Origin of the sequence: Nocardia tenerifensis NBRC 101015 (assembly GCF_000308715.1) — a bacterium.
GTDB lineage: Bacteria > Actinomycetota > Actinomycetes > Mycobacteriales > Mycobacteriaceae > Nocardia > Nocardia tenerifensis.
Window position 1 is genome coordinate 1 of the sequence record NZ_BAGH01000602.1, and the last position, 45,028, is coordinate 45,028.

46 protein-coding genes are annotated in these 45,028 nt (G+C 68.0%); 17 read left to right on the forward strand and 29 right to left on the reverse strand.

The features are described from left to right. From ON39_RS41545 to ON39_RS41630, 18 genes are all read right to left on the reverse strand, one after another. The coding region (locus tag ON39_RS41545; protein WP_040742490.1) for a 1-deoxy-D-xylulose-5-phosphate synthase N-terminal domain-containing protein at positions 1-1,076 on the reverse strand (1,076 nt) is incomplete at its 3' end. Between the two features lie 3 nt (positions 1,077-1,079). Continuing rightward, the gene (locus ON39_RS41550) at positions 1,080-2,087 is read right to left on the reverse strand and encodes a UbiA family prenyltransferase (RefSeq protein WP_040742491.1); all 1,008 of its coding nucleotides are present in this window, start codon (positions 2,085-2,087) and stop codon (positions 1,080-1,082) included. 93 nt (positions 2,088-2,180) lie between these two features. Next, positions 2,181-3,332, reverse strand: a complete 1,152-nt coding sequence (locus ON39_RS41555) for an FAD-dependent monooxygenase (protein ID WP_051187781.1) — start codon at positions 3,330-3,332, stop codon at positions 2,181-2,183. A gap of 9 nt (positions 3,333-3,341) precedes the next feature. Next, positions 3,342-4,142 (reverse strand): 3-oxoacyl-ACP reductase FabG, encoded by an 801-nt coding sequence (gene fabG / locus ON39_RS41560; RefSeq protein WP_040742528.1) that lies wholly within the window; start codon positions 4,140-4,142, stop codon positions 3,342-3,344. Positions 4,143-4,159: 17 nt separating this feature from the next. After that, complete coding sequence (locus tag ON39_RS41565; RefSeq protein ID WP_063713473.1) at positions 4,160-5,923, reverse strand: FAD-dependent monooxygenase; 1,764 nt, start codon at positions 5,921-5,923, stop codon at positions 4,160-4,162. Further along, positions 5,920-6,720, reverse strand: coding sequence for a hypothetical protein (locus ON39_RS51015; protein WP_246002711.1), 801 nt, complete (start codon positions 6,718-6,720; stop codon positions 5,920-5,922). Before ON39_RS51015 ends, ON39_RS41565 begins: the two co-directional genes overlap by 4 nt. 41 nt (positions 6,721-6,761) lie before the next feature. Next, positions 6,762-9,266 carry an ABC transporter permease gene (locus ON39_RS41575; RefSeq protein ID WP_040742492.1) on the reverse strand — a complete coding sequence of 835 codons (2,505 nt, stop codon included), beginning with the start codon at positions 9,264-9,266 and terminating at the stop codon, positions 6,762-6,764. Beyond that, positions 9,263-9,979, reverse strand: a complete 717-nt coding sequence (locus ON39_RS41580) for an ABC transporter ATP-binding protein (RefSeq protein ID WP_040742494.1) — start codon at positions 9,977-9,979, stop codon at positions 9,263-9,265. The genes ON39_RS41575 and ON39_RS41580 overlap by 4 nt, the downstream gene beginning before the upstream one ends. A gap of 9 nt (positions 9,980-9,988) precedes the next feature. Continuing rightward, positions 9,989-10,429 carry a DUF4345 domain-containing protein gene (locus ON39_RS41585; protein ID WP_040742495.1) on the reverse strand — a complete coding sequence of 147 codons (441 nt, stop codon included), beginning with the start codon at positions 10,427-10,429 and terminating at the stop codon, positions 9,989-9,991. Then, complete coding sequence (locus ON39_RS41590) at positions 10,426-11,361, reverse strand: aromatase/cyclase (protein WP_040742496.1); 936 nt, start codon at positions 11,359-11,361, stop codon at positions 10,426-10,428. Before ON39_RS41590 ends, ON39_RS41585 begins: the two co-directional genes overlap by 4 nt. Next, the gene (locus ON39_RS41595) at positions 11,358-12,590 is read right to left on the reverse strand and encodes a ketosynthase chain-length factor (RefSeq protein ID WP_085998357.1); all 1,233 of its coding nucleotides are present in this window, start codon (positions 12,588-12,590) and stop codon (positions 11,358-11,360) included. The genes ON39_RS41590 and ON39_RS41595 overlap by 4 nt, the downstream gene beginning before the upstream one ends. Beyond that, the gene (locus ON39_RS41600; RefSeq protein WP_040742497.1) at positions 12,587-12,910 is read right to left on the reverse strand and encodes a TcmI family type II polyketide cyclase; all 324 of its coding nucleotides are present in this window, start codon (positions 12,908-12,910) and stop codon (positions 12,587-12,589) included. Before ON39_RS41600 ends, ON39_RS41595 begins: the two co-directional genes overlap by 4 nt. Before the next feature lie 44 nt (positions 12,911-12,954). Then, positions 12,955-13,575, reverse strand: coding sequence for an SAM-dependent methyltransferase (locus ON39_RS41605; protein WP_040742498.1), 621 nt, complete (start codon positions 13,573-13,575; stop codon positions 12,955-12,957). 45 nt (positions 13,576-13,620) lie between these two features. Continuing rightward, the gene (locus ON39_RS41610; protein ID WP_051187783.1) at positions 13,621-14,946 is read right to left on the reverse strand and encodes an acyltransferase domain-containing protein; all 1,326 of its coding nucleotides are present in this window, start codon (positions 14,944-14,946) and stop codon (positions 13,621-13,623) included. Next, positions 14,943-15,917, reverse strand: coding sequence for an ACP S-malonyltransferase (gene fabD / locus ON39_RS41615; protein ID WP_083895017.1), 975 nt, complete (start codon positions 15,915-15,917; stop codon positions 14,943-14,945). Before fabD ends, ON39_RS41610 begins: the two co-directional genes overlap by 4 nt. Next, positions 15,914-17,095, reverse strand: a complete 1,182-nt coding sequence (locus ON39_RS41620) for a cytochrome P450 (protein WP_040742499.1) — start codon at positions 17,093-17,095, stop codon at positions 15,914-15,916. Before ON39_RS41620 ends, fabD begins: the two co-directional genes overlap by 4 nt. A 26-nt stretch (positions 17,096-17,121) precedes the next feature. After that, positions 17,122-18,393 (reverse strand): beta-ketoacyl-[acyl-carrier-protein] synthase family protein, encoded by a 1,272-nt coding sequence (locus ON39_RS41625; RefSeq protein WP_040742501.1) that lies wholly within the window; start codon positions 18,391-18,393, stop codon positions 17,122-17,124. Positions 18,394-18,753: 360 nt separating this feature from the next. Further along, positions 18,754-19,692: a ParB/RepB/Spo0J family partition protein gene (locus ON39_RS41630; protein ID WP_157195625.1), complete on the reverse strand. Its 939-nt coding sequence runs from the start codon at positions 19,690-19,692 to the stop codon at positions 18,754-18,756. A gap of 307 nt (positions 19,693-19,999) precedes the next feature. Here ON39_RS41630 and ON39_RS41635 point away from each other — a divergent pair, with 307 nt between their 5' ends. Both ON39_RS41635 and ON39_RS41640 read left to right on the forward strand, forming a co-directional pair. Beyond that, positions 20,000-21,211, forward strand: coding sequence for a sensor histidine kinase (locus ON39_RS41635; protein WP_157195626.1), 1,212 nt, complete (start codon positions 20,000-20,002; stop codon positions 21,209-21,211). A 136-nt stretch (positions 21,212-21,347) separates the two neighbouring features. Beyond that, entirely contained in the window at positions 21,348-21,821 is a 474-nt protein-coding gene (locus ON39_RS41640; protein ID WP_040742505.1) for a GyrI-like domain-containing protein, read from the forward strand. A 79-nt stretch (positions 21,822-21,900) separates the two neighbouring features. Here ON39_RS41640 and ON39_RS41645 read toward each other — a convergent pair whose 3' ends face one another. Next, positions 21,901-22,416 carry a YMGG-like glycine zipper-containing protein gene (locus ON39_RS41645; protein ID WP_040742506.1) on the reverse strand — a complete coding sequence of 172 codons (516 nt, stop codon included), beginning with the start codon at positions 22,414-22,416 and terminating at the stop codon, positions 21,901-21,903. Between the two features lie 296 nt (positions 22,417-22,712). Here ON39_RS41645 and ON39_RS41650 point away from each other — a divergent pair, with 296 nt between their 5' ends. Next, the gene (locus tag ON39_RS41650; protein ID WP_040742536.1) at positions 22,713-23,150 is read left to right on the forward strand and encodes a VOC family protein; all 438 of its coding nucleotides are present in this window, start codon (positions 22,713-22,715) and stop codon (positions 23,148-23,150) included. A 12-nt stretch (positions 23,151-23,162) separates the two neighbouring features. On the opposite strand, the gene ON39_RS41655 is transcribed toward ON39_RS41650, so the two are convergent. From ON39_RS41655 to ON39_RS41670, 4 genes are all read right to left on the reverse strand, one after another. Beyond that, positions 23,163-24,095 carry a class I SAM-dependent methyltransferase gene (locus tag ON39_RS41655; RefSeq protein ID WP_040742507.1) on the reverse strand — a complete coding sequence of 311 codons (933 nt, stop codon included), beginning with the start codon at positions 24,093-24,095 and terminating at the stop codon, positions 23,163-23,165. Positions 24,096-24,130: 35 nt separating this feature from the next. Beyond that, the gene (locus ON39_RS41660) at positions 24,131-24,874 is read right to left on the reverse strand and encodes a VOC family protein (protein ID WP_051187784.1); all 744 of its coding nucleotides are present in this window, start codon (positions 24,872-24,874) and stop codon (positions 24,131-24,133) included. Positions 24,875-25,008: 134 nt separating this feature from the next. Next, a complete protein-coding gene (locus ON39_RS41665) occupies positions 25,009-25,857 on the reverse strand; it encodes an ABC transporter permease (RefSeq protein ID WP_040742509.1) in 849 nt (282 codons plus the stop codon). Beyond that, on the reverse strand, positions 25,854-26,774 hold the full coding sequence (locus ON39_RS41670; RefSeq protein WP_303621539.1) for an ABC transporter ATP-binding protein: 921 nt from the start codon (positions 26,772-26,774) through the stop codon (positions 25,854-25,856). Before ON39_RS41670 ends, ON39_RS41665 begins: the two co-directional genes overlap by 4 nt. 330 nt (positions 26,775-27,104) lie before the next feature. On the opposite strand from ON39_RS41670, the gene ON39_RS41675 reads away from it, so the two are divergent. Both ON39_RS41675 and ON39_RS41680 read left to right on the forward strand, forming a co-directional pair. Further along, a complete protein-coding gene (locus tag ON39_RS41675) occupies positions 27,105-27,773 on the forward strand; it encodes an MspA family porin (protein ID WP_040742510.1) in 669 nt (222 codons plus the stop codon). A 59-nt stretch (positions 27,774-27,832) separates the two neighbouring features. Further along, complete coding sequence (locus ON39_RS41680) at positions 27,833-28,495, forward strand: MspA family porin (protein WP_040742512.1); 663 nt, start codon at positions 27,833-27,835, stop codon at positions 28,493-28,495. A 106-nt stretch (positions 28,496-28,601) separates the two neighbouring features. Here the strand turns inward: ON39_RS41680 and ON39_RS41685 are convergent, their stop codons facing one another. The 3 genes from ON39_RS41685 to ON39_RS41695 all read right to left on the reverse strand — a co-directional run bounded on the left by ON39_RS41685 (position 28,602) and on the right by ON39_RS41695 (position 30,172). Continuing rightward, complete coding sequence (locus tag ON39_RS41685) at positions 28,602-28,805, reverse strand: hypothetical protein (RefSeq protein WP_040742514.1); 204 nt, start codon at positions 28,803-28,805, stop codon at positions 28,602-28,604. 140 nt (positions 28,806-28,945) lie between these two features. Further along, positions 28,946-29,338, reverse strand: a complete 393-nt coding sequence (locus ON39_RS41690; protein WP_051187786.1) for a hypothetical protein — start codon at positions 29,336-29,338, stop codon at positions 28,946-28,948. A gap of 108 nt (positions 29,339-29,446) precedes the next feature. Continuing rightward, entirely contained in the window at positions 29,447-30,172 is a 726-nt protein-coding gene (locus ON39_RS41695) for a glucose 1-dehydrogenase (protein ID WP_040742544.1), read from the reverse strand. 89 nt (positions 30,173-30,261) lie between these two features. Between ON39_RS41695 and ON39_RS41700 the strand changes: the two genes are divergently transcribed. Further along, entirely contained in the window at positions 30,262-30,717 is a 456-nt protein-coding gene (locus tag ON39_RS41700) for a MarR family winged helix-turn-helix transcriptional regulator (RefSeq protein ID WP_051187787.1), read from the forward strand. Positions 30,718-30,755: 38 nt separating this feature from the next. Here ON39_RS41700 and ON39_RS41705 read toward each other — a convergent pair whose 3' ends face one another. Further along, positions 30,756-31,160 carry a phospholipase A2 family protein gene (locus ON39_RS41705; RefSeq protein WP_110293366.1) on the reverse strand — a complete coding sequence of 135 codons (405 nt, stop codon included), beginning with the start codon at positions 31,158-31,160 and terminating at the stop codon, positions 30,756-30,758. A gap of 119 nt (positions 31,161-31,279) precedes the next feature. Between ON39_RS41705 and ON39_RS49405 the strand changes: the two genes are divergently transcribed. Together ON39_RS49405 and ON39_RS41710 are read left to right on the forward strand one after the other, a co-directional pair. After that, positions 31,280-31,498, forward strand: a complete 219-nt coding sequence (locus ON39_RS49405; RefSeq protein WP_146251020.1) for a hypothetical protein — start codon at positions 31,280-31,282, stop codon at positions 31,496-31,498. 61 nt (positions 31,499-31,559) lie between these two features. Next, complete coding sequence (locus ON39_RS41710; protein WP_246002747.1) at positions 31,560-32,291, forward strand: 3-keto-5-aminohexanoate cleavage protein; 732 nt, start codon at positions 31,560-31,562, stop codon at positions 32,289-32,291. Between the two features lie 18 nt (positions 32,292-32,309). On the opposite strand, the gene ON39_RS41715 is transcribed toward ON39_RS41710, so the two are convergent. Beyond that, positions 32,310-32,999, reverse strand: coding sequence for a cutinase family protein (locus ON39_RS41715; protein WP_083895019.1), 690 nt, complete (start codon positions 32,997-32,999; stop codon positions 32,310-32,312). A 269-nt stretch (positions 33,000-33,268) separates the two neighbouring features. Here ON39_RS41715 and ON39_RS41720 point away from each other — a divergent pair, with 269 nt between their 5' ends. The 8 genes from ON39_RS41720 (at position 33,269) to ON39_RS41755 (ending at position 43,440) form a co-directional block, all read left to right on the forward strand. Next, positions 33,269-34,801, forward strand: a complete 1,533-nt coding sequence (locus tag ON39_RS41720) for an alpha/beta fold hydrolase (protein WP_157195627.1) — start codon at positions 33,269-33,271, stop codon at positions 34,799-34,801. Between the two features lie 195 nt (positions 34,802-34,996). After that, positions 34,997-36,178, forward strand: coding sequence for a hypothetical protein (locus tag ON39_RS41725; protein WP_169335961.1), 1,182 nt, complete (start codon positions 34,997-34,999; stop codon positions 36,176-36,178). A 145-nt stretch (positions 36,179-36,323) separates the two neighbouring features. Continuing rightward, positions 36,324-37,760, forward strand: coding sequence for an MFS transporter (locus ON39_RS41730; RefSeq protein ID WP_040742518.1), 1,437 nt, complete (start codon positions 36,324-36,326; stop codon positions 37,758-37,760). Next, positions 37,760-39,247, forward strand: coding sequence for an FGGY family carbohydrate kinase (locus tag ON39_RS41735; protein ID WP_040742549.1), 1,488 nt, complete (start codon positions 37,760-37,762; stop codon positions 39,245-39,247). Before ON39_RS41730 ends, ON39_RS41735 begins: the two co-directional genes overlap by 1 nt. Positions 39,248-39,312: 65 nt before the next feature. After that, a complete protein-coding gene (locus ON39_RS41740) occupies positions 39,313-40,983 on the forward strand; it encodes a glycerol-3-phosphate dehydrogenase/oxidase (RefSeq protein ID WP_040742519.1) in 1,671 nt (556 codons plus the stop codon). Next, positions 40,980-42,542: an FAD-binding oxidoreductase gene (locus ON39_RS41745; RefSeq protein WP_040742521.1), complete on the forward strand. Its 1,563-nt coding sequence runs from the start codon at positions 40,980-40,982 to the stop codon at positions 42,540-42,542. The genes ON39_RS41740 and ON39_RS41745 overlap by 4 nt, the downstream gene beginning before the upstream one ends. Positions 42,543-42,559: 17 nt before the next feature. After that, a complete protein-coding gene (locus tag ON39_RS41750; RefSeq protein ID WP_040742523.1) occupies positions 42,560-43,153 on the forward strand; it encodes a glycerol-3-phosphate responsive antiterminator in 594 nt (197 codons plus the stop codon). Further along, complete coding sequence (locus ON39_RS41755) at positions 43,150-43,440, forward strand: putative quinol monooxygenase (protein WP_040742524.1); 291 nt, start codon at positions 43,150-43,152, stop codon at positions 43,438-43,440. Before ON39_RS41750 ends, ON39_RS41755 begins: the two co-directional genes overlap by 4 nt. A gap of 14 nt (positions 43,441-43,454) precedes the next feature. On the opposite strand, the gene ON39_RS41760 is transcribed toward ON39_RS41755, so the two are convergent. After that, complete coding sequence (locus ON39_RS41760) at positions 43,455-44,255, reverse strand: hypothetical protein (RefSeq protein ID WP_146251022.1); 801 nt, start codon at positions 44,253-44,255, stop codon at positions 43,455-43,457. A 155-nt stretch (positions 44,256-44,410) separates the two neighbouring features. Between ON39_RS41760 and ON39_RS41765 the strand changes: the two genes are divergently transcribed. Next, positions 44,411-44,686 (forward strand): GlsB/YeaQ/YmgE family stress response membrane protein, encoded by a 276-nt coding sequence (locus ON39_RS41765; protein ID WP_040742551.1) that lies wholly within the window; start codon positions 44,411-44,413, stop codon positions 44,684-44,686. Positions 44,687-45,028: the final 342 nt, after the last annotated feature.

Below are 45,028 nucleotides of genomic sequence, written 5' to 3' on the forward strand. Positions count from 1 at the left end.
AACCGTTCACCGAACGCCGACAAGCCGGTCGGCCCCGGCATGGCGGCGGTGATCGCGACGATGTCATCGCGTCGCGCGGCCAACCGGATCAACTCGGCGGAGAAGACCGAGGTCCAGTTCTGCGCATTCGTGGTGGACGCGAGGACTCGCCCTGTGGCGGGGTCGAAGGGACCGGGGCCGTGCATCTGGTCGACTCGATGATTCTCCGCAGGTTGGTAGCCCATTCCCTTTCGCGTGACGGCGTGCACTATCACCGGGCCGCCGAACGCTTTCGCCCCGCGCAGGGCGGCCTCGAGCGCGGCGGTGTCGTGTCCGTCGATCGGGCCCACATACTTCAGACCGAGGTCGCCGAACAGCATCTGCGGGCTCACCGCGTCCTTCAGCCCTTCCTTCAGCGCGTGGAGCAGGCGGTACAGCGCCGCACCCACGACAGGGACGCGGGGTAGGAATCGCTTGACCGCGGCCAGCACGCGCTCGTAACCGGTTTCCATCCGCAACACGGCCAACCGGCGCGCCAGTCCGCCGATGGTCGGGGCATACGAGCGGCCGTTGTCGTTGACGACCACCACGATGGAGCGGTCGCTGCCCGCGGCGATGTTGTTCAACGCTTCCCAGCACATACCGCCGGTCAGCGCGCCGTCTCCCACCACGGCGACCACACTCCGATGGGATTGCCCGGTCAGCGCGAAGGATTTGGCCAAACCATCCGCGTACGACAGCGCGGCCGACGCGTGGGATGACTCGGTCCAATCGTGCGGGCTCTCCGCCCGGCATGGATATCCCGAAAGCCCGTCCCGCAGGCGCAACTCGTCGAATCGGTCACGCCGGCCGGTGAGGATCTTGTGGACGTAAGCCTGGTGTCCCGTATCGAATATGAATGGGTCCGTCGGCGAATCGAAGGCCCGGTGCATCGCCAGCGTCAACTCGACTACGCCGAGGTTGGATCCGAGATGTCCGCCGGTAGCCGCCACTTTGTGCACCAGGAATTCCCGGATCTCGGAGGCCAGCTGGGCCAGTTGCGAGGTGTCGAGCGCGCGAAGGTCGTCCGGGGCGTCGACGGTGGGCAGGATGTCCATGATTCACCAATCGGCCAGGACGAACAGAGCCAGAACGACTGTGCCCCAACCCAAGACGGCCAGCACCGCGGGAACCGCCTTGGCCGCCGGGCGCAGCGCCGTCACCATCGCATCGCGCGGGAGTCCACGGGTCACCGCGCGGATACGCCAGAGATAGCCGCCCGCCAGGGCGGCGGCCAGCGCGAAAGGCAAGAAACCCCAGGTCATCCCGGACCGTGCGGTGACCGTCGCGACGACTGTCACCGCACCGAGCACCACTGATCCGAGCGCGGCCGCGATCGCCCGGGACAACCCGAGCGCGACAACGAAGGTGCGGATGCCGTATTTCTCGTCCTCGGGCAGGTCTTCGGCGGTGTTGACGACGATCACCCCGGCCATCGCCAATGCGTACCCGGCCAGCTCGATGACCGCGCTCCAATCCCAGGGACGGTCGGCGGCACGCAGAATGCCCAGGCCGGGGACGAACAGCAGGACCGCGAACAATGTCGGAATCTGCCAGATACCACGGGATTTCAAGTGCAACGGCGGCAGCGAGTACTGCACACCCAGCAGTCCACCGAGTAGTCCGATGAGGAGGAGATCGTAGTGCCCGGAGCTCACGACCAGCCACGTCGCGACCACGGCGATCACGATGCCCGTTGCGACGATCTGACGCACCACATTGGGTACGCCGAGACCGCGGACGGCGTCGGCTTGACCCGGTTTGTACTCCTGATCCTCCCAGCGATCGGCGAGGCAGTTCACCATATTGCCGATTTGAATACCCAGGACTACCAGGACCGCGGCCGCCGCGGTCTGCCAGGACAGCACATCGGCCCACTCGCGGGCACCGACCAGAAGCGGCACGAAAAGTACCGTGAGACCCATCGGCAGGAACTCGACGCGGCGGATGCGCCCGCTGTGCGCCATCCGTTGCCGTAGCCCTACCGGCGGGCCGGTCTCCTCCGGTGACGCGGTGAGGATCCGGGTGAGCCGGGCGCGCAGTGGCAGGGTATTCGAAGTGGACGACATAGTTCTTCCTCAGTGCTCGTTGATTGATGGGTGCTCGACCAGCCACACGACTGGTTCACCCCGATCGGACGTGCTGCCACGAGAACGACTGGTCTAGACCGTGAACAGCGCACCCGACGGCCAGCCCGAGACAGCCTCGGCCAGCCGGGCCGAAATCTCGGGAACGGCGAGAAGTTGACCGAGCAACGCGCGCAGCGGCTCGATCTTCGGATGACCGAGCAGCAATACCTCTTGGGCGGCGACCACCGCCGCGGCCGCAGCACCTGCGGCGTGACGCTGATCGTGATAAGACTCCAGTAGGCCGCCGGGCGCGCGTCCGGTGATCGTCATGGCCAGCTTCCAGCCCAGCTCGATCGCGTCGTGGATGCCCTGGTTCAACGACATGCCGCCTACGTGCAGGTGCCGGTGCGCGGCATCACCGGCCAGCAGCACCCGTCCGCGGCGGAATCGGTCGACCAGCCGAGATTCGTTGTCGAACAGGCCGATTCGCCGCACGGTCGCGCCGTCGAGACGTTCTCCGGTAACCCGGTGCCACTCGCGGACGAGCTCGTCCGGCTCCACCCGTCCCGCCGGTCGGTGATATCCGTACGCGTGCACCATCACCCTCGTGCCGCCGTCTTCCCGGCTCGCGGCCACCGCCAGCCCTGCCGGTAGCCGCTGGAACCGCCGCGGTTGGAGTTCGATGCCGTCGAGATCAGCCCACAGCAACGTCCTGGTCGCGGATGTCCCGGGAAAGGCGAAGCCCCCACGGGCACGGACCACGCTGTCGTGACCGTCGCAACCGACGAGATAGCCGGCGGTGATCGACACCGGGCCTGTGGGGGTCTGTAGCTCTGCACGCACTCGATCACTGGCCGTGAATCCGGTCAGCTCGTGCGACCGCAGAACAGGCACGCCGAGTTCGCGTGCGCGAGCGTCGAGCGCGGCGGTCAACCGCGGCTGCGGAATCCGCCAGTGCCCGCGAAACCGGCTGCGTACCCCCTCCAGCGACAGCGGCAGGCCGCCGAAGTGCCCGGTGCCGACGCGCGGCAGCGGGCCGAGTCCGCCGAGCAGGTCACGCCGGTCCAGGAACTCCATTGTGCGGGAATCCACCTGCGATGCCCTCGGCTCGTCGCTCGGCGCCGCGGCACGCTCTACGACCAACACACCCACACCATGTTGTGCGAGTTCGGTCGCCAGGACGAGTCCGACCGGACCCGCTCCGACGATGAGTACCTGGGTGGCCGACGAGCAGTTCGCACCCATCTGCGCCTCTCAGAAGTTGCCGAGACCGCCGCACACGTTGAGCGCCTGGGCGGTGATCGATGCCGCGAGTGGTGAGGCCAGGTAGCCGACGAGCCCGGCGACCTCCGCCGGTGTCGAATACCGGCCGAGCGGGATCTTGGCCTGGAATTTCGCCAACACCTCGGCCTCGGTACTGCCCCACGCCTCGGCGTAGCTCTGCCGGACGCGCTGTGCCATAGGGGTTTCCACATACCCCGGGCATACCGCGTTCACCGTGATCCCGGTCGGCGCCAGTTCGTTGCCCAGCGCCTTGGTGAAGCCGACGACGCCGTGCTTCGCGGCCGAATACGGCGCACCGAGCACGACCCCCTGCTTGCCCGCGGTCGAGGCGATATTGATGATGCGTCCCCAACCCCGTTCCCGCATACCGCTGTTCAGCACGGCGCGGGTAGCGTAGAACACACTGTCCAGGTTGGTGGCGAGGACATCGCGCCACAGGTCGTCGGCCAGTTCGGCGGTGACGCCGCCACCACTTCGTCCGGCGTTGTTGACCAGGATGTCGATCCGCCCATACGTCGTGACCGCATTGGCGACCAGCCCTTCGACCTGCTCGGCCGAGCGCACGTCACAGGCGAGGCCCGCCGCCTTGCCGCCTTCGGCGGTGAGCCGGTCGACCGTCGCCGCGACAGCGGCCGCGTCCCGGGCGCAGAGGTAGACCCGGTCTCCCTGTGCGGCAAGATATTCGGCGATAGCCAGCCCGATACCACTGGTCGCGCCCGTGACCACCGCCACCCGATCGAAGACGCCGGAGGCGCGCTGCTCATCGACCACAGCCGGTTCCTCCGCCCTCATCGCGGGGCGCCGTTGAACAACTCGAGCAGCTGCCGTGGGGTGCGAGCCTCATCGGCGACCTGCAGATCGACCGTGCGCCCGAACTCTCTGGCCAGCCGGGCATTGGCCTCCATCACCGCGACCGAGTCATAACCCATGTCCTCGAAGTCGACGTCGAGGAGGTCACCGTCCGGTGGTGGGGCATCCCCGGACACCTCGCGCAGCAACCGCATCAGATCATCGACCGTGATCTCTGACGTACTCATCGAAATCCTTTCGTGGGTCAGCGGTTCGGCGCCGACGCCGAACCAGGTGCACATGGCCTCCGTCAAGGGACCGGTATCGCCGTCGCGATGGCGCAACCACGCGATATGACCATCGGGGCGCAGCAAGACGGCCTCGAGGCCCGCCAGTTGTTCGTTCGCACCATCCGGGTCCGGCCGGGCAACCACCAGGTCCACCCGATCGGTCCAACCCGCGGCCTCGGCGCAGGTGTGTCCACCGTCGAGGTCGAGGAGGACGCCCCGCGCGGAGCGCAGCAGCACCGTTGTGTTCGTCCGCCCGTGACGGGTGTGCAGATCCTGCTGGGGCATTCGGCGGCCGAGCAGCGGATGCTCGCCGCGGCCCATGTCATAGCGTGCGTCCACGCCGGCCACCGCGGCGGCCAGATACCGGGCCACGTCATCGAAGCCGACGAGTTCGCGCAGCAGTTCGCGCACGGGTTCGGCGGTCGGTCCGCCGAGCATGAGGAATCCCTGTGCGCGGGTGTTCTGTAATACCTTGGCGCCCACCGGATGCCGTTCGTGATGATAGGTGTCCAGGAGGGCGTCGGACGCGTAACCTGCGGCTACCAGGCCGAGTTTCCAGCCGAGGTTGACCGCGTCCTGGATGCCTACGTTCAGCCCCTGACCACCGGCCGGCAGATGAATGTGTGCCGCATCGCCGGCCAGCAGGATCCGACCTCGCCGATACTGCGTCACCTGGCGGGTGGCGTTGCCGAACGCGCTGGTCCACAGCGGCTCCGCCGTGCCGATGTCCTGTCCGGTCAAGCGGCGCCAGGCGGTGGCGACCTCCTCGAAGCTCGGCGCCTCGTCGTCCGATCTGGGGCGCGCGCCGTGTTCGTGCAGGATGATCCGGTAGACGCCGCCTCCGAGATGCCCGGACATCACCATTCCGCCCGGCACGTGCTCACCGAAGGGACGGGCCGCTATCTCGCAGCCGCGTAGGTCGGCCAGCATCATCTCCAGAGTGGCCGCAGTACCCGGGAACTCGTGACCCGCGAGCCTGCGTACGGTGCTGCGCCCGCCGTCGCAGCCGACCACGAAATCCGCGACCACCTCGACTGTGCCGTCCGGGCCCGCGATCGTGGCGGTGACCGCGTCCGAATCCGGGCTCAGCGCGGTCAGCGTGGCGCCACGCCATATCCGCGCGCCGAGATCACACACCCAGGACTCCAGCACCGCCTCGGTGTGCGCCTGCGGAATCCCTTGCGCCCCATGGGTTCCGAAGTGTGGGCCGTCGAGCAAGCCGAAATCCAATGGCACGCCCCCGAAATGGCCGAATCGGTTGGTCGCGAGCATACCGAAGCGCGGCAGCAGGTCGCGCTGGTCGAAAATCTCCATGGTGCGGGCGTTGAAGCCGAGGCCACGGGATTCCCCGGTCGGCCTGACCAGAGTTTCCACGACCAGAACCTCGGTTCCGGCCAGCCGCAACTCGCCTGCCAGCATCAGCCCGGTCGGTCCCGCGCCGATCACCAGCACCGTCGGATCCGCTGTTCTCATGTCCGACCTCCTGTCTCGCGCAGCCTTTCCGACTGTCCGCCGACCATTTCCAGTAGCTCGTCGATGTCGTACTCGGCTCGTCCCGGCGAGCCGTAACGGATCAACTTGCCGCGACTGGCCCACTGCCGGATGGTGGCCTCGGTAACGCCGGCTGCGAGCGCGGCCACCCGAGTCGGTACCCGTCGTCCGGCCCCGCCTCTGCCGGACTCGACGATGCCCGGCTCGACCAGCCGCGCCAACGAAAGGCGATGGCCTCTGGCACAACAGGCGCTCGCGGGCATCGTCGCCGAGGCCGAGGGGGCGATCGTCACCGGAGCAGTGCAGCCGGGCTCGGCACAGACGGGTTGCGGCGCGGTGCGGTCAGCGTCGCGATCCAGCGCCGACAACGCTGATCGGACCAGTCCGTCCAGCTCCTCCATAAAATCGGCGATACCGGGGTGCCTACGCAGCCATGGCCAGTGCACGATCAGGAACTGGGCCGCTTCGGCGACCTCGGTCGTCACGGGTGCGGCGACCGGTCGCTCGTCGACGACGAGCGCCACCCAGCAGGCAAGCACATCGTGAATGGCCGAGCGAACCACCACCAGTTCGGGACTCAACGCAGTACCGCGTTTGTGGCTTCCGGACACCCGCTCCATGACGGCGCGCCGGCGGGCCGTGCCCGCCATGGATTGCAGGCACTCGGCATAGAGCGCGGGCAACGCGGAAAGCCTTGCCCGCGCGTCCATTTCGCAACTAGCGCAGCCCGCGGCGAAAACTCCGGGCCCGCAGGCACGGCAGAACTCGAGAGACAGCATGTCACTTCCACCCATCGGAATCGGTGCCGAGCGCGGTCGGCTCAGTCGGCCGCGATCGCCTCGACTACGTTCATGCGCGCCGCGCGTGTCGCGGGCGGCAGCGCACCCAGCGTGCACAACACGATGGCGACGCCGCCGTACACCAGAGCCAGGCCACCGACGCGGAACGTGATATCCACCGCCGTCGTGGTCGACATCGACACGGTGGCCAGGTAGTGCAGAGCGGTACCACAGAGCAGACCGATGGCTCCGCCGACCAGGCCGACTCCGCAGGCCTCGGCGATGACCGCCCGCGACATCATCCGCCGCGACGATCCGAGCGCGCGCAAGATGCCGATTTCGCGTCGGCGAGCGAGCACCGAAAGCATCAGAGTATTGGTCAACGCGACGGCGGCCAGCAACGCGATCACCCATTGCAGAGCCACTGTCATCGCCCCGACCTGCGCGATATTGCCCACGGCGCCGACGTAACCCGCTTCGCCGGTGAATACGTAGACCGAATCGGGCACCGCCGCTCGTACTCGAGTCGCCAGTTCAGCGGCGTCGCGATCTGGGGCCGCCCGCACCGCCAACTGGGTGGCGCCGGGGCGGGCGAACCATTCCTGCAATTGCCGCAGGCTCATCGCGATGGTGCCGCCCACCGGGGACAACACACTCACCACACCCAACAGCGTCGTTTCTCTGGCCCCGCCGGGCGTCGCGATCGGCACGCTGTCGCCCACCCCGTAGCCGAACCGTTCCGCGAGCTGGCGCGAGATCACTATGCCTTCGCCTCGAATTACTCTGCGGCGCAACTCATCCGACATCAGGTGCGCGGTGACGCCGGCGGCCCCGTCGGCCAGGCCTTCGACCGAGACCCGGACGCCGTGTACCGACAGGAAGGCCCACTGCTCGGGTACCACCGCGGCGACCCCCGGCACGCGGGACACGGCGTCGGCAACGCCCTCGGGCAAGCTCGCGCCCGCCGGAAGGACGTCGCTGGGGCTGGTGGACACGACCACATCGACATCCCGTAGCCCCGCGAAACTGGCCTCGGCCGACGTGATCATGTTCGCCGTCGCACCGGAGCTGGCCACCCCCAGCGCCACCGCGGTGGCAACCGTGAGCATCATCGCCCAGGTCCGGCGGGGTGCCCGGCGCATGGCCGCCGCGGCCACCGGGCCCGCAGGACCGAGCCGGCCGGCGACCCGTGCCGACAACTCCGCGATCGGAGTCATGACCGCGACGCTGACCCCGAGCAGCCCGACCACGAACAACCCAGCGGCGGCGAACACCAGGGGACTGTGCACGATTCGCGCCGCTACGAACGCCACCACCATCGCGAAGCCGCCGGCGATCGCGGCGACCGCCGCGAACCGGATCGGAATCTGCTCGGCGGCAATGGTTTCCGCACTCTGCAACGCTTCGACCGGGGTGACCGTGAACACCTGCCGCACCGCGACCGCCGAGGCGGCCACCGCGGCGCCCACACAGGCCAGTACGGCGACGGGCACGGCATACCACGGAAGGATGAACTCGATGCGGGCCGAGACCGCCTGGATCAGGAACGGCGGTAGCCGCCCGATCACGAAGCGTCCGAGCAGGATTCCGACCGGTGCTCCCAGCAGCCCGGCGACCAGGCCGAGCACCGCGGACTCGCTCAGCAGGTCCCGTACCATCATCGCCCGGCTTGCGCCCAGCGCGCGCAGAACCGCGATGGATCGCCTGCGCTCGGCGACGGTCATGCTGGCGACGTTGAATACCAGGAACGCGGCGACCACCAGTGAGACCGCCGAGACCAGCAGCGTGATACTGCGGGTCAGCGCGACCGCGTCGCCGGTCTGCGCGGTTCGCAGTCCTAGCCCGGACACCACGGCGCGGCCGGCGACCGCGTCCGTCACCGCCTGCGTCACCGCGCGAGAATCGGCGTCTTGCCGTTTCACCACATAGATCAGGTCGACCCGGCCAGGCCGGTCGGCGATGCGCTGCGCCAGCGGCAGGGGGGCGATGACGAAATATCCTCCGTTGATCTGCTCGGCGGCCGCCCCGCCGACTACCGCGGCGACCCGTACGGTCGTGGCGCCGATCGGATACGGATCCCCTTCGCTCAGCCCCATCCGATCGCCCACCACGACCCCATTCGGAGTACGCAGCAGTGCCGATCCGAGCTGTACCTGGTCACCGACCGCGGCTTGGAGACGAGAGTGCAGAGCGGAGATGCGCGCGTCGGCGCCGAGCACTGTGATGCGCTGCGCGCCCGCGGGCAGCTGGATCTGCAGCATCGGTACGGCGGTCGCGACCCCGGGGGCCGCACCCACCGCGGAGACGATCTCCTCGCCGAACCCGGTGTCGGAGAGGCCGGATACCTGCAGATCGGCGGCCCCGGCGAGGCTCTCGGTCAGCCTGCTCACCGAGCCGGCCAGCGAACCATAGGTCCCCAGCACCGCCACCAGCAGTGCCGACGACGCGGCCAGCACCGCGACCACAGCGGCCACTCGTCCACGGAACACCACGATCTGACGCATATTCAGGACACGCAACCGGCTCAGCACGCTGCCCAGGCTCATCGCGCCACCTCCGCGGCCACTGCGTCGGCCGAGCGCGTATCCGCTCGAATCTTGCCGTCGACCAACGACACCCGACGGTCGGCCCACTCCGCCGCGGTGCGGTCGTGGGTGACCATGACCACCAGCCGAGGCGCCGCGGTGTCCTTCGCCAAAGCCCCGAGCACGTCGAGGACTTCGCGTCCGGTCTTGGAGTCCAGGTTCCCGGTCGGCTCGTCGGCGAGTATCACCGGCGGATCCATCATCAACGCCCGTGCTACGGCGACCCGCTGCATCTGTCCTCCGGAGAGCTCGGCGGGGCGATGTTCGGCTCGATCGCCGAGACCGACCGACTCGAGCGAGCGCGTCGCCGCGGGTCGTGCCCGCGCCAGGCTCTGCCCACCGAGCAGTGCGGGCACCGCGACGTTTTCCCAGGCGGTCAGCGTCGGCAGCAGGTTGAAGAACTGAAAGACGAAACCGACTCTGCGCAAACGGAATTCCGACTGTGCCCGATCGCCGAGACCGCCGATCTCGGCTCCGTCGAACCGCACCGACCCGGAGCTGGGTGTGTCCAGTGCGCCGAGGATGTGTAACAGGGTGCTCTTACCTGCCCCGGAGGGTCCGGTCACGGCTACGAACTCCCCCGCGTCCAGCGCCAGGTCAATGCCGTCCAACGCACGCACGTCGGCGCCGCCCACTCGGTAGACGCGCTCGACCTCTCGCAGTTCCAGCAGCATGAACCCTCCTCATCCTCGGCGATGCCGGTTCGCGACCCGCCTGTGCCACAGCCACAACAGCGGCATCCCGGCCAGTTCCGCGGCCCATGCCCCGACGAACACCGGGTGCGGACGCCCGCGCCGGCCGACCCGGACGGTGCGGGCCAGGCCGCCGACGAAGGCCGTGCCCAGCAGGACAGTCATCAACTCGGACTTCTCCTCGATACGCGGCACGGCCGCGACCGCTCCGACGCCACTGGCGAACCAGAACGCGTTGACGAACGCGAACTGATTGTCGATCGACGCGGGTACTGCGCCACCGCCGGGAATTCCCTGCGGGCCCTTCACCATTCCGTACAGTCCGGTCGACAGCGGTAACACCGCGCCGGCACCCATCACGAGTTGCAATGCACGCCGTCCGCTCAGTGTTCGCCGTACCGCGGACAAGCCCTGGCCCTCGGTCGCGGTCATATCCGGCTCCCTTCGGCGAACTGTCGCGCGGCACGCAAGGTCGCACCGCTGTTGCCTCGCAGAGCCTCGGTGACGAACGCACGCGCATCGGCGACGGTCGCCGCGGATCCGAGCACATCGGTGACCTTCGGGGCGGCGATCCGCACGGTATGGCCTGCGGTGGCCCGCACGCCGGACGGGCCGTCGGACACCGTCCACCAGCCGAGGTGCAGCGACATCAGCGCGGGCAGCACCGTCTGCTTGTAGACGATTCGCTCGTTGGGAAAACACACTCGAACGGACTCGGTGCTGTGCGTCGAGCCGTCGCGGGTGCGGGTGTCCATGCGCAGGGCTTGCACACCGCCGCCGAGCTCGCGGCACTCCGACACGACGACATGCGGCAGACGCCGCGACCATTCGGCCCCGGCCGCCAGAAACTCGTACACCGAATCTCGATCGGCGTCGATGTGGATCGTGTCTTCGATGGTGAACTGCGATTCCTCGTCGTCTGCCGCGAAAAAGGCCGCCAGCGAGGCCAATTCGCTCGTACTGTTGCGTTCGACCGCGGTAGCGATCCACTGCGTGGCGGCCGGATCGTCGTCGACCGCACGAAAATGGTGATCCAGCCGAACCCGGCACGTGCCCACCGCGGTGGACTCGACCTGCCAGCTGCCGCCCATCGCGGCAACCGGTGCCGCCGACCGCTCCTGCCGGAAATCGATGCGGCGTTGCGCCAGGTCGAAGTCGCGGCGCGAGGTCCAACTCTTGACACTGTCATTCGCCGTCGCCCAAATACGAAGGCGTTCCATGGATTTCGACTTCTCCAACACCTCGACATGCACGGTCGGCGCGAAGAGACAGGGCCAGTCGGCGGCGTGCGCGAGCGCCGCGTACACCTGGTCGGCCGGGGCGTCGACCTCGACGTCGTGCCGGGTCGTGTGGTTCGTTGTCACAGCTGTCCTTCCGGTGACTCCGTCTGCTCGGCGGCCACGACGACCGCGGAGTTGAACCCGCCGTGGCCGCGGGCCAGCACCAGCGCCGCCCGCACCGGCCGCCGCCGCAGGCTGGTCACCAGGTCGATGCGGTAGGCCGGCGCGGCGACCGACCGCACCGTCGGCGGAATGACGGCGTCGCGGATCGACAGCAATGCCGCGACAACATCGAGCGGGCCGCCACCACTGCCGAGTCGCCCGGTCATCGTCTTCGGGACGGTGACCGGGACGCCGTACGGACCGAACACGTCACAGAGGGCGGCGGCCTCGTGCCGATCGGCGTCCGGCGACGCCGCACCGTCGGCGAACACCACGTCGATGTCGGCCGGCTCGAGTTCGGCGTCGGCCAGCGCCAGCCGCATCGCGGTCGCCAGTCCCGGCGGGCGATCACTGCCCGGCCGTGGGTCGAAGGTGGCCGCGTACCCGGCGAGCCTGCCGTAGACGCGCGGCACCGCTCGGCGCCGAGCCGCCGCGGCGTCCTCCAGCACCAGCATCGCGCCGCCTTCGCCGGGCACGTAACCGCTTGCGTCGGCATCGAAGGGCCGATACGCGCGGTCCGGGTCGTCGGCCCGGCTCAGCCGGTCGTCGGCCAGGTGCGCGGCCCAACCCCACGGACACAACGAGCTGTCGGTACCGCCCGACAATGCCAGTTCCGCACCACGCCGCAGTTGCCTGCGCGACTGCGCGAGCGCGTCGAGACCGCCCGCGTGGTCGGAGACCACCACGCCGGTCGGTCCGCGCAGATCGTGCCGAATAGCTATCTGCCCGGTGTTCACCGCGTAGAACCAGGCGAAGGACTGGAACGCGCTCACGTGATCGCTGCCCTGGCTCCACAGATTCTGCAGTTCTCGCTGTCCGAACTCGTAACCGCCGGAGGTCGCTGCCGTGACGACACCGACCCTGTCGCGGTCGGCGACGGACGGATCGTAGGCGGCGTCCGCCAGCGCGGCCTCGGCCGCGACCAGGGCGAAACGGGTCATTCGATCGGTTTGTGGCAACAACCGCGCCGGCACGGCCCCCTCGGCGTCGAAATCATTGATCTCCCCGGCACATCGGGCCGGATATCGATCGGTGTCGAACGCGGTGAGCCTGCCGATCGCGCTGTCCCCGCCACAGCACGCGGCCCAAAAGCTCTCGACGTCCAGACCGTTGGGCGCGATCACGCCGACGCCGGTGAACACCGTGGTCACGACGCCGACCAGTGGTAGAAGCGGGTGGCCATGGCGTCGGCGGGCGTTCGCCAATTCTGGTCGTACGCGGTGATGTACGGACGCAGATCGGCGCTGATCCGCACGAAACGCTCATCCCGTTTGGCCGCCTCGATGCGGTCGGTACCGTGGTCGGACTCGAAGTCCTGCAGATGGAAGTACAGACCTTGATAGGTGAACAGCTCACGCCGTCTGGTGCCCATCACACGCGGCATATCGGTGCTGTCGAAGTCGGCGAATATGGTGGCGACCCGGGCCGCCGACGCCGGATCCATCTTGGCGACAATGAGACTACTGAACACGCGAATACTTCCTTGTGGAGATGATCCCGTCCTGCGTTGCCGCGTCAGGGCTTACGGGTCAGGCGGTACCACTGTGGTGCGGCATCCGCCGCATGCGGACCGGGCACCGAACTCTCTGCGGTAGAGCCGATTTCGTCGACATGCCAGCCCGGAAGATGGCGTTCGAGGTCGATACGCCCCGCACCGTGCGGCGTCGGCCCACGACGTCCCGGCGCGAAGGCGAACAACAGCATCGTTGCTCCGGGCTGGGTGAGCGCGGTGATCTCGGCGCCGTACCGCTGCCGTTGGCGTGCCCCGAGACCATGGAAGCACCCGATGTCGAGCAGCAGCCGGTAGTCGCGGCGGGCCGCCGACGGCAGCGTCCGACGCAGGTCGGTGACGTCTGCCCGATGGAATTCCACGGGGAGACGACGCGTTTCGGCTAGTTCCCTGGCCCGCCGTAGCGCCGGCGCCGCCGTGTCGATGCCGCACGACCGCCACCCGCGCTCGGCCAGCTGCAAGACGTACTCTCCTGTGCCGCAGCCGATGTCGAGCGCCGAGCTGCCTTCCGGATGGGCCAGTTCCTCGGTGCGCAGTAGTGCGCCGAGGCGGCCGGCGAGCACGGGCCGAGCCCGCTCCCACGGCGTGAAACCGACCCGGTACAACAGTGCGTACGGTATCGCCATTCGAATTGCCTCCTCCTATCGCGATCTCCGGCCGGCCGCGCGCTCTCAGTCCACCCGCCGCGCCGCGACCACCGCATCAGTGGTGAACTGCTGCACGGTGCCGTCCCTGCCATAGATTTCGGCGGTGCCGGTGCCCGAGTACGTTGTGTCGTTCAGTTCGGCCACGACTTCGATATCGACATGAGAAAACGGCAGATCTGAACTGTCGAGGTCTTCTCTGATCCGGTAGCCGAAGCGATGGCCGCCGTCGGCCGACCACTTTCCGGTGCCCGCGCTGACCGGCGTAGTAAGCACCACCGTGCCGTCCAGGCCGAAGGCGATGGTGAACGGATCGGCCCGGCCGTCGTGGGTCGCGGTTCCGGTCCATACCCCCACCGGGGTCGGTTGCTCGGACATCTCGTCACTCCTTTTTCCACTGTGCGCCTGTAGATTTCGTGCCGATCGCGGATCGCGAACGGCGGCAAGTACTTCGGCCGAGCCGACGACCCGGCGTCGCCCGGCACGCACGGCCGGGTGGGTGCGGGCGTGCACCGCGAGTCCCGCGCCGGGCCCGGTATCGGTCAGCACCGCATCGGTGCTCATCAAGAGATCCGACAAGGCGTGCCAGAACAGCACCGGCACGGCGACCTGTCCTGCCCAGAACTCCGGTCGTACCGCCTCCCGCGCTCGAACTCGCCGACCGGTGCGTCCAGACCACAGCGGTATCGACGGAACCGCAGGCACCTCAGCCGCGACGGCGGCTTCGAGCTCCGCGGCGACCGCGGTCATGCCCGGACTGTGCCAAGGCTGCCGCGCACCGATCCGGCGCACCGTGAATCCGCCTGCGCGCAGCGCGGATTCGACGGCCGCCAATTCGACCTCGGGACCGGCGAGCATCGTCCGGCGCGGCGCGTTCACCGCGGCGACGCACACGCCCGCACGCCGCCACTGCGGCGACAGGCGAGACCGCACTTGTCCGGGGGTCGCCGAGACCACGGACATGCCGCCGGCGGGCGCTCGGTCCATGGCGCGCGAACGTGCGTCGACGATGCGGGCGGCCGCCACGAGGTCGAACACCCCGGCCAGGGTCGCGGCCGCCAATTCACCGATGCTGTGGCCCAACAGCGCGACGATCCGCAGATTCGAACGAAGCACCATGACGCCGAAGGCGTATCCCACCGCGAACAGCAGCGGCTGGGCGATCCGGCCGTCATCCAGGTCCGGACTACCCGACAACCACCGTCGCCGCACCAACGCGCCGTCGCCGAGCAGTGCCAGGAACTCGTCGACGGCGTCCGCGAAGACGGGCTCGACCCCGTACAAGTCCCATGCCATGCCGACGTGCTGGCTGCCCTGCCCCGGTAGCAGGAGCGCGATCTCACGAACGGTCACCCGGTCTCCCGGGAGCGGGTCGCGACACCGGGTGCGAGCTTGGCTACAGTGACCGCGAATCGGCCGGAATCCGCGGTGCCGAAGAATTCCGCGTCGGGTTGACTGCGCCGCCCCAACCCGCAGAGCACCTTGCCCGGCCCCACCTCGACGTAGCGGGAAACGCCCGCCGCGGCCATCGTCCGCATCGTGTCCACCCACCGCACCCGGTCGACCAGCTGGCGTCGCAGCGAGAGCACGACCTGCGTCGCCGTCGTCATCGACGCACCGCTCACGCTGGACACCACCGGCACGCGGGGATCGCGAACCCGGACATCGCGCAGCGCGGCGGCGAATTTCGGCTCGATCTCGCGCATCAATGTGCAGTGGGCCGACCCGCCGACCTCCAGCACGACGGCTCGTTCGGCCGCGGTGTCGTCGACCAGCGCCATGAACCGATCGATCGCGGCTGTTTCGCCGGACACCACGACTTGGCGCGGGCTGTTGTGGTTGGCGATCTCGATCACCCGGCCGGTCTCCGCGGCCGCCCGTGCGCACAGCACCTCGACGCGGTCGAGCGGCAGGCCGAGGACCGCGGCCATCCGGCCCGGCACCTCTCGATTGAACGCGGCCATCAACTCCCCGCGCAGCCGCACCAGCCGCAGCGCGTCGAGCCAGTCCAACGCCCCGGCGCATACCAGCGCGGTGAATTCGCCCATGCTGTGGCCGGCCACCACGGCAGGGTGTATCTCGTACTGCCGCAGGGAATACCAAGCCGCAAGACTCGTCAACAGCACTGCGGGCTGGGTTATCGGCATCTCGTTCAACGTCGATGCCGGCCCGTGCAGACACAACTCGGTCAGCCCGAAACCCAGCTCGGCATCGGCGGTTCGATATAGCGGCTCCAGGAGATCCGGCGCAAGATCGAGCAATTCCCGTCCCATCCCGACCCGCTGAGATCCCTGGCCCGGGAAGACGAACGCGACGCGGCTCATGCCCGCAACCGCACGGGGAGGCTCTGCAGGCCCCGAATGACGTTGTGCAACCGCCACACCGGCGCACCGACCGAGATCGTGCGCACCCGGGCGACGAGCGCGCGAAGCAGGGCATGCCCCTCCAGTCTCGCCAGCGCCTGACCCACGCACACGTGGATACCGTGGCCGAAGGCCAAGTGGTTGGCCGCGTTCGGCCGGACGACGCTGAACCGGTCGGGCTCCGCCCAGTACCGCTCGTCACGGTTGGCCGACCCGTAGAGGAGCAGCACGCGGGAGCCCGCGGGGACCGGGGTGTCGCCGATCACGGCATCCTCGGTCAGCAATCGGGTGAATCCGCGCAGTGGTGACTCCAGCCGCAGTATCTCGTTGAACGCGTTGGGGATCAGCGCCGGCTCCGCGCGCAACGAAGCCCACTGATCCGGATGGGCGCCCAGCAACCACAGGGTGCTGGCCAGCGCGCTGACCGAGGTGTCCATGGAGGGAGCGAGGAAGTCACCGAGCAGCGCGGGCAGCAGGCGCTCGTCGACCTTGCCCGCGACTGCCTCGGTCACCAATTCGGCTCCCCAACTGCCCGGCCGGAGGTTGCCGGGCACCGACATGCGGCCGAGGAACTCCCCCATCTCGGCCAGCAACGGAAACCCCGCCATGGTGCGTGCGTTCATCGGCCCCAGTGCGTTGAAACCCGCTGCGGCCCAATTCAATAGGCGCACTCGCCCCTCCTCGTCGGGCCAGCCGAGCAACTCGGGCACCACCGCCAGCGGAAACGCCTGACCGAAGTCCGTCACCGCGTCGAAGCCATCCCGTTCGATCAACTCCTCCACCAACTGATCGGCCCATTGCTGCACCAAGTCCTCGATGTCATTGATCGCCTTGGGTGTGAGATGCCGCGACACCAACCCCCGCACCAGCGTGTGATACGGCGGATCGCTGGTCAGACTGCTGCCGTGTTGAGCGCGGTTGAGTTCCTCGGTGATCCCGACACCCGCGGCCGACGAGAACGTCCGATGGTTACGCAGCGCAAGCTTGACCTCGCGATAGCGGGCGACGGCGAATACACCGTAACCGTCGAGCCGAACCACCGGGCCGAGCGTGCGCAATCGGCGATAGTCCGGGTAAGGGTCGCGGATCGACTCGTCGCTGTAGGGGTCGATATCGGTGACCGGAATTGTCGTCTGCACGAGGCGTCCTCTCCGAATATGTTGGCTCAGTGGCTGATTCGCGCCGGACCGACCAGCACGAGCGCACTCTGGAAACCACCGAAGCCACTGCCCTCGGTGAGGACCGTGTCCACCCGCACTTCGCGGGCGGTCAGTGGCACATAGTCCAGATCGAGCAGCGGGTCGCGGGTGTGCAGGTTCGCGGTGGGCGGGATGGTGTCGTTGTCGATGGCCAACGCCGACGCGGCGATCTCGATGGCGCCGACCGCGCCGAGCGAGTGTCCGATCATCGACTTGATCGAGCTGATCGGCACTCGGTACGCATCGGCGCCGAGACTTCGCTTCAGCGCGGCGGTTTCGTGGATGTCGTTGCGTTTGGTGCCGGAACCGTGCGCGTTGACGTAGTCGATTCGATCAGGCGAAATCCCGGCCTGCGCTAGCGCGGCATCGATGGCCGCGGCCATCTCGACGCCGTCCGCGCGCAATCCGGTCATCGTGTAAGCGTTGCTGCGTGTGGCGTAACCCGCGATCTCTGCGTAGACGTGCGCGCCGCGCCTGCGCGCGGCGGACAGCTCTTCCAGCACGAACATCGCCGCCCCCTCGCCCAGCACGAAGCCGTCCCGCGTCGCGTTGAAGGGGCGGCCGGCATGCTCCGGATCGTCGTTACGCGCCGTCGTCGCCCGGATCGCATCGAAGGAAGCGACGGTGATCGGCGAGATGGGGGCCTCGGTGGCACCGGCGACGACCACGTCCGCCGTACCCTCCTGGATCAGCTCCGCCGCTGCGCCCACCGCGTCGATGCCCGCTGTGCATCCGGTGGACACCACCATGCAGGGCCCTTCCGCGCCGGCCGTCCAAGCCACCTCTGCCGCAAAAGAACTCGGCACGAAGTGGTGATAGAGCTGACGGGTGGTGTAGCGATGGTCGACCAGCCAGTCCCGCCCGTCCGCGCTGGCCGCCCGGTATTCCCGCTCCAGGCTCACCGTCGCGCCGACCGCACTGCCCACCACGACGCCGACGCGGTGCGGATTCGCGCTGTCGACCGGATCCAGACCGCTGTCGGCTACCGCTTCGCGTGCCGCGACCACCGCGAACTGGGCGGCCCGATCCATCCGCAGAATGTCTCGCACATCGAGACCATGTGCGGCGGGGTCGAAATCGATCTCGGCGGCCACTCTCGAGCGAAATCCGGACCCGTCGAATGCGGAAAGGGTGCGCGTCGCGGTCCTGCCGTCGGTCAATTGTTTCCAGAACTCCTTGACCCCGGTTCCGCCGGGTGCGAGCACACCGATACCGGTGACGACAACTCGTCTCTGCACAGTTCCTCCTGAAACAGAAAGATCACCGAGCGCGATCGATGAATTCGTGGAATGGCAATGCCACCGATGAATCGATGACCGAGCGCAGGTTCAGCGGCATCCGAAGCCTTCGAGACCGAAACCCGTTCGGCTGGAACACAATCCGACCGAGGTCAGAGCTGTGGCGCACCGATAGCGTGACACTCGCGCCGCCGAGAGGTCAAGCGGATGAAGCGGGACTCATGAATTCCGCAGCAACGCAGGCGATGTAGCGGGAAAGGTGCGGATGCGGTAATCATGATCACCGGCTCTCAGGACACATACGAAGAAGCCGAGGTGTACCGACACCCCGGCTCGTTCCGCTGGTTGTTGTCGCGGCGCCTATTCGGCGGGCGGATCCGCCCGGTTCGCCACGCCGCGCCCCTCCAGAACCCGGGCGAATTCGAGCAACGCCTGTGCACGCTGCCGAGCGAGTTCGACGACCGCTCCGACGTGGTAGTCAGGTAGATTGCGCACCGCGGCTTGTCGATTGGCCGGATCGAAGCCCGGCATGTCGAGCCAGCGCAACAAATGCCTGCCGGACTCGGTGCGCGCGACCGACGGATCTCGGCGCAAACGTTGCAGCATCGCCGGCACAGCGTCGTATCGCCGCGTGGCCGGTTCCTTCGCGGGCACCTGCTCATCGGCCGACGCGGTACGCAGCCGATCCGGTACGGGGTCGACTCCCTGCCGCAGCCTCCGCCGCGCGTCTTTGACCGTGGCTTCGGAGATATCCGCGGCGTGCGCGACCGCGCGCACCGTCGCGCCGGGGTCGGCGCTGAGTAGTTCGACCGCGCGCAAACGGCCGCGAGCGGTATCCAGGCGATGAACGACACCGTTGCGCGCGACCCGATCGGTGGACTGCGGAATCTCCGCAGCCGCCCGTCGACGAACCGCACCGACCGTCTTGTCCGAGAGTCCGACGACCGCGGCGACGGCCCGATCGGACCACCTGGGGTGCGCACGCAGGATGCGCAGCGCCGCCGCCTTGCGCTCCGCGACGGTCAGCGGGAGGCCTTGTGCCACATTGAGTTTCACGGCAAGCATGAAGGCGTCACACTCGTCGCCCTCGAAGTAGACGGCCGCGATGGTCTCGTAGCCGCACAGTCGTGCGGCCAGTACCCGATGAGCACCGTCTATTATCCGCATCGAGCACCGGCTCACCAGGATCGGCGGCAATGGAGCCGCCGATTCGGCCAGCACTCGCGCGTGCCCGGGGTCGGTGCCACCGAACCGCGGCGAGTCGGGCGGGGCCAGGTCGCGCAACGGTATATGAACCACCTCGGGCACGCTCGGCGAAATCCCCGTCATATCTGACCAACCGCTCATAGAGCCGATCTGCCGCTCCAGGATGTCGAGACGTAACCGCCTGCCGTAGAACGTGATTCAGCTCGTACCTACTACTCTGTGCAGCCCGCTGTCTGCCCCTTTGCCAAGCTACTCGCGTCCACCGGTCCAGAAAATCAACCGAGGTTGGTTCCTCGGTGAACCGACTGGGTAGCGCTGCGCCGGGGGTCAACCGTGGGCGTAGCCAGAAGTACCCCGCCGGTTGATGACTGCTCAGGGCACCCGGGAATATGGTGACCGGGTGCGGACCGTAGCAGCGGGGGGACAGCGACGGTGGCGCGCGGCGTTCCCGCAGATCATCGACGCCGCAGGTCCGATCGTAGTCACCGTGGTCGTGCTGCTCGCCGCCCATGGGAACTACGCCGCGGGGCACAAAAGACTCGATCTGTTCGGCGTCGTTCTCGTTCTCGTCTCCACTCTGCCGACCGCTTTCAGACGCCGGGCCCCGATCGTGAGCTTGCTGGTGTGCTGCGCCGGCGTGACCGCGTTCGCGGCGGCAGGGTACTGGGAAGCGTTGAATGTTCTTGGCTCCTTGATGGCGCTGTACTCCGTGGCCGCCCGCTACCCACCGCCCATCTCCATTCCCGCGGCCGCACTACAGGTGGCCGCCGGGGTGTCCGCGGCGTTCGGCACCGGAGAGGTCACATTCTGGGTCGTCACGGTGTTGACACCGCAATTCAGCTCGGCGGCATGGACTTTGGGGAATCTCGCACGAGTCACGCCCCACCGCGGCAGGAACCGGGGCGCGCAACTCGATCCGAGCGGCCGAACGGGCGCCCGCCGCGCGGTCGTCGAGGAACGGGTCCGGCTGGCACGTGAACTGAACATCACAGTGGCACAGCACATGTCGTCGATCGCACGGTGGGCCGATCTAGCCCGGCATGTCTTCTACACCGATCCGGAGGCCGCTAAGGTCGCGGTCCAATCCATCGAGAACGCCAGCCGCACAGCACTGGACGATATCCGGCGGCTGCTGACACTGCTCCGGCTCGACGTCCCCGGGCCGGATCAAGCCCAGGCCGCCGGCGTCGGCCTCGGCGTCGAGCGGCTCGGTTGGCTCGTGGACAGCGTTACCGCCGCCGGTGCCGCGGTAACTCTTAGCGTCACCGGAACCATCTGCCGCCTGACACCGGGGGCCGACCTGTGTCTATATCGGATTGTCCAAGAGTCGCTGACCGACATGCCCGCGCATGCGAGGGCCACGGTGGCCGTCGACTACCGCGCGGAGCACGTCGTGGTCCACATCACCGGCAGCGGCATCGAGACACCGCGCAGCCGGCGTACCCGGGACGCGGGACCCGGCCTGCGGGAATGGGCCGAGCTCTACGGAGGCACCCTGACCATGACCACGTCGTCGCAGCACACGTTTCGGGTCGCGCTGACCCTTCCGATCATGTCCAACACTGTGCCGGATAATCCGCCGCCGAGCTTCGACACCCCGGATACGTCATAAATCCGTACCTGCCCAGCGACGGCTACTGCTCCGGCGGCGCAATCCGAAGCCTCGGTTGGATGCGAGAGCGATGAGTTTCGGGGCTCAGCTCCGTCAATAGCCATGGACCCGAGTCCGAAACCATAAAAGGAGACCGATGAACGACGCTGAACCCCAGTTGGTGACGATCGATGCCGCCGCGACCGCGGTCGTGCGCGATGTCGTCCCGGTGACCGCACTGCGCGATTTCTTCGATACCTCGTTCGGCGCGCTGGCGGAGGCCATATCCGCTCAGGGGCTCACCGTCGTGGGTCCCGCGTTCGGGCTCTATCGCGGCGATCCGGGAGACACGCTGGATATCGAGGTCGGGTTTCCCACCGATCGCGCCGTCCAGCCGAGCGGTACTGTCACGGTCGGATCGCTGCCCGGCGGCCGTGTGGCGCGGCTGCTCCATGTGGGCGGGTTCGACGGATTGACGTCCTCTTGGGATCGCCTGCACAGCTGGATTCTGGCGCAAGGCTTGGACGCGTCGTCGCAGAGGTGGGAGGTCTATGTCACCCAGCCGTCGCCGGAGATGGACCCGGCCGACCTGCGTACCGAGTTGAATTGGCCGGTGGCGGAGTCTGTTTGACGGCCGACCGGCACCGGCCGCCACGCGGGCGGCCGGTGCCGGTCGGGATCGGCCCGGATCACCGGACCGATCGACGCCATTACGGCTGCACCCAGCCGATCGCCGCGCCGGCCAGTGCGCCGATGATGGCGCCCGGAATCGCGCCGACCACCGCGAACGGGAACCCGATCAGCGCGCCGACGCCCGCGCCGATGAGCGCGCCCACGCCCGCGTTGTACTGGTGACGGCCGATATCGGCGGGGTAGTCGGCCTGGTGGAGCGGTAGGTCCACCGGCTCCGCCCGGTCGATGCCGGGCAGTGCTGACGACCGGGTCGAAGTGAGGTCCACCTGCTCCGTCTGCTCTGCCTGCGAGACCGGGGCGAACTGGTCCCCCACGCTCTGGTCCGCCAACGGCACGGCGTCGAGGGCAGTGCCGTCTTCGCCTGCGGCGATCACCGCACCGCCGTCATCGGGCAGCGTGAACTCACCCGCGTCGGAGACCTGCTGAACCAGGCTGTGCTCCATCTGAATCGGCTGCGCATGAGCGCTTCCCGCGACCGTCGCGACGGCGCCGATGCTCAGCAGTGCGGTGGCGGTCAAAGTCTTGATCCTCATGATGTGCTCCTCTCGTGCCGCCCGAAGGGCTGTTTCACTTCCGCTACCCACTGTCACATATTTGAGTCATCATGGCAACCGCTTGCGAGGGAGCATCTGAAGCACCCGGGGTAAAGATCTGGATCAAAATGAGCTATAACAGGCTTTTTAGAGCGAAGAACGCTCGCGTCACAGCGCACTCGAAGCGTTTCAACTGTAACCAAAACGAATCACTGAAAGCGCACCGGCTACGCTCCTTCAACCGAGTCTCGTCTCGCAACCGGAGCCGATCGCCCCTGCTCGGTAGCATGCACCGCGTGCCCATCAAACTCGAGAACGTCGGCATCGCCGTTCGCGACCTCGAAGCAGCGATCTCCTTCTTCACCGACCTCGGTCTCACAGTCGTCGGCCGTGACACGGTCAGTGGTGAGTGGACCGAAACCGCCGTCGGCCTCGACGGCAACCACGCCCACATCGCGATGCTCGAGACGCCGGACGGTCACGGTCGCCTCGAGCTCTTCGAGTACATCCACCCCGAAGCGATCGAGACGACACCCACGCGTCCCAACGAGATCGGCATGCACCGCGTCGCCTTCTCGGTCGATGACATCGACAAAGCCCTCGAGATAGCCGCGAAACACGGATGCCGTCCGCTTCGCGGCGTGGCGACCTATGCGGACATTTACAAGCTCACGTATGTCCGCGGCCCCAGCGGCATCATCGTGATGCTCGCCGAGGAGCTGAAGAAGGACTGACGGCCGATCAGATCAGGATGTGCTGCTGGCGCATGTTCCGTCGAGCGTGCCGCTGACGTAGAGCACGCTCCCCACACGCAGGTCGTCGTTGCCGTCCAAGGACGGAAAATTGTTGGCTGCGAAGAGGTTTCGGACGGTGTCGCCATTCAGTGACCACCCACGGGCAGCGAGGTAGGGGGCGGCCTCGTTGCGTTTGCCGAAGTAGCGCAGCGTGGCCATGTCGGTGTCGAAACCGTGCCCGCGCCAGCGTTCGGAGATGTGCCGCAGGCTCTTTCGCGTTTCGTCGTCTTCGCCAGGTCGCGGGTTGGGCCTGCTCTCGGTGGCCACCCGGCTGCCGGGGGCGCTGAGTTCGGTGATGGTGTCGAGCAAGTGATCTTGCGCCTCGGGCGGGAGGTAGCTCAGCAGGCCCTCTGCGCTCCACGCGGTCGGCCGGCTCGGGTCGAACCCGCCGGCGCGCAGTACGGTAGGCCAATCGTCGCGCAGGTCGACCGCGACGGCTCGCCGCTCGGCGGTCGGCGCGACGCCCAACTCCCCCATGGCGCGGGTCTTGAACTCGATGACCGGGGGTTGGTCGACCTCGTACACCACGGTCCCGCTCGGCCACAGCAGCCGGTACGCGCGGGAATCCAGGCCCGAGGCCAGGATCACGACCTGTGTGATGCCCGCGCTCGTCGCCGCGAGGAAGAATTCGTCGTAGAACTTGGTACGCACCTTGGCCACGTCGATCGCGACCTGCCCGACCAGGTCGTCGGGGGGCAGCTCGCCGCTCGCCAACCGGGTGAGCAGGTCGATGCCGACGGCCCGGACGAGCGGTTCGGCGAACGGATCGTCGATGAGTCCCCGGTCGGTTCGGGTGGCGATGGCGCGCGCCGCCGCGGCCGCGGTGGCGGTCGCGCCGACGCTGGAGGCCAGGTCCCAGGAGTCTCCGTCGTGGCGGGTGGTCACGCTCGGCAATCTACCCGCGGCCACCGACAAACGCGTCAGAGTGCGGTCGGCCCGCTCTGGCGGAAGATGATCGCCGCGCCGAGCGCCTGCTCGGCGGGCACGAAAGGGTCGCCGGAGTCGGTCTCGCCGAGTCGGCAACCGTTGATCCGCAAACGCTCTCGCGCAGCATCGAGGTCTCGGACGGCGACGGTATACGCGACGAGCGATGGCAGGGCGGGCGCGGTTTCGCCCGGGAGCCGTTCGGCGAGAGCAGAGTCGGGTATCAGGACCAGGCGCGCGCTGCCCATATCGAAGACCTGCGCGGCACCCTCGGCGGTGGACGGGTAACCCACGTAGTTCTCATACCTGGCGCGGAGGGCGTCGAAATCTCCTGCGGCGGCGCATATCACGACCTCGACGAGGTCGAACGCTCCATTGGGGTGCGAAAGCCTGCGCGCGTTCTGAAACCGAGGGTCGAGGCCGGCGACGACGCCGACTCGTCCTTCCTCGACCGCACCGCGCCTGACAGTCGGTTCGGCACTGTCGATTTCGAGATACCGGACCGTCTCCACAAGGGTCTCACCGTCGATCCGCACCGGCCGCTGAACGGAGTTCACCGCTCCGTGTCCGACGCCCGCGGCGCTGAGGCGGGCGGCCGCCGCGTCGATGTCGGGCGAGGCGAACATCAGGATATGCAGGCCCTCGTATCGGTCGAGGCAGGCGGCGACGGTGGCGCTGGTGGCGGTGATTCGCTCGACCAATTCGGTCAGCATCTCGGCGGGTGCTCGCAGCGGCACCACGGTCGCGTCTTCGGGAACCCGATAGGCCTCGCCGTCGGGAACATCACACCGATGGTACCGAGGGCTCTGTCCGGCACGAGGACCGAAGCCGACTGCCGGACAGGAGTATTCACCACGACTGCCCTACGGTTGCCTCAGCGCGCTCGCTGCAGCGCCTTCTCGCGACGCTCGGCCACGCTCGACCCGGCCTCGCGGCGCGCCATCCTGCGTAGCACGATCGGTGCGAGGAGTAAGCCGGCGATCGCCCAGACACTCAGCACGCCAACGGTTTCCAGATGCCGCCATGACTCGCCGATCTCGATGGCCATCGCGCTGTCCGGCAGCAGCGCGGACCGCGTGCCGAGCCCCAGCCAGTAGATCGGGAACAGCTGGGCGATCCACTGCACCCAGTGCGGCATCGCCGTGATCGGGTAGAAGACCCCGGAGATCGCGATGACGCCCAGTATCGGCAAGGTGAGCAGTCCCTGGCTGCGCGCGCTGGTGAACAGGGAGCCGAGCACCGCCCCGATCGGCAGGGTCGCCGCCAAACCCAGTGCCAGCACCCAGATCAGCGTCAGCCAAGACCCCGGGCCGCCGATCGCGAGGCCGGAGATGATGAACATGCCGGGAATCAGGAAGATCAGTAGATCGGCGACCAAGCTGCCGGATACCGACACGATCTTGCCGACCAGATAGCTGCGCATACCGTTCGGCGTCGCCTTCGCCCGCAACAGGGTGCCGTCCTCCCGGTCCGCGGTGAGCAATTGGCTCATCGTGACCATCGCCATCGAGGCGTTCATGCCGAGGATGCTGGGCAGCACCAGGGTGCCGAGCGAGAATCCGGTCTGCCGGAACGCCACATCACGCAGGAAGAACGTGGTGATCAGCATTATTACGGGCCAGAAGCAGTGGTTGAACAGGTCGCCGGCGTTGGTGAACGACTGACGCAGTTCGGTCACGCCGCGCGACCAGCCGACCCGCCATGTCGTCGCGGTCGTATTCATCGCGCCACCTCGTCCCAATCCTTTTGCGGGGCATGCCGTTCGGCTTCCGCCTGCCCCACCATCGACAGATACGTGTCCTCCAGCGAGGCTCGGCGGACCTCGAGGTCGGCGATCGATTCGCCGTACTGCGTGAACAATTCGAAGACGAGCTTGGTGGACTCGGTGGTCGACCGCGTGTACCGGTGCCCGTCACGAGTCCAGCTGACCCGATCCTGGCCGGTGATCCGCTGTGCGAGTTCGGCCGCCGTGCCGTCCGCGACGATCCGCCCACCGTGCAGGATCAGGATGCGGTCGGCGAGCTTCTCGGCCTCGTCCAGATCGTGGGTGGTGAGCAGTATCGTGGTCCCGCCCTCCTCCGCGAGACTGTGCACGAGTTCATGAAACTCGCGCCGGGCTACCGGGTCCAAGCCCGCGGTCGGCTCGTCCATGAAGACGAGCTCCGGCCGGCCGACGAGGCCGACCGCCACATCCAATCTGCGCCGCTGCCCGCCCGACAGCATCCTGATCTTCCTGTCCGCCTGCTCGGTCAGGCCCACCGATTCGATGAGATTCATTGGATCCCAGGGTCTTTCGATCAGCGGGGTGGAGTACGGACGGTAGTGCGCACCCAGGTGCGCGAGCAGCTCCCGCACCCGCCACTTGCCGTGGTCGCGCCAGGACTGCAAGACCACTCCGACCCGCGCCCGCCAGTGTTCGTCGCCATGCGCCGGATCCGTGCCCAGTACCTCGACCTGCCCGGCCGACCGCATCCGGAAACCCTCCAGGATCTCGATCGTGGTGGTCTTGCCCGCGCCGTTGGGCCCGAGCAAAGCAAGCACCTCGCCTTGTCGCACATGGAAATTCACATCGTGCAGCACGTCGGTCTCGCCATAGCGCATGCGCAGTCCGTCGACCTTCAGCGCCATCATCTCGCTCATCATCACTCCGTGCGAAAGAGCGGCCGCAGCCGCCGATGCCATCGTTGTGCGAGCAACCGTAGTTGACTAAACGTGAAATAGTCAACCGAGGTTGCTAGTAGACGCGCTTCAACGTTTGTTCCCACGCAGTCGACTGCGGGCAGATCCCGCCGAAAGACGGGGCGGGACCAGCCATTCGGCGGATGGTCGCCTCGTCCGGCCGCTGCCTACGCTCGCTCCGATCACGGCACTCGCGACCTGTCCATTCGCTGTCAAGGAGATCGGGCCGCCGCGATCGTGGTCCCGCGGTGCGGGTTCCAGCACCGATTCACCATCTGATGAGGGCACACCATGTACAACTTTCGTGCGCGCCACCGTATCCGGCGAACGGTCGGCCTCGCCGCGGCGGCGGTCGTCGCCGCGGGTCTGGCGTCCACCGGTGCGGCACAGGCCGACACCTTCGTGCCGCTGCCGGGCGGCGAACGTCTCGGTCCTGGCGTCAAACTCGCCCGCACCCAGGAGAGTGCGCTGGTCTCGCCGTCGCTGGCCGCCAACGGGGCCGGACGCTCGGCCTGGGTGACGGGGGCCGTCACAGCGGATGTCACGGCGACTCCGGACGGCAAGCCGGGCCCGAACAACGGCGCTAAGAACGCGCCCGGCACCAACAACTCCTCCACCCACGGCGCCTCGCGCATCAGCACCGGCTATATCGTCGGCTGTCAGGTCAGCATCGGCGAAAACGCGATCTCCGCAGGGTTTTCGGGCGGTGTCACCTTGAACGGCGGCAATGTCGGCGGTTCGGTCGGCCTGAAGTTGGGGCCCGGCGACGTGACCTTCGTGAGCATCGACGGCAAGGACATTCTGAAGCCCGGCGTCTACTCGATCGAGTACCGCGATGTCGAGATGCAGATCCAGGGCTGCGCCGGTTACGCGCAGGCGCGCTCCTACACGGTCGTCGAGATCATCGGCGACAACTACTCCAAGACTTCCCTCTACGGTCAGCCGTTCAGCATCGGTTGATCTCGGTCGAAATCCAATCACTCACCAGCACACATAGTTTCGACTCGGAGGACCCACCCATGATCAATCGCACCAACGCGGCGCGCGCGGCCGCGGGCCTCGCCGCGAGCGCGGCGCTCGTACTGTGCTCCGGCACCGCCCAGGCCGACGCCTTCGTGGCGCTGCCCGGCGGCGAACTCACCCAAACCCTGTCCGACGGCACGGTCGTCACGGTCCGGCTGGTCGGCGAGTCGGCCACCATCAGCCCGTCCATGGGCTCCACCCCGGTGCACCGCAACGCGTGGGTGTCCGGCTCGGCACAGGTCGAGTTGTCGGGCCCGAATGCCAACGACGGCAAGATCTATCCCGGCTACATCGTCGCCTGCCAGGTCACCGTGAACGGCGGCGGAGTGACCGGCGGTGTCGACGCCAAATCAGACTGGGAGGGCAAGAAGCCCGAGATCGGCGGCAAGGCAGGGGGAAACCTCTCGCTCGGCCCGGGGCAGGCCAAGTCCATGTACCTGCTCGACCAAGAGGAGGCCGACGACTTCGGCAACGAATCGCACGCGACCCGCAATAAATTCCAGGGCACGCACGGCAGCGTCACGTGGGCGGACTCCACCCTCGGCATCACCGGCTGCGCCGGCTACGCCCAGGCCCGCGCCTTCGTGCGAGTGAAAGTCTCGACCACCACCGTCAATTCGGTTCTCACCCTGTGGGGCCAGCCGTTCAGCATCGGCTGACGAACTCGGCGGTGACAGACCCGGCGATCTGCCCCGCCGGACGGGCGAGCACCCGTGGAAACTCCCCTCGCCACGGGTGCTCGCCGCATTCTCCCGCGTACCGCGGTCACTGATTCTCGGTGACCGTGGTGTCGGGGTGGCGCCTGCTGGTCTCGGGCTTGACGAAATGCCCGGTGATCGCCGAACGATCCCGGCGGTTGTCGCCGCCGTGCGGTTCATCCTCGCCCAGAGTCGTTTTGGGGTTCTCCGCTGCGGCCTCCTCGGTCACGTACTCGCCGGTCTCGGCGGACCGATAGTTCTTCTCGGCCACGACATTCCTCCTGAACACTCGTGCACGCCTCCGGCACGGAACCGCGCTTTCGTCCTCGGGTACCGCGTTGTTCCCCATTCAAACCCGCTCTGCCACGCGGCAACGGTCGACAGACGCACTCGACGAGCGGCCCTTTGCGGCTAAAACAGGTCGCGGGCAAGGCGTATCGCGCCGACGGCCATATAGCCGCCAGTGAACGCCGTCAGAGCGACCGCGGTGGCCCGCGGCACGTCCCCCCGCGCGACATGCGCGGCGCCGTGGGTGGTGTCGATGATGTCGACCATCAGGGCTATGCGTTGCCAGCGAGGTCGCTCGTGGATCGGGGCGGTGAGGTAGCCGAGACCGAGAGCTATGGCACGCGCGCCGAAGATTCGGGTCAGGTAGGTCAATTCCGGCGTGGCACGGATGCCGAAGGCCGACATCAGAGCGCGCGGGACAGCGATGGAGGCGGCGCCTAATGCGATGCGGCCCAGGGCGAGACCGCGCAGCGGGCGGATCAGCGGATCACCGGTCGGCTCGATGTTCGTTGCCATGTGGTCGAGGATCCCGGATCGTCCCCGCGGGGTCGATTACGTCCGAGGTAATGGACCCGTGCGTGAAAGATTACCGGGCCGTGCACTTTCCGCACACGTGGCTTCACCTCAGAACAATCCCCCGCCGGCGTGGATGGTTTCGCCGGTGATCCAGCGGGCCGCGTCGGAGGCGAGGAAGGCGACGATATCGGCGATGTCGTCGGGCTCGCCGATGCGGCCGAGGGGGGTGGACGCGACGATCTGCTGGTTCAGCTCGGGGCTGCGCGCGGCGGCCAGCGCCTCGGTCCGGATCGCGCCGGGCAGCACGTTGTTGACGGTGATCCCGCGCGGGCCGAGCTCCTTCGCCAGTACGCGGACCAGTTCCTCACCCGCCGCCTTGCTGGCGCTGTACAGGCCGGATTCCGGGCGATGCGTCGCCGTCACCCCGGAGGAGACGACGACGATCCGGCCGTGGTCGCGCAACCGGTTCGCGGCCTCACGCAGCGCGACGAAAGTGGCCCTGGTGTTGATCGAGAACATCAGCTCGTAGTCCTCGTCCGTGGCCTGCGCGATTGTGGCGAATCTGGCTGTGCCGACGTTGTTGACGAGGGTGTCCACGCCGCCGAACCGCTCCTCGGCCCGATCGAACACACTCCGCAGCTGCGTCGGGTCGGCCACGTCGGCCTGGACCGCGAAACCTTGTCCGCCCGAGCGCTCGATCGCGGCGACCGCCTGCTCGGCCGCGGCTCGGTTCGACTGGTAGTTGACGACGACCGAGACTCCGTCGGCGCCTAGTCGCTCCGCGATGGCCCGTCCGATTCCGCGAGATCCCCCGGTAACGATCGCGACCGGCATGATGCCTCCCATTAGTCCATAGTGCTAACAGTTGAGATCATCATCTAATTCGATGAGGACGTCAACAGTCGGTTCTCTAGACTTGCTTCATGACGACCGACGATCCGGGGCTGGCCGCGGCCTTCGCAGGCCTGAACCGTGAGGTGAACGCGCTCTATCACCTGATAGCGCGGCGGTTCGGCTTGACGATGCAGCAGGCCGAACTGCTCTGCCAATTGCACGGTGACCCACCGTCTTTCGGCGAGCTGGCGAGTGCGCTGGGTTGCGACAAGACCAATGTGACCGGCATGGTCGATCGGCTGGAGCGCCGGGGATTCCTGGCCAGGCAGACCGATCCCGCGGATCGCCGGGTGACCCGGATCGTCATCACCGAGGAAGGTCAGGGGATGCGGTCCGAGATCCGGGCCGCCTTCGAGCGGGAACTGAGCATGCGGCTGCCGGCCGCCGACCGGGCGCGATTAGTGGCACATGTACACGCGTCGGCAACGGCGTTGGCAGACAATCGAACCGGGACTCCGACGGCCCCGGTTCGTCCGACACACTGATTTCAGAGGGTGGGCCTTATAAAAGCCGAACAGGATTGTCAGCTCGGATTTCCGGTCCCCGCATAATGGCTTTTACCCCCGGCGCGTACCGCCGCGTAGTAATTGTCGGCCATTGCGTAACAGCTGGAACGATTCGGGGAGAACGCTCCCCCGCCCGGGGCGCCCAGCGACGGCAGCCCGGCGGCGTAGGCCTTATCGCACGCCTGCCGAAGATCGGCCAGCAACCGCTCGTCGCACACGAGCCGATCGGCGCTGCTCTCATAGCAGATATCGTGCGCGTTGCAGGCCGGTTCGAAGTCGGCGCTGCCGTAGGTGTTCGACGATGGACCGCTGCACCCGTTAGGCGGCTCGGCCTGGACGGGACCGGCCAGCACCGGAGCGAACGCGACCACCACGCCACCGGCCGATCCGAGGACAATTCGAGTGAATGCACATTGTTTCATGGCCGGAGGCTAACGAGAGATGTCCGGGACCGGTCCCGGCCCGTGCCAGGGCAACACACCCTTTAATTGGGGGCATCGAGACGCGCAACGCACCCGTAGCGCGCAGCGATCACCTCATCATGAATACTCGCAAACTCATGGCAGGCGGACTGCTCTGCGCCGCATCCCTTCTCGTCGCAGCTCCCCAAGCCCAGGCAGGCACCGGCAGTTCCTCGCTCGGCTCCTTGATCAATGTGGGTTGTCTCTTGCAGTCGCTGTCGGCCCAGTCGCCGACCGCGGACTGCAAACCGCCGCAGATCCCGGTCGCCGGGGTGGAGGACACCGCCGGGCTCGGCTGACCCAGCGAAGCGTCGTATCCCATGACCGCACACCTGTGGCACGATCACCCGCGTGCTACAGGTGTGTCTGAATGGTGCGCGAACCCCCGATGAGTGCGCGCATGTCCCGACAACGCCCGATGAGTTGGCGGCGGCGGCAGTGGACGCCGTCCGCGCCGGCGCCGAGGACATCCACCTCCACCCCAAGAACGCGGACGGCGCGGACACCATGGCGCCCCGGCACGTCGAGGCCGCGCTCACGGCCGTGCGCGCGGCCGTGCCCGGCGTGCCCGTGGGCGTGACGACCGGCGCCTGGACAGCGCCGAGCGCCGAGCAACGCGTCGCCGACATCCGCGCGTGGACGGTACTGCCCGGTCACGCGTCGGTGAATTGGCACGAGGACGGTGCCGCGTCGGTCGCGGACGCGTTGGTGGCCAAGGGAATCGGCATCGAGGCCGGAATCTTCACCGGCACCGATGCCCTCGATCGTTTCCTCGGCTGGCCGCAGGCCCACCGAACCCTGCGGGTCCTGGCCGAAGTCACCGACACCGACCCCCGAACCGCGCCACAGGCGGCCGTCGGTTTGCTCGAGGCGCTGAACGCGGCGACCGACCTGCCGATCCTCCTGCACGGAGAAGACGCGGCGGCCTGGGACATCCTGGCAATGGCGGCTTCTCGACGCCTGGACACGCGGGTCGGCTTGGAAGACGTGCTTTACCTGCCCGACGGGTCCCCAGCCTCGAGCAACGCTGTCCTGATCCGAGCTGCTCGGCTGATACTCGAACACACTAGGTCGGACAAGGACGTGCGGTAGCGCCGCGCGCGGGGACCGTCACTGCCGAGCTTTGACGAAATCCGCTGCGGCACCGGCGTATCGCGCGTAGCGAAGGTGCACGTTCCAGTCGGTGCCGTTCGGGTCGCAGACCGGGTCGTTGTCGTTGCAGATGTCGTAGGTGCGTGCGGCGTAGGCGCCGGTGACCGACTTGCCCACGCCGCGAATCGGATTCCCGAACAGCAGCACCGCCACGATTCGCGACTCCAGCCGGTCGGGCAGTGTCGCGACGATCGGTCCACCGACCTTGGCGCCCGCGCTGCTGATCCCGATCGAGTTGTCGACCACGTTGGCGCCCTGCGAGTAGCCGACCAGCACGAAGCGCTGGCCAGGGCAGGCGGTGGCCTGCGCCACGACGTGCGCGACCAGGTCGCGGTTTCCGGCCTGCACCGAGGCGGGCTGGTTCAGATCGGCCGGATAGTCGACCCGGTAGGCGTCGGTCTTGGCCGCGAGCGCCTCGGCGATCGCCGAGTACACCGGATTGCCGACGACTGTCCCCAATTTGAACTTGCTTCCCGCACCGCCGGGTTCGTTGGTGCCGCGGCCCGAAACCACATGAATGTCAGCGCATCCCGATGCGGCGGCGGCCCCCGCGCCGACAGTACCCGCGGCCGTGGTCGCCGCGAGGAACAACAGTGCCGCGGTCGCCGCCGCCGATATCGTGGACCTGGACCATCGTGGGATCGTCATCGGCTGCCTCTCGTCGATCGTGCGCCCAACGGTAAGCCGGAAACCTCGCCGATCCGCCCGAGCGGATGGGGCACTGGGTAACTCACCATTCACCCGCGAGAAGCGTGCTCAACTCACACAAATCACGTATGCGCCCATGCTTCTCACACCGGCCGCGACGCGGTGACGGCAGGGTGGACAACTCGGGCCGCGCCGTGGGGCATCCCCACTTCTGACCAGAGTCGGCCGGTCACAACATGATTCGGGCGCGGTCCCCTATGCTGACAGCTGTGCTGGGTCGCTGGCGTAGTCGCACTGTCATCCTCCTCACCGCGCTGATGTTGCTCATCGCGACGGGAGACCAACTGGCGACGGCCTCGCCGGACAGTCCACCGGGCGGGGTGCCCGGAGTAGCTGTGCCGGAGCTGAACTGGGTCGATTGCGGGGATCCGGGGTATCAGTGCGCGACGGCGGACGTGCCGCTCGACTATCACCATCCGGGTGCGGGGACGATCTCGCTGGCGGTGCGGCGGCATCTGGCCGGGGATCCGGCGCGGCGGATCGGGTCGTTGTTCGTGAATCCCGGCGGGCCAGGAGGTTCCGGGATCGGTTTCGTCACCAGTGTGGTGGAGACGATGCCTGCCGAGATCGCGGCGCGATTCGATGTGGTGGGGTTCGATCCCCGAGGGGTGGGCAAGAGCCGGGCGGTCCAGTGCTGGACGGCCGAGGAGATGCAGCAGGCGTGGGCGGAGACGCCCGCGCAATGGCGGCTGGGAGCCTTCGAGCGGGGACAGGACTTCGCCGCGCGGTTCGACGCGGCGTGCCAGGCGCGCAGCGGCGATCTACTGCCTTATATCGGAACCGAATTCGTGGCCAGGGACATGGACGTGCTGCGGGCCGCGGTAGGGGACGACCGAATCAGTTACCTGGGAGTGTCTTTCGGGACCATGATCGGGACGGTCTACGCCAATCTGTTCCCTCAGCGGATCCGGGTGTCGGTACTGGACGGGGCGTACAACCCCGAGACCTATGCCAACGACCCGTACGCCTATGACTACGGCCAATATCGGGAGTTGGAGAGCGCGATCAACCGGTTCCTCGGCTGGTGTGCCGAGGATCGAGCGGCGTGCCCGTTCGGCGACCCGGCGAGTGGCGGGCCAGCGGCCGCCCTCGACGCCTTGGTCGCCGACCTCTCCGATCACCCGGTGCGCGACGAGAGCGGACAGGTCGTCGCCGATGGGGCGACCCTGGTGAACGCACTCATGTTGCAGATCAACGGTGGTCGCGCGGCATGGCCCACCATCGCCGACTCGCTGCGGCAGGCCGCCGAGCACCGGGACGGACCCGCCCTGCGCCCGGTCGGCCGATACGCGGCCCTCTACGCCGCCAATGTGGCGGTCGAATGCGCCGACCGCGTCTACCCACCGACCACGCTGGAACTACAAGCGCGCCTTGGCCTGGACGTGGCCGCGGCCCCGCGCATGGGCCCCATCGCCGCCTGGGGACCGCCCGGCTACGACCACTCCCACGCCAACGCCTGCCAACGCTGGCCCGCACCCCGGGCCAGCCGCTACGCGGGTCCGTGGACCGCCCCCGGTTCCGCACCCATCCTCGTGGTCGGCACCACCGGCGATCCCGACACGCCGTACCCGGACGCAGTCGCCTTAGCGAGCATGCTCGAAAACGGCCGCCTCCTCACGGTCACCGGTGAGGGCCATTCCGGCTTCGGTCACAGCCAATGCGCGCGGGACGCCGAAACCACCTACCTGATCGAGTCGGCCGCCCCGCCGTCGGGCACCACCTGCGCGGGCGATACCGACTAGGTACCACCGGATAAGACTGACAAATTTGCCGCTTCGGTGCTCGCTTCGTTATCGCGCGGTCGCACACTGTGAGAGGTGAACGCACGGTACCGCTTCGGTCTCCGATCGGCGGGTATCGCGAGTAGCGGAGACATCGCCGGCTGGCCGGCGGTGGATATTCGCCGGCTCCGCCGTCGCGATCGCCTGTGGTGCCGCGTGCCGGTGGTGAAGGTGATTCGGTCGGTGGTGACGCCGGGTATCGAGGAGGTTCGAACCTGGCTCGCCGACTGGGCCGTCGCGCATCCGGACGATGTCCGGGTCCGGCTGCTGAGTGTCGAGCAAGGCTGTACCGGTCAACCGGCCCCCGGCTACGAAGCCGCTTTTCTCCACGCACTCGTCGCCGGGTCGGCTGAATGCGGTCCGTCGAACAGCTCGCTGGATCCGGCGGGGCTCGACCTGGGTGGGTTGCCGTTCCGACTCACGCTAGGCCACGACTGGGCCCGGCTCAGTTACTCGCACGCACTGGGTGACGGCACCGCCACCTGGTACTTCCTCGGAATGCTGCTGGGCGATCGGCACCCTCGCCCCGGTCCGGTGATCGCCGAGCCATTGGGCCGCGGCCTGCTCGCGACGTTCGGTCCACCCCGATCGAGACTCCCGCAGGCCATCACACGCCAGCGCGAACTGCGGCACCTTCGAGCGCCGGCCCCTGCGCGTGCGGCGGGAAGCGCGGTCCGCCCGTCCTCCTTCGCGGTGACGACAGCCGTCAGCGCCGAGTCGTTCACGCAGGGCGCCCGCGAGTTTCGCGTGTCGCGGGGACCGGCGTCGGTGATGTCGATCATGACCATGCGGGCAATGCTGCTGTGCCGCCATTACGGGCTCACGGTCGACGACACGGTGACGTTCATGGTCGACCTGCGGCGATATCTGAGCCCCGGTGCGTCGGTCGACGGCAACTTCAGCTGGTCGAAGTCGGTTCCAGTGTCGGCGTCGGATACGCCCACCCGGCTCAGCGCCCGCATCGGCGGCATCCTCGACAGCGGGCTGCCGCTACTCAACTTCGGTGATGCCTTGCGGCGCTTCGAGATTCGCCGCGCGGGGCGGCCACCGGCGTGGTGCGCCGGAGACCGCACGGTGCGCCTGATGATCGCCTACGCGACCGAGTGGACGAACACGCCGCGGCCGACCGGCTCGGCGACACCGCGGCTCACCGCGTCGATCGCGCCGCCGAGCCCGAACTTCCTCGGCTTCAATGTCGTCGAGGCCTACGGCCGTATCCACCTCTCGCTGAACTGGTGCACCGCGACACTCGATCGAGCGGTCGCCGAACGGATCGCCGCCGAATTCGTCGCCGATCTCGGCACCGGGCCGGTCGACGCGTCGCTTTGGCCGTCATGACGGAGCCCTTGCGGGGCCGCGCTATTCGGTTTACTCTCTGAGCACTAGGCAGGCACAGACGAAGAGCCACTGTCAGCGGTCTTCGTTTGCGCCTGTTTTTTTGTGTGTCGGATCGCTGACAGCCAGCGCAGAAAGTTGGCTGATCATGAGTTCATCCACGGCCGCAACGGTGGGGTCGGTATCGAACGTCTCGCAGGTCGCTGCGTTGATCAACGGCCTTTCCGAATTACCACGCAAAGCCAATCTGCTGTGGTATCTCATTTTGGGCGGGCTGTTCTTGGACGCCTATTCCAATGCCGCGCTCGGCGCCGGTCTGGTCCCGATGACGAAGGAATTGTCGCTCACGCCGGGCCAGGTCGGTGTGCTGACCGCGACCGCGCCCGCGGTGGCGATTCTGTTCAATCCCGTGGGCGGCTGGGCGGCCGCGCGCATCGGGCGCGTCAAACCATTACTGGTCGCGAAGCTCATCGCGGCGTTGGGCGCGGTGTTGACCGCGACCGCAGGCAGTTTCGAGGCGGTCTGGTTCGGACGCGGACTCGTCGGCATCGCCTACGGCGTGGACTTCGCGGTGGCCATGGCGTTGTTGGCGGAGTACACCCCGGCCACGCTGCGCGGGCGACTGAATCTGTGGCAGTCGGTCTGGTACGTGGCGACAACGGTCAACCTCGCGCTGACTTTGGCGTTTTTCAAACTCGGTATCTCCGTGGACATTTGGCGCTGGTCCGTCGGATCCGCAGGCGTGTTCGCGGTAGTGCTGCTTGGTCTACAGCTCACGTTCTTGGCCGAGAGCCCGACGTGGCTGGCCGCGCGCGGCAGAATCGCGGAGGCCGCGCGCAGCCTGCGCCGGATCTACGGGTTCGAGGTCACCGCGGGCACGGCCGCGCAACAGTCCGGCCCGGAGGAACCGAAGGTCGGGTTCCGGCAGGCGGGCGTGCTGTTTCGCGCACCGTATCTGCCGCGCACGATCCTCTCCACAGCCATCTCGCTGACGCAGTCGATGCAGTACTTCGCCGTCGGCTGGTACCTGCCGGTGATCAGCCTGGCCATCTTCGGTCAGAAATTCGAGACGGCGACGCTGGGCGCGATGATCTTCAACGCCGCGGGCATCGTCGGCGGCGCGCTCTCCGCCTACCTCGGTCATCGGCTGGGACTGCGCACGAGCTCGGCCATCGGGTACGCCATGGTGACCGTGACGCTGCTGGCCATGGGGCTCAGCCTGAACAAGGCGCCCATCGCGATCGCCTTCGTCCTGCCGTTGCTGTTCATCTTCTTCCACTCCGCGGGCCCCGGAGCGAACGGCAAATCCATCGCCGCGCTGTCCTATCGCAGCGACATCCGCTCGCTGGGCACCGGCGTCACCGGCATGCTCGGTAGTTTCGGCAGCGTGATCGGCTTGTATGTGTTCCCGCAGATCAAAGAGGCTTTCGGGCTGGGGCCGACCATCGCGCTGCTGGCGGTGGTCCCCCTGCTCGGCCTGGTCAGCTGCCTGCTCATCCGATGGGATCCCACGCGCGACGGATTCGACCCGGACACCGAGCACATCGAGTTGCGCCCGGCTCGCGACCACGCGAGGAGCCGGTGATGCGCCGGGGAATCCTGGGCATCGACGAGGGCTCGACGGGCACGCGCGCCGCGATCGTCGGAGAAGACGGCGCGTGCGGGCCGTCGTTCTACGCCCCCATCGACGTCGTGCATCGCGGACCCACCCACGTCGAGCAGGACCCGATGCAGTTGCTGCACAAGACGATCGAGGTCGCCCGTCAGGCGCTGGCGTGGGCCGGGGACAGCGGCGTGGAGATCGTGGCGCTGTCGCTCTGCACCCAGCGCGCGACCGCGATCCTGTGGGACCGGCTGACCGGACAACCGCTCGCCCCCGCGGTGGTGTGGCAGGACAGCCGCTACGCGGAGGAACTCGCGCGACTGGCCGCGGACTGGGATCCGATCCTGTGGGCGCGGACCGGACGCCCGGTGGGCACCCGCTCCCCCTTCCTGTGGGCCGCGCGCCGGCTCGAGTCGCTGGATCTCCCGGCCTCGCGGATCGGCTTCGGGTCGGTCGACACCTGGCTCGTCTGGAACCTCACCGGCCGCGCCACGCACGCGATCTCGGCGACGAACGCGGTCGCGTTCGGCGGTTATCTGCTCACCGAACACCGTTGGGACACAAGCTGGTTCGACGCCGTGGGCTTTCCGGCCGAGTTGGCCCCGCCGCTCGCCGACGACGACGCCGACTACGGGCGCACCGACGCGGGGCTGCTCGGCATCGAGGTGCCGATCGCCGCGGTGATGGGCGACCAGCACGCGTCGCTGATCGCGCTGGGCGCTCTGACACCCGGCGAGGCCATGTGCGTGCACGGCACGGGAACCTTCGTCGGCGCGCTCGCGGGCCCGCGGCCACCGACCGGTATCGGCGCGATCGACGGGGTGCTGTGCCTGGTGGGGTGGCGCGCGGGTGGACACAGTCAGTTCAGTCTCGAGGCCTACACCTCGACCACCGGGTCCGCGCTGCGCTGGCTGACCGAGGACATGCGGATCTTCGCCTCCGCGGCCGAGATCAGCGCCCTGGCCGCGGGTCAGCCGCGCGGCGACGAGAGCTGGTTCATACCGAATCTCGCCGGCTTGCGCACTCCGGTCCAAGCGCCCGAGGCGCGCGGGCACCTGATCGGGCTGAGCCTGGGCACTACCCGAGAGTCGTTGGCGCGCACGGTCATCGACGGCATCGCGCACGCGGTCAGCGACACCGTCGAAGCCGTGGGCAGCACCGTCGGGCGGCCGCTGGCCCACCTCCGGGTGGGCGGCGGGCTCGCGGCCAGCGATGCCCTGCTGGCCAGCCAGGCCGACTTCACCGGCGTGCCGATCGAACGCGTCACCGACTCCGCCACCGCGAGCCTGCGCGGCGGCGCCTACCTGGCCGGCACGCGACTCGGACTGTGGGACTCGCCGGCCCAAGTCGTCGGCGACCAGAAGCCCGGCGATGTCTTCGAGCCCCGGCTCTCCCCCGCCGACCGCCACGACCTGCGCCAGCGGTGGCGCGACGTGCTCACCGCTTCGCTACCACCCACTCCGGTCTGACCCGGTGTCGTCGCAATCCGATCACTATCCCGGCCGAGCTCGGTCCTGAACAGAGAGCGCAACCCATGCTGACTTTGCCGTCCAGACGGCCCAACGCCGTCGTCGCCCGAGCGACGCCCTCCGCCCCCTTGATGCTGGAACGTCGTCGCGCGCTGACCCAGCTCGCGGACCAGACCTTCGATGTCCTCGTCATCGGCGGCGGCATCACCGGCGCCTACACCGCGCTCGACGCGGTGTCCCGCGGTCTCACAGTGGCTTTGGTGGAGAAGGACGACTTCGCCTCCGGCACCTCGTCCAAATCCTCGAAGATGGTGCACGGCGGGCTGCGCTACATCGAGCAGGGCAACCTCGCCCTGGTCCGGCACTCGCTGCTCGAGCGGCAGCGCTACCGCCGCAACGCTCCCCACCTGGTGCAGCGGCTGCCGTTCCTGTTCCCGATCCTGGCCCACGACGGCGTGTTCGATCCGCGCATCGCGCGCGCGTTCGAGTCGCTGCTGTGGACCTACGATCTGGCCGGCGGCTGGCGCATCGGCAAACTGCATCAGCGACTCACCGTGGACGAGGTGCTCGCGCACGCGCCGACCCTGCGCGCCGAACACCTCGAGGGCGGGCTCATGTACTACGACAGCCGCGCCGACGACGCGCGGCTGACGTTGGCCGTCGTGCGCACCGCGGCCCGCCTGGGCGCGGTCGTCGCCAACGGCGCCCGGGTGAACGCCCTGCTCAGCACCGACGGACAGGTGCGCGGTGCGCGCGTCGAGGCCGACGGCGACGACATCGAGGTCCGGGCCAGGGTGGTCGTCAACGCCACCGGCGTCTGGGCCGACGATCTCGACGCGATGGCCGATCCGGGCCGGCGGCCCCAGGTCCGGCCGGCCAAGGGCGTGCATATCGTGGTGCCCTGGAAGAAGATTCGCAACGATTGCACGGTCACCGTGCCGATTCCCGGGCGGGCCCGGCGCGCGACCTGCACCCGCTGGGGTGATGTGGTCGTCCTCGGCACCACCGACACCGACTACCAGGGCTCGACCGACGACGTGCACTGCACCCGCGAGGAGATGCAGTTCCTGCTCGACGGCGCGTCGATCGCCTTCGACACCGAACTCGACGCCGACGATGTCGTCGGCAGCTATGCCGGGCTGCGCCCCCTGATCGGTGGTAAGGAAGGTGCGACTCTGGATCTGAGTCGCGACCACCACATCAGCGTCACCGCCAACATGGTCACCGTCACCGGCGGCAAGCTCACCACCAGCAGGCACATGGGTGAACTCGTGGTCGACCGCGCGGCACAGCTGCTCGGACACCGCGCCCGCTGCCGCACCAAGAACCTGCCGCTGCTCGGCGGCGCGGGCTACGACGCCGAAGCCAGCGCGGCCACCGGCGGGACCGCGGCGCACCTGGGCGGCCGCTACGGCACCGAGTCGCGATTCGTCAGCGCCCTCATCGAGGAGGACCCGTCGCTCGCCGCGCCGCTGGTCGACGGCCAGCCCTATCTCAAGGCCGAGGTCGTCTTCGCCGCGCGATCGGAGATGGCGCGCTCGGTCGACGACGTGCTCTCGCGCCGAACCCGGCTGCGGCTCTACGCCCGCGACGCCTCCGCCGAGGCCGCACCGATCGTCGGGCAACTCCTCGGCGCAGAGCTGGGCCTCGATCCGCACACCGTAGAAGCACAAGTCAAGACCTACCGGGCCGACGTCGCCCGCGAGAAGTCGATTCTGTTGGGAGACAACGCATGATCAGCCGGCAAACCATCACCCACCCGTTCAACCGCGGCAACTACATCGTCGGCGCGCCGACACCGCCGCGCTGGGGCGAGCGGACCCCGGTCGGCGGTGGCGCGGCATCCTTGCAAACCGTCGCGGTTCCCGTCCCCGACGAGATGATCGAGGCGTTGACCGCGACGGGGAACGCGGTCCACACCGAGCGCGACCAGGTCGTCCGGCGGACCCGGGACTGGTGGGCAGGGTCGATGATCGGCGAGACCGCCGCGCGGCCCGCTACCCCCGACGCCGTGGTCGTGGAGGTCGGCACCGTCGAGCAGGTACAGGACGTCGTGCGGCTGTGCGGACGGTACGGGGTGCCGCTCACGGTGTCGGCCGGGCGCAGCAACGTGACCGGCGCCGCGCTGCCGGTTTTCGGCGGGGTCGTCCTCGACGTCACCGGTCTCGATCGAATCCTCCACTTCGACAACGAGTCTCAGATCGTCGACGTGCAGGCAGGCATGTTCGGGGACCTGTTCGAGACCGAACTCCAGGAGACCTACGGCGCCACCACCGGCCACTGGCCCTCGGCGTTCGCGATCTCCACCGTCGGCGGATGGGTCGCTTGCCGCGGCGCCGGTCAATTGTCCACGCGTTACGGCAAGATCGAGGACATGGTCGTGGGCCTCGACGTCGTCCTGCCCGACGGCACGCTGGCCCGCTTCGGTGACTACCCGCGCGCGGCTACCGGTCCCGACCTGCGTCAGCTCTTCATCGGTTCCGAGGGCACCCTCGGCGTCATCACCGCGGTGCGGCTGCGCACTCACCCGCTGCCCACGTTCGCTCGAGCCATCGCCTACGGCTTCGAGACGTTCGCCGCGGGCCTGGACGCCTGCCGGTCGATCATGCAGCGCGGCGCGACCCCCGCGGTCATGCGCCTCTACGACAAGCACGAGAGCGCAACGCATTTCGGGCTCACCGACACCAATCTGCTGCTGATCGCCGACGAGGGCGACCCCGTGCTGGTCGAGGCCATGATCACCGTGAGCACCCAGGTCTGCGCCGAGACCGGGGTGGAACTCGACGGGCCGACGGTGTTCCAGCGGTGGCTCGACGAGCGGATGCTGGTGGGCAAGTCCGCCGAGGGATTCACCCCCGGGCCCGGATTCGTCGCCGACACACTGGAAATGGCCGCACCGTGGTCCGCGCTGCCCGCGATCTACCGTGAAGTGGTCGACGCCATCGAGGCCGTGCCCGGCTCGCTGGTGGCCTCGGCGCACCAGTCGCATGCCTACACCGACGGCGCCTGCCTGTACTTCTCCCTGCGCGGGGAGGTCGAGCCCGACAAGCGGCGGCACTGGTACCGCGCGGTATGGGACAGCGCCAACGAGGTTCTGCTGCGCCACGGCGCCGCCCTGAGCCACCACCACGGATCCGGCTTGCTGCGCGGACCGTACCTGCCTGCCGCGCTCGACACCGGTTTCGGCACCTTCACCGCGGTCAAGCAGGCGCTCGACCCCGCAGGGTTGTTCAACCCCGGAAAACTCGGCCTGACCAGCGAGTTCGGCCCCTGCCCACTGGACTCGGCGGACTGAGCGGCATCGTTGACCTCATGAACCAGACCATCACCGCCGCCTTCGCCGAGATTCCCGTCTGCGCCTCGGTCATCGGCCCCACCCGCGTGCGCGAGTTCGCCGAGGCCGCCGCGCGGGTGGGGATCCTGGCCTCCATCCCGGTCGGGCAGCTGCCGAAGATCGTGCCGGTGCTCGCCCGGCTGGGCAAGACCGTGATGGTCAATATCGACTCCTGCCCCGGGCTGGCCACCGACCGCAGCGGGGTCGACTTCCTGCACGAAATCGGGGCCAGCGGCGTCGTCAGCACCCGCGTCGCGCCGCTCGAGCGCGCGCGGGCGCTGACGATGTTGAGCATGCACAAGGTCTTCGTGACCGATCGGTCGAATTTGAATCGCAGCGTGGAGGCGGTGAAACGCAGTACGCCCGATCTCGTCGAACTGATGCCCGCGCCGATTATTCCGTGGATGTCGGAGGAGGCGCGGTCGGCGTTGTCGCCGTTCGTCGCCGCGGGCTTCGTCGCCGATAAGTCCGGAGTCATCCATTCGCTGGCGACCGGTGCGCTCGCGGCCGCGTCGTCGGACTCCGGGCTGTGGTCGTTGACCCGGGCAGAATTACGTCAAGGAGCGCAATGAGTTCCACTGTTATCGCACGGTATGTCACCCGGCAGCGCGATAAGGTGCTCGAGCTGTTGGGGCCGATGGCTCAGGCGTCACGGAGTGAGCCCGGGTGCCGGAGGTACGAGCTTTATCGTGGGGTCGAGGACGATGTCGTGGTTATCGTCGAGGAGTACGCCGCCGAAGCGGATTTCACCGCGCACTGTGCGTCCGAGCATTTTCAGCGCATTGTTCTCGGGCAGGTCGTTCCGTTGCTCGAGGAGCGGTTGGTTACTCGTTGCCTGCGGGTCGATGCGTCGTCGTGAAAGTCCTTTCGCGGTTACGACTGCCAGGCGACGAGACTTCTTGGTAGGCAATCTGTTTCGAGGCGAGCAGGGCGTTTCAGGTCGTGGGCCAGGGCGGCGAGGGCCAGCAGGGGCCAGGCGATGCGCGTCGGTGTGGGTTGCGCGAGGGCGTCGGTGAGCACAGGGGTGATGTCCTTTTTGGCGGCGAGGTGCTCGACGATCCGTACGCGCGGGTCCTGCGGCGCTGCGGCCAGTCGCTCTAGAGCGGACGGGAGTAGTTCGGCGACAGCGGCTTTCACGTTCTTGTTGCGGGGCCAGCGGGCGCGCTGGAGCAGGGCCGACAGGGCGGCGGCGTAGGCGTGCGGGACCCGCGTTTCGGCGGGGTCGTCGGGCGTCCACAGCCTCGGGTGGTACATCAGGGAGAACTGGCTGCGCAGGTAGAAGTCTCGTGGGCCGTTGCGGGAGATCAGGGCCAGTTCGAACGACTCCAGCCACTCGTGGATCGACGGCGGGCCGAGCTCCTCGTCGCGCCCGGTCGTCACCGTCATCCGCAGCAGCGGAATCTCGCACCGCGCCTGATCCGAGGTGTGGCGCAGGCGGGCTCCGAAATACGCGCTGGTCGTGTTCGCCAGTGTGGTGACGGCCGGGCGCACGTGCGGATGCGTCATCGCCGTATCCTCGGCCGCCAAGCGCTCGAGGTAATCCCATAGTGCCGCAGTCAAACTCGGCAACCCCGCCGCACCCACTCGGCTCACCGCACCCGCGGCACGGTCCACCTCCTCGAACAACGAGCTCAGCGTGGCACTTTCGGCGGGTGAAGGGGGTGCGGCACTCATCCGGCCCACAGTACGGTCCGCTACCTCGATGGTCGACGCAGAGAGATCGATCGGTGCCGATTTCTGCCGAATGTGTGTGATTGACGGCGATCGAGTGGGGTATCTCCCGCCACGAGCGCGGCCCGGAGCCGCACGACACGAAAGGAATGTTCGCAATGCTTGGACTCGGCATCATCGGCTGGATCATCATCGGCGGACTGGCGGGTTGGATCGCCAGCAAGATCATGAAAACCGATGCGCAGCAGGGCATCCTGCTCAACATCGTGGTCGGCGTCATCGGCGGCCTGCTCGGCGGCTTCCTGCTCAAGCTGCTCGGCGTCGACGTCGAAGGCGGCGGCCTGTGGTTCAGCTTCTTCACCTGCCTCGGCGGCGCGGTGATCCTGCTGTTCCTGGTCGGCCTCGTCACCGGACGCCGCGGCGCGCTGCGCTGACCCACTGACCGCAGCGAGGGCAGCCACCTGACCGGGTGGCTGCCCTCGGCGTTTGTCCGGACCGGCCACTCCGCACCGACTTTCAGCACGCGCTTTGACGTGTCCGAGTCCGAATCGCCCAAGGCAGGGCGCCCATTCAGCAGGCAACGCCCGACCAGGCGCCCCGAAGCGCGTCCGGCGGAGCGGCACCGGACCCACCTGCAGGCTTCGCAGCAGGCCGAGATGCCGGAATCCGCACTCTCTCTCGGGACCCGCACTGCCTCTAGGGCACTAGAGTCGGTGCAGATCCCGAGAGAGAGCGCGGATTCTGCTCAGCCGCACGCACGGTACGGCCCGCACACC

Bases quoted from the DNA above. Each gene is read 5' to 3' on its own strand.
- ON39_RS41760 (WP_146251022.1), bottom strand. From the start codon at position 44,255: ATGAGTGCCGCACCCCCTTCACCCGCCGAAAGTGCCACGCTGAGCTCG.
- ON39_RS41665 (WP_040742509.1), bottom strand. From the start codon at position 25,857: ATGAATACGACCGCGACGACATGGCGGGTCGGCTGGTCGCGCGGCGTG.
- ON39_RS41715 (WP_083895019.1), bottom strand. From the start codon at position 32,999: ATGACGATCCCACGATGGTCCAGGTCCACGATATCGGCGGCGGCGACC.
- ON39_RS41735 (WP_040742549.1), top strand. From the start codon at position 37,760: ATGCGCCGGGGAATCCTGGGCATCGACGAGGGCTCGACGGGCACGCGC.
- ON39_RS41645 (WP_040742506.1), bottom strand. From the start codon at position 22,416: ATGAGGATCAAGACTTTGACCGCCACCGCACTGCTGAGCATCGGCGCC.
- ON39_RS41605 (WP_040742498.1), bottom strand. From the start codon at position 13,575: ATGGCGATACCGTACGCACTGTTGTACCGGGTCGGTTTCACGCCGTGG.
- ON39_RS41555 (WP_051187781.1), bottom strand. From the start codon at position 3,332: ATGGGTGCGAACTGCTCGTCGGCCACCCAGGTACTCATCGTCGGAGCG.
- ON39_RS41575 (WP_040742492.1), bottom strand. From the start codon at position 9,266: ATGAGCCTGGGCAGCGTGCTGAGCCGGTTGCGTGTCCTGAATATGCGT.
- ON39_RS41730 (WP_040742518.1), top strand. From the start codon at position 36,324: ATGAGTTCATCCACGGCCGCAACGGTGGGGTCGGTATCGAACGTCTCG.
- ON39_RS51015 (WP_246002711.1), bottom strand. From the start codon at position 6,720: ATGCTGTCTCTCGAGTTCTGCCGTGCCTGCGGGCCCGGAGTTTTCGCC.
- ON39_RS41700 (WP_051187787.1), top strand. From the start codon at position 30,262: ATGACGACCGACGATCCGGGGCTGGCCGCGGCCTTCGCAGGCCTGAAC.
- ON39_RS41640 (WP_040742505.1), top strand. From the start codon at position 21,348: ATGAACGACGCTGAACCCCAGTTGGTGACGATCGATGCCGCCGCGACC.
- ON39_RS41705 (WP_110293366.1), bottom strand. From the start codon at position 31,160: ATGAAACAATGTGCATTCACTCGAATTGTCCTCGGATCGGCCGGTGGC.
- ON39_RS41755 (WP_040742524.1), top strand. From the start codon at position 43,150: ATGAGTTCCACTGTTATCGCACGGTATGTCACCCGGCAGCGCGATAAG.
- ON39_RS41580 (WP_040742494.1), bottom strand. From the start codon at position 9,979: ATGCTGCTGGAACTGCGAGAGGTCGAGCGCGTCTACCGAGTGGGCGGC.
- ON39_RS41740 (WP_040742519.1), top strand. From the start codon at position 39,313: ATGCTGACTTTGCCGTCCAGACGGCCCAACGCCGTCGTCGCCCGAGCG.
- ON39_RS41690 (WP_051187786.1), bottom strand. From the start codon at position 29,338: ATGGCAACGAACATCGAGCCGACCGGTGATCCGCTGATCCGCCCGCTG.
- ON39_RS41680 (WP_040742512.1), top strand. From the start codon at position 27,833: ATGATCAATCGCACCAACGCGGCGCGCGCGGCCGCGGGCCTCGCCGCG.
- ON39_RS41670 (WP_303621539.1), bottom strand. From the start codon at position 26,774: ATGAGCGAGATGATGGCGCTGAAGGTCGACGGACTGCGCATGCGCTAT.
- ON39_RS41765 (WP_040742551.1), top strand. From the start codon at position 44,411: ATGCTTGGACTCGGCATCATCGGCTGGATCATCATCGGCGGACTGGCG.
- ON39_RS41675 (WP_040742510.1), top strand. From the start codon at position 27,105: ATGTACAACTTTCGTGCGCGCCACCGTATCCGGCGAACGGTCGGCCTC.
- ON39_RS41565 (WP_063713473.1), bottom strand. From the start codon at position 5,923: ATGAGAACAGCGGATCCGACGGTGCTGGTGATCGGCGCGGGACCGACC.
- ON39_RS41695 (WP_040742544.1), bottom strand. From the start codon at position 30,172: ATGCCGGTCGCGATCGTTACCGGGGGATCTCGCGGAATCGGACGGGCC.
- ON39_RS41550 (WP_040742491.1), bottom strand. From the start codon at position 2,087: ATGTCGTCCACTTCGAATACCCTGCCACTGCGCGCCCGGCTCACCCGG.
- ON39_RS49405 (WP_146251020.1), top strand. From the start codon at position 31,280: ATGAATACTCGCAAACTCATGGCAGGCGGACTGCTCTGCGCCGCATCC.
- fabD (WP_083895017.1), bottom strand. From the start codon at position 15,917: ATGAGCCGCGTCGCGTTCGTCTTCCCGGGCCAGGGATCTCAGCGGGTC.
- ON39_RS41585 (WP_040742495.1), bottom strand. From the start codon at position 10,429: ATGACCGCGACCGAGGGCCAGGGCTTGTCCGCGGTACGGCGAACACTG.
- ON39_RS41750 (WP_040742523.1), top strand. From the start codon at position 42,560: ATGAACCAGACCATCACCGCCGCCTTCGCCGAGATTCCCGTCTGCGCC.
- ON39_RS41745 (WP_040742521.1), top strand. From the start codon at position 40,980: ATGATCAGCCGGCAAACCATCACCCACCCGTTCAACCGCGGCAACTAC.